Origin of the sequence: Paenibacillus eucommiae (assembly GCF_017874215.1) — a bacterium.
Lineage (GTDB): Bacteria > Bacillota > Bacilli > Paenibacillales > NBRC-103111 > Paenibacillus_AI > Paenibacillus_AI eucommiae.
This window is the reverse complement of the sequence record NZ_JAGGLB010000001.1, coordinates 288,358-346,028: the sequence shown is the minus strand read 5'-3', so window position 1 is coordinate 346,028 and position 57,671 is coordinate 288,358. Positions and strand designations below refer to the sequence as shown.

The following is a 57,671-nucleotide window of genomic DNA, read 5'->3' as shown; positions in this document are numbered from 1 at the left end:
AGCTTGTGGCACTCACAAGCGGGCATTACCGGTCAGACGCATACAGTCAGCGGCTTGATGAACGGGCAAACGTATACGTTTGCGGTCAAAGCCGTGAATACGGCAGGCGCCAGCGCGGCTTCGGCTGCGGTGGAGGCCGCGCCAGCTGCGCCTCCGGGAGGGGGCGGTGAAGAAGGAGGAACAGGAACGCCTCCTCCATCCCCATCTCCTTCATCTGCCCCTAAAGCCAAAGGAGATTCTGAAGGTGGTTTCCAGGATGGAATCAGACTTGCGCTGAATGGGAATGCGCAGGACGGTAAGGCTGGGAAGGTTCATGTAGGGACTGAAAATAACAAGAAAGTGACCACGGTAACCGTAGATGAAGCGAAGCTGAACGGTTTGCTGGCAGGAGCGGCGCAAGGCTATACGGTATCCATTGAGGCGAATAATGGATCGGATATCGTGGCTGGCGAGCTGAATGCGCGCCTGCTACGTACTATGGCAGAAAAAACTGCGGTTTTGGAGCTCAAGACTGAATATGGAGGGTATAAGCTGCCCGCTGAGCGGATAAACCTGGTTGATCTCTTGGCACAGCTTGGAGCAGAATCAGGGGCAGCATTAGAGGATATCCTCATTCGTGTGGAAATTGCCAATCTCGGTAAGGGAGTGAGCAACGCAGCCCCTAAGCTGGCGGAAGGGCTTGAACTGCTCGCTCCACTGGTTGAATTTAAAGTGACAGCCACCTACAAGGGAAAGACAGTTACAATTGGCACATTCAATGATTATGTCGAAAGAATGATCGTCATTCCTGGTGGAGGTGATGGCAGCAAGGCTGGCAAGGTCACAACGGGCGTTGTGATTCTGAATGACGGAACAGCACTTCATGTGCCTACCCGTATAGTTTCACAGGATGGGACAAATCAGGCGTACATCAAAACCATGACCAATAGCATCTACACGGTCATTCAAAACGAAAAAACGTTCGATGACATTAGCAAGCATTGGGGCCGGTCAGCCATCGAGGAATTGGCATCCCGCCTTGTCATTCAGGGAGTAGATGAGAAGCATTTTGTGCCGGATAAAGACATCACTCGCGCTGAGTTCGTCACGATAGCCGTTAGGGCATTGGGCTTGAGGGAAGGTACAGCAGCGGTGAAGTTCAGCGATGTCAAGCCTGCAGACTGGTATCACGATGCGGTTAGCACTGCGGTTTCCTATGGTTTACTTGAAGGGTATGCAGATGGCACCTTTAAGCCGGGTAAACGGATAACCCGGGAGGAAGCAATGGTTATTGTTTCTCGGGCGATGAAGATTGCGCATATGGAAATGCAGCTCGATCCTGGTCGGGAAGAACAACTGCTTTCCCAATTTGCCGATAGCGTCGAGTTCAGCTCATGGGCTCGCGAGTCAGCTGCAATAAACATGAATTACGGTATTATTAATGGGGCTTATGGAACTGTCAGGCCTCAAGACTCCATTACCCGCGCTGAGACTGCATCGGTTATGCAGCTGCTGCTGCAAAAATCAGGACTGATCACATAGCCTTTGACCGGCGAACTTATACGGAAATCCGTCGTTTGAAGAGGGTCCCGGAAATAGGAGAGGAGCGCTTCCTGATATTAGGACGGCTCCTCCCGGGATTCGCTGCGATTCGATGGAGGCAGGGTAAGCGTCGACATTACGTTGACAGGTATGTTGAATAAGCTTATTCTGGGATCAACTCATGTATTATATTGTATGGAGGAGGAGAGTTCTTCTTGAAATTCTGTATGGGCAAAGACAACATTACACCAGCTGAACCCGTCTTTTTGAGCGGATTCGGAGATCGGGATCACAAAAGCGAGGGCGTGCATGATCCGATTTATGTAAAGGCGGCTCTGATGCAATCGAACAAATCCTTGTTGATCGTAACTATTGATGCATTAGGCTCTGATCGGGGTTTTATTCAAGGTGTTAAGGACGAGCTTGAGGCGAAGTTTGGTCTTCATCATGATGAAGTTCTGATCAATTTTTCACATACCCATGCATCCGTCTACCTCACGGGCAGAGATGTTCACTTACGCAACGGCGGGTACAGTATGGGACAGGATCAGTGGACGGATCAGGAAGAAGATCTTGATTATGCCTATGATGAACACTACTTTGATCTCGTGAAGGAAAAGCTGATTCGTCTTGTACAATATTGTTTTGACCATCTTGAGGAAGGAGAACTCCTGATTGGGCGCACCGCTTCCCATTTTGGCGTCAGCCGGCGTTATCTAACAAACCAAGGGATTGAATGGAGACCCAGCTATGATGCGGAAATAGATCAAGATTTATTGGTTCTGAAGGTAGTGGATGCAGAGCGCAAAGTGAAAGGCATTCTGTACGCCTATGGTTGCCATCCGACGTCGCTGGGATCAAGCAATTACCTCATATCCGGTGACTTTCCCGGCGCGACATCCCGTTATTTGGAACAATCCTGTCCGGAAGCCGTCGCCATGTTTCTGCAGGGTTGCGGCGCCGAGATCAAACCGATGAAAAGTGCAGACGGCGACACGTTCAAAGAATGCAGCATCGGGGAAATGGAAGAGGCGGGCGCTGAACTGGCGAATGAAATCATAAACTTTATGGAGAATGGCGCGTTCAAATCGGTAAGCTGCAGTTTTCGCACCGTGCTCCTGGAGCCCAATCTTTATACAGAACGGACTCCTGTGGAACATTATCAGCAAATACTCGATGACCCCGAATCTTCTGAATTCAATAAAGTAAGGGTAAAAAAATTAGTAGGAAAATTTGAAGACGGATCGATTAAAGATCGGGTGCCCTTGTATATCGCAGTCTGGCAATTGGATGAATCGACCCGGATCGTTGCGATAGAAGGGGAAGTATCGACAGGGTATTCGCGAATGATCAAGAAGCTGTCCGGCCCTGACCTCACCATGGTGCTTGGCTATACGAACGGGATTTATTGTTATATTCCTACCCGCCAAATGATTCATGAAGGCGGCTATGAGGTGGATAACTTTTACTATTACGGACATAGAGGGCCTTTTGTTCCGGAAATAGAAGATATCATCATCGGGCAAGTCGCGTCGGCATTTGGAAGCCTGTAACTGAAGCCTGAGAGGGGACAAAAACAACGATGCTAGAACGTAAAAAAGCAATGTCAGGAGCGCCATGGGAAACGATTTTTGGTTATTGCCGGGCGTTGCGGGTCGGAAATGTGGTGGAGGTATCCGGTACAACGGCGATGAAAGATGGGGAAATCGTGGGGGTTGGAGACGCGTACCGGCAAACGAAACGAATTCTGCAAATTATCGAAGAAGCTTTGGAGGAAGTCGGAGCCAGCATGCAGGATGTTACCCGCACGAGAATTTTCGTCACGGATATTAAGTTATGGGAACAAATCGCCAAAGCTCACAGAGAAGCTTTCAGCGATATTATGCCGGCAGCCTCCATGGTGGAAGTCTCAGCGCTTATGGACCCTCGCCTGTTAGTCGAGATCGAGGCGCAAGCTTATTTGGAAAAGTAAGGGTGGGAGAAAATGACAGAACACCATTTGCGGGTCGGAGCAGCCGTTCTGCCGATTACCCCGCCGCTAGGCATCGATATGCTGGGCTTTGTGAATCGGATGAGGGCGGGCACAGGCTACGGTGAACCTATGGAAGTCGGCGCTATCGCCGTAGAAAGCGGCGGACAACGCATCATCATCGTTTCGATCGATATGGCCGTCTGCCCTCTGGACAGAGCCGGTTCGTGCCCGAAGCACGCCGTATTGATAAATTTCAATCACAGTCACGGATTGCCGGGTTTTCCCGCTGCAGTCAAGCTGGGTGGACAATACCCGGAGTACACGCTTAAGGAGCGCTTGTTTGCGGACTATGTAGTGGAGATGGCTGTCTCGGCGGCAGAGCTTGCGATCTCGAGGTTTGAAGATGCCGAAATGGAATTGGGCGTTTCAGCCGTAGAAGGGTTGTCTGTCAACAGACGGGAGCGCACAAAGGATGGAGGAACCATACTTGGCTGGAATCCGGACGGAGCTTGTGATCGCAGTGTACAGACGGTTTGCTTTAAACGGAAAGACCAATCTGTCATTGTGACCGCCGTTAATTTTGCCTGCCACCCTGTCGTATTGGGAAAGGACGTTTCGGAGTATTCCTCGGATTTTGTCGGCCCGCTCAGAAAAACGGTCAAACAAGTATTGGGCGGGGAATGTATATTTCTGCAAGGGGCTGCGGGCAACATTTTGCCTTTGGAAGGTTTCAACCAATCGAAAGGGATGGAAGTGGAATTCGGAACAAAATTGGCTATGAAAGCGATCGAGTCCGTATTAAACCCGGTTGAGCCTGCAACAGTTATGGAGAAATTCGATTTCGCCTCGACAACGCCGATTTCTCTCTATCGCAAGAAAGTGATGAAGCCGGCTTTTTCCGAGGCGCAGCCGGTCATTTCGGCCGCTGAACAATGGATTTGTTTTCCGTATGAAAAGCTGCCGGCCCGACAGGATCTCACAGCCGAAATCGAGCGGCGCGAAGAGCAATTGGCCGAAATGCTGGCAAACCCCGATCCCCTTACTTCTCCCAATACGGTTCGATACCACATCGCATGGGCGAAAGAGATAGTAAGAACCGTAGACGAGGGTTCATTGCAAGCAGATGTGGAAGCACCTTTGCAGGCGATCAGAATCGGGAATCTCGGGATTTGCGCCGCGCCTGGTGAAATTTTCAACGAGATCGGTTTAGCGGTGAAGGAAAAATCGAAAGCGAAGGTGACTTTTTACTGCGGGTATTCGAACGGGGTTCTTGGATATTTTCCCACTGCCGCCGAATATGCTTATGGCGGATACGAGCCGAGCGTTTCCCATCGAGGATACGGCCAGCCGTCAGCCTTTGACCCGCAATGCGAATCGATATTGGTCGAAACGAGCACCCGTTTGTTGAATGGATTATTTAATGAATGAATGCTTATCTTACTGATCATGATGAGGCGGGCCTCGGACGAGCTTTGTTAGAGCTGAGACCACTGGGAGCTTAAGCTATGCCGATTCAAGCCAATTCGAGTCGATTTAACAAAAATAGAATGAAAAGCGGTGGGACAGAGTAAGTTTTGTTCCACCGTTTTTCATTGTGTCTTCTTCTAAACTGCTTCCACTTAAGCCTAAATAAGCTGAAAATTCTTTAAGTTCGATTTATCCAGCATATTTGTGAAAATTTTTTGTTTTATCGTTGAATTTTAATTCATAAATATGTATATTTATACAAAATGATATAACATGACAGGGGAGATTGCTATTTACAAGAAAATTGAAGAGTTTTCACTCAATGCTTGGCCCGCTTTACAGAGCTTTGTTTATGATGGCTGGTTGCTGCGGTTTGCCGACGGGTTCACGAAAAGATCGAATTCAGTGAATCCGATATACAATGGTTATGAGAAGAGTATTCCAAATAAGATCCGGCACTGCGAAGATATATATTCGAGTGTTGGTTTGGATACCATTTTTAAAATCACACCGTATGTGACTTCAAATCATATTGACAACCTGCTAGACGAGCTTGGTTACATCGTTGTTGATCCTTCAAGCGTAAAGATGCTCGATTTAGCCAACACAGAAGAACCCCATAAAACAACTGTTACGGTTTCCACTGATGTGAATATTGAATGGCTGGATCAATTAGCATGCATGAATAACCTCTCGGAGTCCGCTAAGCAGACCACTTGGAGGTTATTATCACCGTCGTATGTTAAGAAAGGTTTTTTTACACTTTTTGAAGGAGAGGTTCCTGTAGCCTGTGGACTAGGTGTTGTGGAACAAAATTATATTGGACTTTATGATATCGTCACAGATAGCAGCTATAGGAGCCAAGGATATGGACGGCAATTAATACTGAATATGCTAAAATGGGGGAAAGCAAACGGAGCAAGTCACAGCTATTTACAGGTAGTAAAGAGTAATAGAGCGGCTGTAAGTCTATATGAAAGCCTGGGATATCAAGAAGTGTACACGTATTGGTACAGGCTTAAGAGCCGAGGAGACTGAATAGTCTCCGACACAGGCATAATGCTTTATGGTGCTGTAGGGTTTTGCTTCCATTGATCTTCCGTTCCTACGAAAAAAGTTACCTTTGTAGGAAAGATTTTGACGGTACCATCTGATCTGTGTTCTTCACCAGATGAGGTTCCGCCGCCATGATTCATACTTTCGTGCAGCCCAATTCTCGTTCTCTGTCCATCTGCTCCAACATAATATAGCAGCATAGTTCCTGATTTCATTGTGGTTGATGTTTGCAGTTTACCGTCAGCAGGAATTTCATATACATATGATTTCCCTTCACGCTCCAAGGGAGGGGAGTCAGGCTGATCGAAAGTAATCTCCACCCATCCTGTATATCCTTGCGGCAGCAAGTATTTATGATCATAATTGTTTGGTGATAGGTAATATAAAGTAAAGGCGATGAGCGCTAAGCAGAATACAATAGACCATCCTTGCCATTTTTTCATTGAGTAACCTCTTTCCACTTTCATAGCAAAAAACTTCCTTTAAGTTCTACTGTACCTTCTAGAGTAACAAAAATCGAGTCTTGTTGCCATTTGTTAATTAATTTACAGATAATTGAAGTTGTGTTTTAATTGTCTAAACTAAATATCAGAAAAGCGAAGATGGATATAGGTTAGGGTTAAAACTTTGTAGGGAAAATGGAAAATACTAGCGGAGAGTCGGTGCCTGGTGCGAACCGATGCATACCTTTTTCTGAATTACAGTCCTGAGCGGGTGAGGGGAAAATGCAGTAAAGCATGCATGAGTAGCTTTGACTCGGCAGGAATTGCCGTTATAACAAATGAGTGAAAGAAGATCAATCTTCTTTAATTAGGGTGGTACCGCGAGACAAACTTCTCGTCCCTTTGTTGGGATGTGAAAGGTTGTCTTTTTTTGTTTTCTAAAAATTGGCTATGTTAATCCTTAATGTTGATATTAGATATTTTGCGAACATTTGTTCCACGATTAGGATAACATTATTGTTTCGGAGATGATTTAACCATGGATTTGATCCATTTCGACGATACCTTGGAAAGATTCGGTTGGAATTTGCTTCAAAGCGGCAAGGATTTTATGTCGCCAGTTTCTAAGTAACGGAACCACGCCAGATAATGATGCAAATACTTGGTAGCAACAACAGCAAGGAATATGAGAATACAACGTCGAATAAGAAAAATATGTTAGTTTTATCTTGTTTATTTGCTGTAAATGAAACAAACACCAAACTTAGACGAACATCTTTCTTGTACTAAGTTAACAGAGCATGTACTATAAATCGTATTTTTAGAAAGCGTCTCAATAGGAGGTATATATTTAATGGAGGTTTCATTATGTAAAGCAGATTTAAAAAATGCAGTGACCATTCATGAAATGAAAGTCAAAGCGTTTATGCCCATGTTGGAAAAATATCAGGATTTTGAAACAAGCCCCGCCAATGAAACCGTAGAAAGAATTATTATTCAAATCAATCAATCTTTTACAGATTATTTCATAATTCATCATCTTGAGGTTGCTGTTGGTGGAATTAGAGTCGTGAAAAAAGATAATCAAATTTATAGTATTAGCCCAATTTTTATACTGCCAGAACATCAAGGAAAAGGAATTGCTCAAAAAGTCTTTAAAATGGTTGAGCAGATATACGATGATGCAAAGTCATGGAAATTGGGTACCATCTTACAAGAGAATGGAAACTGTTATTTGTATGAAAAGATAGGCTATAAAAAAACGGGTGCAACAAAAGTAATTAACGACAAAATGACAATGGTATTTTATGAAAAGCATTTATAGATGAAAATCCATTGGATTATTGGAGATTTTACAGGCAGAATTGGTGACCCGTCGGGAAAGTCGGAAACCCGAAAGCAGCTGACCGAGGAAGATGTTAAGCGGAACGCCGAGACCTATCAGAAGCAATTGTATAAAATACTTAACCCGGAGCAAACCCAATTTCACTATAATTCAACGTGGCTTGGAGAAATGAAGTTTGAAGCGGTTCTGAATTTGGCTGGAAAGCTGACGGTGGCACGTATGTTGGAAAGAGACGCTTTCGCCAAACGATTTGCCAACAACCAGCCTATTCATATTCATGAGTTCTTTTACCCGCTGATGCAGGCCTATGACTCCGTTTCATTAGAAAGTGATATTGAGCTTGGAGGCACCGATCAAACTTTTAACATCTTAATGGGCAGAACGCTGCAAGGTGCGTGGGCTTTACCCGAGCATATGGAGGTCATCCGCATTCTGTCAAATGAGCTCGATGATAGTAGTACTATCCTCCTATACAGCCTCTTAGTCAAAATGAAATTACAAGTGTCTAACGCCGAGGCAAGGCGCAGTATTATACAAGGTGCGGTCCGAATAAATGAACAGAAAATCACAGATCCACAGGCACAAATAAGGCCGCAGCAAGGTGATATTGTGCAGGTAGGCAAACGGAAATTCGCCAGACTTGAGATTGAACTTTAGTGTTTGTAGGCAAGAGGATATGATCGCTGAGAGGTCCCTCTTGCCTATGGTTAAAGGTTATGAGGATGGCCACATTAGGGCTTAATAAGCTTCTTTACGTCGTTCAATGGAAATTCAAGAGTTACAGCCACTTCTTCCGGGGAAAATCCTTTGTCCAGCAGCTTGCGGATAATCGTTTGTCTTTCTTCTTCCTTACCTTCTTCCTTACCTTCTACTTTACCTTCTTCTATGCCTTCCTCATAACCCCATCGTTTCCATGCAGGCATAAGTTCCATAATGATCGATCCCTCCTCAGGGTATTGTTGGCTTAATTCATGTAAAATGGCTTCGTCTTGCTTTATATTAGGTGTGAAATACAAATCAGCGATGGACATAATGAGCATAAATCTCGCAGGATCAAGCTTCTTTTGCAGCCGGAGCATCATCTGCAGGAAGGCAAAGCGAACCTCACGTTTCTCTTTTTTAGTATAACCCATTTTTGCGAGTAATGTCCGCTATTCGTTTGAGCGTTAGTAGCAGCCGTCCTCCTCCGAAATGAGCGTGTACTCCATTTAACGATGTTTTTCATCGTTAAAGTACGATTGTAGCTGAGAAGGGAATGGGTGTGGGAGGAAGAGCGGTAGCGTCCGCCTTTAAAGATTTGTTCCTACCTCCTCATCAATACCATTCAAGGGAACAAATCTTTAACAGCGGCTGGAGCCCACATCCATTCCCTCGGCAACGGACTTTAGTCAACAACACGCACCTCAAAGGACGCCGAAAGGCTTTTTTCCTAATGGAGATAATTCTGTTTGCTAACGGATAGGGATTTGTTAGAATAATGACAGAAGCTTTGCTGCATTGACTGCTGCTGATGGAGTTGCAGGTAGGGCTGCAAGGGCTGCAGGTAGGACAACGCTTATTTTTATCAGGGGGAAGGAATCGATGTGTTGAACCGGTTATCTTTTATAAGAAATCTTACTTTTCAAAAAACGCTGCTTGTTTACTCGATCCTGATCGGTATCATTCCTGTGCTGCTGATTGGGCTGCTTTCATCTTATATTTCGACCAAGGGCATTCAAGAAGAAGTAGATCAAGGGCAGCAGATTATTCTCAAACAAATCGAGTATCAGGTGGATGCTTTTCTTAAGGATTTACAGACGACTTCCTTTCAAATGGCTGATGACCGTACCTTTGAGAAAGCGCTTCGATATGGGATATCGATGAACAATTTGGAGCCAACACTCGACATGGTGAATGCGATCAGTAAGTATCGCAATCATTCCAAGATTAGCTTCAGTGTATCACTTGTGAATCCGAGTTATGAGCAGGTTTATTCCAATTTATATGGATTACAGGAGATTAAAGATTTTATTTATTATGATTTAATCAGAGATAATGATGGGAAGCAGCGGGGAACACAGTTAATCCCTCCGCATACTTATCCCAATCAACCGGAGCTGCTGCTGCTCAGAACGATCTACCTGAATGCACTGCCAAGTGACGGCGTACTGGTCATGCATATAGATGCCAAGCAGCTTAATGAATGGTTCCAATCCGTTAATCAAGGCGGGAACCGCAAAGCGCTGGTTGTGGATGAACAGGGGAGAATTGTATTGAGCGGAGACCAGGCAGAGGTTGGCACCCGTTTGTCGCCGACTTCGGGCTTATACCGCTATTGGCTGGAGGGAGAGGAGGCTGCATCGTCCTTTGTGCTGGAGCGCGTCAGCTATCAGCTTTCTTCCAAGAAGTCGAGCTTTAACGGATGGACTTATATGTCCATGATTCCACTGAAAGAGCTTAGCCGTAAAGCAGACCGTATTCAATACATGACCTGGTGCTTCGTAGCGGGCATTGCGGCCATTTGGATGTTGATTGCTTTTCTGGGCTCCAGAAAATTAACCGTACCGCTTCAACGTATAACCAAAAAAATGACGAAAGAAATGACTGGCAGCGGCACTGAATTTCAGGTGCTGGATCAATATATGGATCAGATTGTGGAAATGAACGCGGATTTGACGAACAGGCTGAATGAACAGCTGCCCCAATTAAAGGATAGTGTGCTTTTGCAACTGCTGCGCGGGGAATTGAAGGAAGAAGAAATCAACGCCAAGCTCACTCAAGCAGGTCTGCAGCTGCAGGGGCAGCGGTTTCATGTATGCATTGTGGAAATTGAGCAGTATGGGGACTTCATCCAAACCTATGGAGAGCGAGACCGGGCTCTGTTCATGTATGCCTTATCCAAAATGATTGCTGAAATAGGCGGGGAGAAGTTTTCCTGCTTGACAGTAGCGGCTCATCCGGGGCAGGTGGCATTGATCGTTGGGATGGAAGGCAGCGACAATAACGAAATGGATAACGAAGACGGTAAAAGTGGCGAGCAGACGCTTCTTGAGGTATGCGAGTCTATTGATGAGAAAGTGAAGCTGTACTTTAAGTTTAGCACGGCAATCGCAATGAGTCAGGCCTGCAGGCGTTACAGCAGCATTTGCGAGGGCTATCAGGAAGCGCTCAGGCTGCTCCATTACAGGCCTATGATCGACAAGCACAAGACCATCACTTACAAAGAGATTACGAACGCTGCGCTTTCCCAGCAGTCCAGCCGGCTTTTTGTCAAATGGCAAAAGTCGATTGTCGTTAACATAGCGGAAGGCAACTTTGATCAGGCTGCGGTTGAGATGAACAAGATGATAGATGTGATTCCTGAGCACGTGCTTAATAACGCATCTGCGCTGGGCATTTTCAATTATTTGCTGGCAGAAATTGAGCATTTGCTGTTGGAGATGGGGTATGAGCTGAGTGATTGTCTGGATGAGCCTATTTATCAGACCTTGTACGCTTGTGAATCGCTGCAGGAGGTTAGAGAATGGCTGATCGGCACGGTGCTGCCGGCCATCCGCAATCACTTGGCAGAGGTGAATAAGTACGACAATAAGAAATTGACGCGGCAGGTCATCCATTATATTCATGAACATATTGAAGATGATTTATCCCTGCAAAAGGTGGCGGATGAATTTGAATTAACGACAGCGAAGGTCAGAGCTTTGTTTAAAGAAGAGCTGAATATGAATTTTATTACGTATTTGATTGAATGCCGGATATCCAAGGCTAAGGAGTGGCTCGTTCATTCCGAAATGCCGGTCAAGGACATATCTGAACGCCTGGGTTATACTTCTCCGCAAAATTTTTCGCGTGTTTTTAAGCAAATGACTGGCGTTTCTCCAGGGACCTACCGGGATCAATTTTTTCAAAAGGAATGAGTACAGCTCTTGGCATTTGGCGGGAGCATGTATAGGAGTATGACGGGAAACACACCTGGAATGGGTTCATTCGGGTGTGTATCTTTTTATTTAAGGACGTATCATTTTGTTGTAGAGAGCCCAAAGGAATGGATACTTTACCTTAACTGAACATTTAGATACATTAACATCAGGTCAGGCAAAGGCAAAATATTAATCAGGAAAGGAGGAGTGATCTATGCAAAACCCGATATCTGCATCGATCTGGAAGCATCGTTATTTATATCTACTTGTTATACCGGGTACGCTTTACTTTATTATTTACCGGTATATCCCTTTGTTCGGATCTATCATCGCATTCCAGGATTACAATCCCTTTAAAGGCTTCATTCATAGTGAATGGGTAGGTCTGAGGCATTTCTACACAATTTTTGAGAATCAGGATGTATTACGTGTTTTGTTTAATACTCTGCAGCTCTCGTTTTTGCAAATTGTATTTGCTTTTCCAGCCCCAATATTACTTGCGCTTATGTTGAATGAAATCCGTAGTCAATTCGTGAAACGATGGATCCAGTCGATCATTTATTTACCTCATTTTCTCTCATGGGTTGTAATCGCAGGAATAGCTACGGTCTTTTTGAGAAGCGAGGGGTTAGTTAATCAGCTGCTTCACGCAGCTTTTAATACGGAACCTATCTACTTTTTGCAATCTCCGGTGTTTTTCAAGCCGCTGCTCATATTAGAGGTTATTTGGAAGGAAGCTGGCTGGGGCACTGTCGTTTTCCTGGCCGCCCTGGCCGGGGTCAATGCTGAATTATATGAAGCGGCAGTTGTAGACGGGGCAGGCCGCATGCGCAGAATATGGCATATCACCTTACCAGCAATCCGAAGCACAATTGTTATTTTGCTGATTCTAAGACTTGGCACTGTGCTGGATAGTGGTTTCGAGCAAGTATTTCTGATGCTGAATCCGTATGTGATGGAAGTGGGGAACGTGCTGGATACTTACGTGTATTACAAAGGTATTGTCCAGGCCGACTTCAGCTTTGGGACAGCGGTTGGATTGTTTAAATCCCTTGTCGGTCTTGTGCTCGTTGTGCTTGCCAATCGTTTGGCCAAACGTTTTAATGAAGAAGGGATTTATTGAGGGGGAAAAATCATGCAGCAGCGGACATGGGGAGAACGGATTGGCGAAAGCATCAATCTCCTCTTACTGATTTTCATTGCGTTCCTTATGTTTTTTCCCTTTTGGCACATTTTAGCGGTATCTTTCTCATCCTATGATCATTATTTGCAAAGTGAATTCATCCTGTGGCCGAAGACGTGGGTGGTTGATGCTTACGACTACATATTCAGCCATAGCCGATTTATTCGTGCGATCTGGGTGACAATAGGCGTTACAGTGCTGGGAACATTCTTGAGCTTGCTGTTTACAACTACGATGGCTTATGCGATGTCACGTACTTTTCCGGGGCAAAAAGCGATCATGATGATGGTTTTGTTTTCATTTCTTTTCAGTGCGGGGATGATTCCGACTTATTTGGTTGTCAGAGAGACGATGTTGATCAATACGATTTGGGCGCTAATCATTCCGGGAGTAATCAGTTCTTGGAATCTGATTGTGATGAGACAGTTTTTCCGGAGTATTCCAGAGGTGCTTCAGGAAGCAGCCCTTATCGATGGAGCCAATGATTTGACCGTGTTTTGGAAAGTGATTTTACCTCTATCCAAACCGGCCATGGCCACCTTCGGCTTGTTTTATGCTGTCGGCTACTGGAATGCGTATTTTAACGGTATTCTTTATTTGAACAAGTCGACTCTTTGGCCGATCCAGGTGCTGCTGCGTCAGATTGTTATTGTGGAGGATAAATCAGCTCTCATTAATGACAATATACTGGCTAGACCGCCCGCTGAGATGATTCAGATGGCTGCCATTTTAGTGGCTACAGTGCCGATTCTAGCTATATATCCGTTTATACAAAAACATTTTGCCAAGGGGGTGATGCTTGGATCTGTTAAGGGGTAGGGCTTGTAGGTTTTCAAACACACATTTTATTAGGGGAGGTTCTACACATGAAATCAAGAAGGATAGCAGTTGTTCTTCTACTGTGCTTGATGATCTTTACTGCAGCTTGCAGTAATAACACAACCAAGGGTACAGACACAGGAACGAACCCAACAGGGACAGCGGGAGGGACAAGTAAACCCGTAGTAAAGGAACCGATTGACATCAGCTTTATGAGCTTTATGGCGCTTGATGTTTTCCCGCCGTCTGAAGGAAGAGCCGTAGATATGATCAAGGAAAAGTTTCAAGCCAATATTAAATCGCAGTTCATCCCTGTAGCTGATTTTGGGGATAAGGTTTCTGTGTTGATCGCTTCAGGCGATGTTCCCGATGTCGTATCCTGGGGCGGGATGGAGTCCACCTTTATCAAATTTGCCAGACAGGGCGCATTCCTGCCCATAGATGATTACATAGACAAATATGAATCGCTGAAAGCAGTGCCAGAGCATGTGTGGGATCAGCTTAGAATTGATGGGAAAATCTACTCTATTCCAAGCTATGGCTCAAGCCATGTATTCACGATGATCATACGCCAGGATTGGCTCGATAATTTGAATTTGAAGATGCCAACCAACTACGAAGAATTGAAGCAAGTAGCCATTGCCTTTACGAAAAATGATCCGGATGGCAACAAGAAGAATGATACGCTTGGTTTCTCGGTATACAGCAACATAGGTCCTGAGGCGCGCGCTGGCGCTTACTGGTCACAGGCTTGGTACCATAAAGATGCGGATGGGCAGTATATTCCAGGCATTATCGGCCCGGGCCGCAAGGAAATCATAGAAATGTACGCGGATGCTTATGCACAGGGCGCAGTAACCAAAGATTTTGCAGTGGTGACGATCGATCAAGCCTACAAAGAATTTTACTCTGGAAAATCGGGCATTTTCCTTGGCACTCCAAGAGGGATGAGCGAACCGGATTACTTGGCACTGCTGAAAGCACAGCCTAAGGCGGTTGTAGCCTCCGTACCTTATTTCGTGGCTCCAGATGGCTCGCAGGGATCTGCATTAGGTCTGGGATACAATGGATTTACGGCCATTTCAGGGAAATTAAAGGATCAGCCCGAAAAAATCGAGAAAATTTTAGAAATTATGGATTTCGGCAGAAAGTGGATTCCAGTTCAGGATAGAACGCCGCAAAATGCTGACTTTGATTGGTTGTATGGTAATGAAGGCACAGGATATACGATGCAGAACGGAAAGGCGGTTTTACAGCCGGCTTATGAGAAAAATGCACCGTTCCATTACATGCTGCAAAGGCATGAGCCTTATACGCCTTGGGCGCCAAATGATGATGCCAACCAGTATTCAACCTCGCAGTATGATTCCAAGGAAATGCAGGAGTTTATCGCCAAAATCGAGGAGATGGAGAGAACGAGCAACAAAACGCCTTACGCCGACCCGTCTCGCGGTATTCTGACTGAAACGCAAGCGAAGAAAGGACTTGAACTTCAGGAGTTTATCATCGGCGAGCAGATTAAGATGATTTCCGGAGCACGGCCTATAACTGAATGGGATAAAATGGTCGATGAGTGGAAGTCACGGGGCGGTGCTGATTGGATTAAAGAGATGAACGCAGAAATTAAGGAACGTGAAGGTAAAAAATAAGCTAGAAAGGAAAATAACGATGATCATTGATTCGCATAATCACCCGTTCTATGGGCATATGAATGTGGAAAAAACATTGCAGAATATGGAGAAATGCCATATCGACCGAACCTGGATGCTTACGCTGGAGACACCTGCGGATGAGACCTGGCCAGGTTATTACAGCAGCTCATCCGGAAATGAATTTGCCGCTATGCCGTTTGCCAATTGCCTGCATTATGTGGAAAAGGCGCCTGAGAAGTTCGTTCTCGGCTACGCGCCTGATCCGCGCAGGCCCTATGCGCTCAGCAGATTGGAAGCAGCCATTGAAATGTACGGAGTGCGGATTTGCGGAGAAATCATGCTTAGGATGACCTATGATAATCCGGATGCGATCAGCATGTTTCGCTTTTGCGGAAAGCGGGGATTGCCGGTTATTGTAGAGGTCAATTACGGCATTGATGCTGTTGGTTCCCATGCACAGCCTGGCTATTGGTATGGCGGTGGGATTGAAGCTTTCGAGCGGATGGTGAGGCAGTGCCCGGATACGATTTTCCTTGGCCATGGGCCGGGCTTCTGGTCGCATATTTCCGGCGATGATCTGTACCAGAAACACAGTTACCCCAGTGGTGATGTCCTGCCCGGAGGCAAGGTAACGGAAATGATGCGCACCTATGACAACCTGTACTGTGATTTATCCGCCCGATCTGGCTATAATGCACTAACCCGGACTCCGGCCTTCGGCAAGGAATTTCTACTGGAGTTCCAGGATCGGGTGCTTTACGGCAGAGACGATTGGGATAACCGGCTTCAGGAATTTCTGAATGGCTCTGGATTATCACAAGAAGTGATTCATAAAATTTATGCAGGCAATTCCCTGAAGCTCGTCCCCCTGTAAGCAGCTTATAAGCTATTGGCAGGAAAAAAGAAAAAAGGAGCTGCTTGCTGCATGTCTTATGTATTTGCAATTATTGGCTGCCAGCATGGGCATATCAGCCGATTCATAACGGAGATGCTTCAAATGGGACATTCCTGCGCTGGTATCCATGATTCCGGAGATACAGCCTTGGCCCGCAGACTGGCGAGTGATTTTAATATTCCTTATGTTGAGGATGTTGAAGCTCTCCTAGTTCCGTCGGTAGATATAATAGGAAGTTCTGCTATTAACAGTGAAAAAATAAATATCATTGAGCTCTGTGAGCAGCACGGGAAACCGGTGATGGTGGATAAGCCTGCTGTCACCAGCAGAGCCGGACTCAGTCGCTTGGAGGCTGTTGTGCAGCGGGGGCGGATTCAGGTAGGCATGATGCTGACGGAACGATACCGCCCATCAGTCAATACATTAAAGCGGCGCCTCGATGAAGGAATGTTCGGGGACATTACGAGCATTGCGATCCGCAGGCCGCTGAAGCTGTTTCCCGGAGCCAGGGCTCCCTGGTTCTTCTCCAAGGAACAGAATGGCGGCATCCTTGTGGATCTGATGATTCATGATTTTGACCTGCTACGCTGGCTGAGTGGTGAAGAGATTTGTGATATGCACAGCTTAGCGGGCAAGCATGTTGTTCCGGAAAGCGTGGATTTCTATGATACTGCTCATGTTCAGTTGGTGCTGGGAGAGGGGATTATTGCCAGTCTGCATGCAGACTGGCTTGCCCCTGAACAGGGTTGGGCGGCAGATGGAAGAATATTCGTTACGGGGACGATGGGCTGCGCCGAAATACGACTGGCCGGTGATCCGGCGATTGCTGAAGAAGAGCTGTTGTTTACTGTAAGTGAAGGACAGCGGTATCAGCAGGAGGAGCTAGTGCCTTCGCAGTCGGGATTAAGCGAGGATTTTATCCGGCGAATTGAAGGAAGGCCCGCATTGCTTACTCAACAGGATATATTGGAAGCCTGCAAGGCCGTTATTGCTGCGGACGAAAATGCACACAGATGGAAGGCTAAATGGAAAGGGTGAAAGGTATGAGTTACACAGAGCAGCTGGCTATTAACGGAGGGCCCAAGGTTAGGAACAGACCGTTTCCTGACCGTGGTCTTCTGGGGGAAGAAGAGAAGGAGGCCGTCATTGCGTTATTCGATGAAGCGATTGCTACTGGAATCGCGATCGGTTATCTCGGTCCGGAGGAGGAAGCGTATTGCAGCGAATTTGCCTCTTTTATGGGAGGTGGTTACGCAGATGCGGTCAATTCAGGCACAACAGCGGTGTATGTGGCGCTGCGGGCGCTTGATCTCGAGCCATTCACGGAGGTCATCGTCAGTCCGATTACAGACCCGGGCGGCATGATGCCGATTGCGCTGCTAAATTGTATTCCGGTTATTGCTGACTCGGCTCCCGGCAAATACAATACGGATGCTGAGCAAATCGAGAAGCTGATTACTCCGTTAACAAGCGCAATATTGGTTGCGCATATTGGGGGAGAACCTCTTAATATCGAGGCTATTGTTGCTCTAGGGAAGAAATATGGGATTCCTGTGGTGGAGGATTGCGCTCAGGCTCATGGCGCTTCTATTAACGGCAAGCTTGTAGGCAGCTTTGGGGATATCGCAGCGTTCTCGACGATGTTCGGCAAGCATCACTGTACTGGCGGGCAGGGGGGCGTTGTGTTCACCCGACAGGAAGCGCTGTACTGGCGCGCCCGGCAGGCGTCTGACCGGGGCAAGCCATTCGGCTTGCCGGAGGGCTCCACGAATGCGATCGCTTCATTGAATTTTAATTTGAATGATTTGGCTGCAGCAATCGGCAGAGAGCAGTTGAAGAAGCTGCCGATTATTGTGCAGAAGCGTCGTGCCCTTGCAGCCAAGCTGTCCGAGCGCCTAAGCGGGCTGCAATCGATCATCATTCCGCCGCAAATAGAAGGCGCCGAGTCCTCTTATTGGTGGTGGCGACTGGAGGTGAATACAGAGCAGATCAGCTGTGACAAGGACACTTATTGCCGTGCATTAAGCGCTGAAGGGCTGCCGATTAATCCCTCGTACAGGGCGATGCCTCACTTGATGGATTGGTTTCAGCAGCAAAATGTGTTTGGCACAAGCGGCTACCCCTGGAAGGCCCCTGCATATAAAGGAAATGCGGACCGGGAATTCCAGTGCCCGAACGCGATGGCAGCAACAAGTGTTCAATTTAATTTGTACATCACGGAAAGCTGGGGAGAGCAGGAGATTGCCGACACCCTGGCAGCATTTGAGAAGGTAGATCTGGCTTATAAGAAGTAAAAGATCTGAAGGCAGGAACTGAAGGTAGTACATTTGAAAATCAGGAGGTAATGTCTTGAACAATCAGAGAATGAGAGTACGATGTACCAAGATCGTTTTATTTTTTCTTATTTTTGGTGTGTTTTTTGGCAATTATTCCGGGGTATCTTATGCGGAGGAAACAGAAGATGCCCCCCTTCTGTTTGATTTCTCGAAGATTGGGGTGGATGGCGCTGCCGGAACGCCCGCCGGCTGGGAGCTGGATGGCTTAACCACGGACTATCCCACGGTGACCGTATATGCAGCAGGCGGGCTCACCATCCATTCGGCTGCAGTGAATCAGGATAGCAGAAGCTTTAAGTTTAACGTTCCGGAAGCGGGCTTGTACCGAGTCAAGTTTCAAGGTCTTTTGTATATTGGAAATGGAATTGGGGAGCTAGCGGTAGATAATACGGTACTAGGTTCCTATGATTTCTATTCCGAGATCACACAGGCTGAACCCGAGCCGGCGGCGATGGGGAATCTTTATTTAGCTGCGGGGACACATACCCTGACAATAAAACTGATAGGCAAGAATGAGGATTCCACCTATTATTATATGATGCCTGTTCAAATGATCCTGGAAAATTTGGCGTCTGAGGTTAATTCCGTATCTTTAACGGCGGATTCCTCGACGCTGAAGGTCGCTGATTCACTTCAATTGCAACTGGCAGGCGTGCTAAGTGATAGCAGTACCGTAAATTTAAATGGTGCTGATATTGCTTATACGAGCTCTGACGACACTGTACTTGAAGTGGATGCAGCAGGCAAGGTGACCGCGCATTCGCGAGGTTCAGCCATCATTACAGCGGCCGTAACCTTAAACGGAGTTCAACACGAAGCGACGATCCCGTTGCGGGTTTTGAGCGGTGTGCCGCTTGTGTTTGATTTTTCAAAGCTTGGACTGGATGGAGCAGAGGGAACGCCCGCAGGCTGGAAGCTGCAAGGCTCGCTTCAGGATTATCCAACGGTCCGAATGTGGGAACAATACGGGATTACAATTCACTCAGCGGCAGTGAACCAGGACAGCAGGCTCTTTTATTTTCAAGTACCAGAAGCAGGCACCTATCAGATTAAGCTGAATGGAGCTTTAAGCAGTGGCAATGGAATCGGGGAAGTGAAAATAGATACCAGTGTGCTGGGGACCTATGATTTTTATTCGGCCGTCAGTCAGCTGGAACCGGAGCCCATAACGATGGGGAAGCTAAATCTAGCCGCCGGTACCCATACTTTGACCTTAACATTGGTAGGGAAAAATGAGGATTCTGGCTGGTACTATATGGCGCCTAATACGATGTTTCTGGAGGAGCTTGAACCCGAATTTACTTCTATATCGGTGTCCGCACCTGCTGCTGAGTTGATGGTTGATGATACGCTCCAACTGCAGCTTGCCGGTCAGCTCAGTGATGGCAGCGCGGCAAATTTGAGCGGGGCTGCGCTGGAATACGAGAGCTCTGACGAAGACGTGCTGACGGTCGATGCATTCGGTGTTGTGAAAGCGCATTCTCCAGGATGGGCGACGATTACGGCAGCAGCTACTTTAGGCGGTGTCCGGAAAGAAGCTTCACTGCGGCTGCTCGCGATGAGCGGGCTGCCTGATAGCGTGCAGCTTTCCCTCACGCAAACGGAACTGTTTCCCGGTCAAAAGTCGTTTGCCAAGCTGATTGGCTACACAGCAGAAGAAGCTCCTCTTGATTTGGCCGGACTGCCTGTTCAATTCAGCTGGTCTATCCCGGACCAGCAGGTAGCTTCAGTCAACAGCAAAGGAGTGATTACAGCAAAGAATGCCGGGACAGCTGTTCTTCGTGCCTGCATCACTTTGCTTGGAGAAACATTCGAGGCTGAAGTGGCCATTACGGTTTCGGATAAGCTAGCCGAACCACAGCCTATACCTGTGTTCACGGATTTATGGGGTGTGGCTGCACCTGCTACAGCTGCAGTTACGCTTGACGGCAGTCTGAATGAGACAGTCTGGCAGGCTGTGTATGGCTGGAGCGGTTTTGTTACAGCATACCGCAAGCAGGCAGCCAATCCGGATACTTCGGTGAAGCTAACTTATGACGAATCCCATCTGTATATCGGCGTTACCAGCCAAACCCTGGAGGACGACAACCTGCTCGCTTCCGACGGCATTGAACTGCTGCTTTCGCCAGGCGCTGATCCATCTGATACTTACAGTTTGTTAGTGATGCTTAAAGAAGATGCACATAAACAATTGGCAACGAATTACGATAGGTACGGTGGACCGCCAAAATCCATTGCAGGTGCGTCCGTCCAGACAGCTCAAGGTGAGAGTGCATGGACTGCCGAGGTGTCCATTCCTTGGCAATCGCTTGGCGTGCCAGGCATGCCGACAGGAAAAGAATGGGGACTGAACGTTATCCGTCATCGGATAGGGAACCCCTTATCCTCCTGGGCGCCAATCCGCCAATCTGAATACACTGACAACGAGAGCCCAAATCAATACGCGTTGTATGCTTCCGTAGCTGAACAGGGACGCATGGGGCGGGTGTACTTTGAGGATATTACAAGCTCTGCAGTCCCGGCTACTATGATGAATCCGTTAGTTCCATGGTACCCTGAGTCACTGTCGCTGACTTATAGCGGCTATACGGAGAAAAGCATTTCATTCTCAGCCTCAAATATCCCTTCAGGCGGCAATGAAATTGCGCTAAGCTTGCGTGCGCCTACCGGGGAGCATTATGCAATTACAGATGCTTCATGGACGGAGGATAATGGCCGCTATACCGGAACTTTTACCCATCCGGTGTTGGATAAGCCGGGCTTGTACCAGCTGGACATATTCGCTGAGGATGCTATGGAAGAGAAAACCCGCATGGCTATCGTCTGGTTCGACAGGGAGGATGTGATTGATGCGGGCGAGCAGAGCTCAGCCTGGCTGCCTGCTGCAGTACCACAGACTGAGGTACAGGCTGCGGAGCCGTCAGCAGAAGTCCAGCGCTTGCTTGCACTTATTCCTGATAAAGCAGGAAACTCGATCCTTGGATTGCCAACTAATCCGGATTTGCATCCTGTAGGACTGTATGATTGGGATCCTGCCCACCCGGACCAAATCGTCAGCAAGCAAGGGGGAATCGTGTTTCCCAATGCTTCGTTCCCTGAGAACAAGGTCTTGCAGGTTAAGAATGCCAAGGGCGAAATTATGGAATATCCGTACTACGAGGACAGTGAGGGAAAAAAATATTTTTTCTCCGCTTTTATCGATTTCAAGAAAAGAGAATATGTTCTGAAGCAGGCTCCGCTAATAGCGGCCCAAGACCCGCTTGGCGCAGCGCGTATATTAAATCAATTTACAGACATGTATGAAAAGTATGTGCCTATTTATGATCTGACGTGGAATTTTTATCCGTCCTCTCCCCAGTCAGGACCTCCGTATCCTCATTATGGTGGTGTGTGGAGCAGTTGGTTTTTCATGGATTTGGATGCGCTGAAAAGCTTGGCTAAAGCCTACGATATCGTGAAAAAGACGGATGCCTTTGATCTTTTGTCCCTCGAGCTCGGGGTAGATGTGCAGGAGAAAATCAAGGAACGGATGTTTAAGCCGTCCGTCGATTATATCCACTCCTTCACTATTTGGAATTCTAATATGGATTACATGATTTGGTCCGGGCTTATAGCTATCGGGAACGCAATCGATTATCCGGATTATGTGCATGAAGCGATCGAAAGAATCGAGGATTATGCTTCCAATCATTTTATGTTCGACGGCTTCTGGAAAGAGGTCACGGTTTCCTACCATATGCAGAGCTATGCAGGTCTGCGGGACAGTCTAAAAGCATTAGCGGGCTGGTCCGATCCTGATGGATATGTTTCGCAAAGAATAGGTGGGCGCTTGGATGCACTGGATTTGGCCACGGATTTCCCTTTTTTGCGCCAATCTGCAGACATCCAGAATCTGCTTGCTTATCCGGATGGGCAGCTGCTGCCAATCAACGACACATGGGCTTATGATATTTCAGATGCGCCGAATACGGCAGCAGGACCCACTTTGTTGTCGGCAGCCGGGGTGGCTCGCACGACGTTAGGAGCAGGAGCCGATCAATCCCAGCTCTATATGATGTTCGCCCCCAAATTCGGGCACAATCATTGGGATCCTCTGAATCTGACGCTTTATGCGCAGGGCCAGGAGCTGCTGCCTGATATCGGCTACACCCACACGAAATATGGGATGTGGACCCGGTCGACGATGGCGCACAACACTGTAGTGGTCGACAGCAAGGACATGCAGGCTGATAACCTCGGATTCCATGGCGCCGGTCAGTTGGAAGCTTTCGCTTCTGTGGATGAGGCTGTTCAAGTCATAAAGGCTAGCCAGGAGAATGGCTATCCGGGACTCAGCGAATATGACCGCGAGCCTTGGCATATCGCATTTCCGGGAAGCACGGAAGGTTATGTGCTCGATCTGTTTCGGGTAGAAGGCGGGAGCCGGCATGAATACACGCTGCATGGCGATGCCAACCACGATGCGGCATTCACGACTGCACTGCCGATGCAGCCCTACGGACCGTATCTCCTGCCAGCAGGCACGAATGTGAACCCGCCAGTGGATCAGAATGATACAGGTAGTGCGGACGGAGAGTATTACGGGTATATCTACGTCAATGATGTTAAGCGGACAGAGGTGCAGAACGGGCAATACCAACTGAACCTCTCGACTAAAGAGGATGGAGTGGAAGGTGCCGCTAAAGCGGGCTTGAACATTATCGGCTTAACGGATGCCGGCAGCAATGAGCTGTTCCTCGGTAAATCACCCTCCTTACGCATGACTAGAACGGACTATATCGATTCTAATGATGTAGCGGATCAGTACAGCATGCCGACAATGGTGCTGCGCCGTGAGGGGGTTGATCTGAAGAGCACCTTTATTACAGCACTGGAGCCTTATGCGGCGGGTGCTTCCTGGCAAATTGAACAGGTAGAAAGGCTGACACCGGACCAGTCTCAGGACGGCGATGTGGCAGTGGCCATTACTTACGGAACAACAACAGACATTATTCTCAGCTCCCCACAGCATGACCAGACGCCATTAATCGTCAATCAGATCAAGCTGGATGGCAAAATGGGTTTTGTCCGGATCGAGGCTGGTGTCGTTACGAAAATGGTTCTCCTGGATGGAACGAGTCTTACTTACGGGGATCAGGAGGTCAGCGGTCCAGGTGCTTCTATAGGCGTGATCGACGATGTGTATCGCAAAGCCGGCGGCAAGGCTTATGACGCTTTTGTCACTTCTGCGACTGTTCCTGTAGGGGCTGCAGGTCAGTATATAATCGTGAAACATCCAGATGGAACAACGGACGGGTACAAAATAAAGGATGTAATCGCCGAAAACGGGAAGTCCATCATTCGCCTTGAAAGTGAGCCGGGGTTTGCGATTTATCCGGACGGTTCCTCGGAGCTAAAGTTTTTCCCGGGTACCCGGTGGAAAGGAGAGCATTCATTCCGTATCGCCAATGTGGAGACCCAAATTCACCCGTATGTTCCTTATGTCAATGCCGTTAACATTCTTACAGGGCTGAGCCAATCAAACCCCTTGATGCTTGTGGAGGGCGAGTCCTTGCAGATTCAAGCAGCCGCGCACTACAGCAATATGACGGTGGCCGATGTGACCTATGAGGAAGCGGTTTGGCACAGCAGTGATACGAATATTGCTATTGTGGAGGATGGCCTTATTACAGCTGTCCAGCCGGGGCAAGCCGATATAACGGCTTCCTTTGGCGGCCAATCTGCCGTCTTAAAACTTATGGTGCTGGAGCAAAGCACTCTGACCTTTGTAGGTATGCAATCTCCAATGGTGGTTGGCGGTCAGCAGCAAGCATCGTTGTATGCGGCAGAAGAGCCCGGCGCAGCCAATGTTGCTGAATGGGCAGTCTACACCAGCAGCGATCCAGGTGTGGCTTCGGTAACGAGCGGCGGGCTTATAGCTGCTGCGAGTGCCGGTCAAACTGTAATTACAGCCACATATGGATCTTATCAGCCTGCTGTGTTTAACTTGACAGTCCGGGAGAAGGGGAGCAACGCGAGATTAAGCGATTTGCTGATCAACGGTGAAACTGTGGCCGGATTCGCTCCTGGGCAGGAGGAGTATACCTTGTATGTGCCAAACGGCACGCCGACAGCGCCTACTGCGACAGTCATAACTGAGGATGCACATGCTCTTTATCATGTCGATCCAGCGCCTTCTCTTCCCGGGACGACGAAAATTACAGTGACGGCAGAGGATGGTGTTACGTCGAAAATCTATAAGGTACATTTCGGTTACGAATCTTCGCAAGGTGGCAATAACGGAAATGGAAATGGAAATGGAAATGGAAATGGAAACGGAAATGGGAACGGTTCGGGGACCGGGGGTGGGTCCGAAGAACAGCAGCAGTCTGCCAAGGATAAGCTGCCAGCCGTCCAGACCATGCAAAGCATGAAGCCAGATATGGAGGGTACGGTCACCTGGTCTATGGAAAAAGCCCAGACGGAGCTGCTTCTTTCACGGAACGATCTTACCGATGCGAAGCGGTTGAAAGTGATTCAGGGAGCGGCTGTATTGCAAATTCCGCAAGCTGTAATCAAGGATATGCTGCGGCAATTGGATGAGTCCACAACTGCGGGAACACATGCAGATGACGCTGCCGGGATAGCCCTTACTTTTGCAGCAAGCTGGAAGGATGCGGATCAAAAGGCTTTCGCAACAGCAAGCGCTAAGGCCAAGGCCCTGTTGACAAGGGCGAGTTCAATTTACGATGTTCAAATAGCAGGCATGCCCGCAGGCAGCAAATTTGCGGCATCGCTTCAAATCCGTATAGAGGCTGATCCGCAGGCCGATCAGCAGTTGCTTGGTGTGTATCTTCTCAATGATGAAGGGGAACTCATATATATTGGCGGTAAGCTGAGCGGGGGGTGGATCGAGGCCTTGCTGCCAAGCCAAGGGAAAGTGGTGGTGCTGTCGTTTGATAGGACATTTACCGATGTTCCTGCAGTCCATTGGGCTTACAGGATGCTTAAGGAAATGGCGGCAAAGCACCTGATTGAAGGAATGAGTGACTCCGGGTACGCTCCTTCCCGTGGTGTTACAAGAACCGAGTTTACGACACTACTTGTGCGAGGGCTTGGTCTTGAGCCACAAGTACTTAAAGGACCCATACTTGAAGCACAAGTACTTGAAGCTCAGCAAGGCAACCGTTTTGCAGATGTTAAGCCTTCCGACTGGCACGCGGGCTATATCAACGCCGCCATAGAAGCCGGACTTGTCAGTGGCTTAGATGAAAACACATTTGGGCCGGATCGCACCCTTACACGTGAGGAAATGGCGGTTATGCTTGTTCGGGCCTACACTTTAAAGCAAGGCGAGCCCTCAACTTCGAATGGATCGGTGAGGTTTAGCGACCAGGACCAGGCAAGTGAATGGGCGCAAGCCTCAATGCAAACAGCTCTTGAACTAGGGTTGATCACAGGCAGAGGCAATCAGCTCTTTATGCCAAAAGGTGCAATGAACCGGGCGGAAAGCGCTCAGGCGATCTATAATTTAACGAAGCTGTTGACAGGTAGGAGTTAGGAGTCACCCTTAATATGCAAAGGATGCCAGCAGATGCTTGGCATCCTTTGTTTAAGGTTTAAGGTTTCATGTACGATAGGACGATACATTGAGTTTTGAAATTTTCTGAGCTATCTGCAAATGAAAGAAATAAAGACATCATCCTGCAACACTATTAATGGACCGGCGGGGACCTATCTTTCTAATATTGTAGATAAATCAGAAAAAATATTTGACGATACAGGGTACCTCCTTAACACTGCTGCTAAGTAACTTTTGCTTCCCTAACTACCCGGCAAACCTAATATACTTCCTTCGTCGCCAATTATTTACATATCGCATGTCTGATTCCAGAAGCCCCGCCTGTGAAAATGCCTGCCTTCTGTGCCTTCATAGCAAACCTCCCCTTCAGATCAGGTTGTATGTCCGTCATCCTTGCTCCCGTAGTGATAATTTAATGAAATCGAAAGAAGGACATCGGCCTTTATCAGAGAATGTTATAGGATATAGAGTTTAAGCTCGACCTGCATACCCAAATGAATGCTATATCGAATATAAGATTGGGTCTGACGAGGTCAGGCATAAATGCTGAAATCATCACATTTCAACACTTTTACATTTACGCACAGGAGGAACAAAATGGGGATTTATACAACTATTCATTTGGAGCCCACCACTTTTGGCAGGGATGAAGCCCTATTTGTGGAGCATGCATCACTTCAGGCATCGATTTTTCGCTATCGGTCGGGCGTTTGTGGAGTTAGACTGAAGAATGCTTCGGGGCAATTGGTCGTTCTGCCCTATCAGGGGCAGCAGATTTGGTCCATGGAATTCGCGGGTCAATCATTGACGATGAAATCTATGTTTGAGGAGCCTGTGCCTACACAGGACTATTTATCCACATATGGGGCATTTTTAATCCATTGTGGCATGCTGGGCATGGGAAATCCTGGACCTGGGGATACGCATCCTTTGCATGGGGAATTGCCAAACGCCCATTATCAGCAGGCATTTATACGGGCTGGCTCTGATGAGAAGGGCGCTTATCTGGAGGTTGGCGGCAGCTACAGACATGCTATGGCCTTCACTTACGATTATAAAGCAGAGCCATGGGTCCGCTTGTACGAGCATGCGACGACTGTTCAGATTAGTTTGCAGATAACCAATCTCAAATCAACTCCAATGGAGTATATGTATTTGGCTCACGTAAATTTCAAACCTGTGGATTACGGAAGGCTCGTGTATAGTGCACCTTGCAGTTCGGAGCAGGTGGAGATTTTCCCCGGGCCGATATCCGATGACAAGAAGCTTGAGTATGCCGCATTTATTGAGAAGATATCACAGAACCCGGCATTGATGGACGTCCTTGACCCTGAACATACACTTGATCCTGAGCTGCTGCTATTTTTCAAATACATTGGTGATCGAGATGGCTGGGCGCACAGCATCCACATACAGCCTGATGGCTATGCTGGTTATGTCAAGCATCGTCCTGAGCAGCTGGATAAAGTAGTGCGCTGGATCGTCAGGACCGAGGAAGAGGATGCGCTGGGAATGGCTTTACCGGCCACGGCAACACCAGGCGGCTATACGAACGAGAAGAAAAAGGGGAATATCCGGCTTCTTCCAGCCAAGAAAAGTGTTAGCTTTGAATTGGAAGCTGGACTTCTGTTGCCTGAACAGGCAGTTGCAATGGAGAAGCATATAACGGAGCTGCTTGCTGAACATTTAGCTAAATAAGCTGGAAGTATTTTGAAAAAATATTGTTTTTCTAGAGGGAGCATCATTACTGTTAGTAGTAGTGGCGCTTCCTTTTTTTGTAATTTATTTCACAAGAGGGAGGCAATGCAATGAAAGATCGATACGATAATATTGAAGATGTTTATGAAGCTCCAAATAGTCCTATAAAACAAGGCAGTCGTATAAGAATAGAAGTAGTTTGCAGTGAACCCATTGATGAAATTAGTGGAGAAATAGTGAGAGATCTACTGCGTCTTTGGACATTTCCCTATAATCGAAAATACATCAAACCTTTTAAACTTGAGAAATACGACCTAAGTGAGTTTTCCTTTGAGGCAATTCTAAAAATCCTAAAGAAAGAAGAAGAAATAGATGAATTAAAGTTATTTTGTGAGGACTTGTTGAAGTTTTTTAATTATGATCACATTTATATAAGCAAATGGACTGTTGATGTTATTTCTTAGATTACCAAATCATCTTGTGATAAACTATTAAAATAAATAATTGTTGGATCGCAGAATCATTAATTCCTGGAGTCATAGGAAGCATTGAGGAGGAGAACCATGTTATTGCCTAATGCCAGCTTTGGAGATTATCTGGCTAATATTCAAACCTCCATATTTACTTTGTCTTTTCAACAGGTTGGTACGAACTGGGCTCATTTTAATCAGAAACACGAGTTTAATCTGCTATACTATATCATCTCCGGTGATTGCCAAATCCAGGCAGATGATGTGCATTTGCAGCCCTCTGCGGGCGATCTTGTGCTTTTGCCTGCCGGTACGACGATTACGACGAGTTCGGATAAACCACATTTTTCCAAATACTACTGTCATTTTGCATCTACGATCGGGGAGACGCCACTGTTTGATTTGCTCAAGCTCTCTACCCTGGTCCACGCGGAGGATCAAGCCGCGACCCATCAGCAATTTGAGCAGCTGATGCATCATTCGCGGAACAGAACCGTCACCTCCATGCTGCACAGTAAGGCGATATTGCACCAGCTTCTTTGCAGCTATATCGATCAGAGTCCCATCTGCCTTCTACAAAACACCGACCAGTTTGAACCGATTCATACGGTCATTCAATATATCGAGCATCATCTTGCCGAAAGGCTGACTGTGGAGAAGCTTGCTGGTCTTATCCATCTGCATCCGAACTATTTCATACAAGTATTCAAGTCCATGATCGGCTGTCCGCCGATGCAATATATTACAAAGCTTAGATATGAGAGCGCATGCCTGCTGCTTTCAACGACTGCCCTGGGCTGCAATGAGATTGCCGGGAAAATCGGAATTGTACCTGAGTATTTCACCAAGTTTTTCAGGCATCATTCCGGCTTATCTCCTACAGCCTATCGTAAAAAGAACTGATTTATTTCCGGGTTTCCCTTACGAAATTCCATTTCATCTTTTACCTGTTTTCATTATGATTATTGATATTAGTATGAATAATTTAAATAGGATGGCGTTACCGCCAATTGGAGGAAATGAAGATGGCTAATTACAATCCGCTGCGTTTAGCGGTAATCGGAGGGAACCGTGGGTTTGCCTATACGGGAACCATGGATTTATTGAAGGAACAGATTGAATTGGTGGCTGTTTGTGATTTGGATGAAAGCGTTTTTGGCAAATGGAAAGAAAGGTATCCTGAAATCCGTACTAGCACCAGTTATGAACAAATACTTGATGATTCGACAATTGATGCCGTATTCATTGCAACACCTATGCTAATTCACGCCAAGCAATCTGTGCAAGCCATGAAAGCAGGCAAGCATGTTCTTTGCGAGGTATCGTCTGCACATACGGTAGAGGACTGCTGGGAGCTGGTCGAAACCGTCGAGCAAACTGGACGCGTCTATATGATGGCGGAAAATTTCTGCTATACCCGGATGAATATGATGATTCGCAATATGTCCGAGAAGGGCATGTTTGGAGAAATCACACATGCAGAATGCGGCTATATTCATGACGTGCGCACAGCAACCAATAAGCCCGATGGGAACTTGCTATGGCGTGGTGAGATGCTGCGGGATTACAACGGCATTAATTACCCTACTCATTCGTTGGGGCCGATTGCCCAGTGGATTGGCATTAATCAGCTAGGAGGAGACTCATTCGATTATATAACTACGGTTGTATCAAAGCCGGCTTCCCAGTGTGATTACTTCGCGGAGTTGTTCGGCAAGGATCATCCGGGAGCTAAACCTGAATTCTGGAAACAGGGCGATTCCGCTTTAGCCTTGATCCGGACGAAGAAGGGGGCCGTTATTTACATGCGTAACGACTTCTCCTCTCCGCGTCCTTTCAACTACAAGCATCACGCACTACAAGGCACCAAAGGCTCACTTATTCCACCAAGACATGAAGGTGAAGAGCCACTGGTCTGGTTCAATAGCCGTTCTTCCGAAAAATCCTATCATGGTACGGTCACTTGGACCCCGGCATGGGACTATGTTGATGAATTCGAGCATCCTTGGTGGCAGCGTTCGCGCCAGCAAGCAGAACAGGCGGCCGCTTTCGGAGATTACTTCATTATGGAAGAGTTCGCTGCTGCGATCCGTGAAGGGCGTTCCCCGGAGATGGATGTGTATGACTCCGTGGCGATCAGCAGTGTATTCCCTCTCTCGGTTGCATCTGCAGCGGCCAATGGCCAGCCGGTCTCTTTCCCCGACTTCGCGCGCAATAAATTCAAAGCTGTAAAAGGCGGTGCAGGGAAATGAAGTGGGGCATAAGCTCGAACAGTCTTGGCCAGGCTCTGGCTGCGGGGCAAATGACACTGCTGGATATGGTGGAATGGACCAAGGAGGCAGGAGGCGAGCATATTGAAATCGTGCCCAGCGGTTATAAGCTGACCGATACACCTGGGCAGGTGCAGGCCTTAAGACGCAAGGCGGAAGAGGTTGGCATCGATATATCCAATTACACAGTAGCCGCCAACTTCGTCCAGCCGGATGAGGCAGCATGGGAACAGGAGATCCTGCGGGTCAAGGGTGAGGTGGACGTCGCAGCCGAGCTTGGTGTGAAGCTGATGCGCCATGATGTGGCATGGAGACCACCTGGTGAATGCTCGATTGTCCAATTTCAGGAAGATCTGCCAAAGCTGGCGGAGGCGTGCCGGCGAATAGCCGATTATGCGGCTCAGTTCGGAATTACAACGAGCGTAGAAAATCACGGCTATTACATGCAAGCGAGCGAGCGCATCGAAAGCCTGATTCACGCCGTTGAACGCTCTAACTTTAGAACTACAATGGATACCGGGAATTTTATTTGTGTGGATGAAAGTCCGGTGAAGGGTGTCCGCAATAATATTCAGCTCGCCTCTATGATCCATCTGAAGGATTTCTACATTCGCTCCCGGCACCGCAATCCGGGAGCGGGTTTCTTCTTCCAAACGTCAGGAGGCAACTATTTGCGCGGAGCGATTGTCGGTCAAGGGGACATCGATATACCGGAAATTCTCGGCATCATCAAAGCCTCAGGCTATGACGGATACATCTCCATCGAATTTGAAGGCATTGAGGACTGCCGCACCGGGGTGAAAGCCAGCCTGGATAACGTGAAGCAGATATGGAACGATTTATGAGGAGCGCAGCATTGGAAGGGAAAATCGCTTTGATTACGGGGGGATCGCTTGGCATAGGCCGGGCGATTGCCCAGCGGTTTGCCTGGGAAGGCGCCAAGGTGGCGATATCCGGACGCGGATCTGCGGCCTTGGAAGAAGCGGCGTCTTTCATCCGGGAGCAGGGCGGTGAGGTGCTGATCTTGGAGTCGGATGTGCAGGATCAGGTGCAGGTACATCGCATGGTTGATGATGTGTTGCATAAATGGGGAAGCATCGATGTACTTGTCCATAATGCTGGTATCAACAATCCAACTCCGTTTCTAGACATTTCAGAAGCAGAATGGGACCGCCATATTAACATCAACCTGAAGGGAGCTTTCCTTGTCTCGCAGCGAGTATGCCGGGAGATGGTCAAGCGAAAGCAGCAAGGCGCTGTCATCCTGATGTCAAGTGTTAACGGGCTGGCTGCGGAGGCGGACCTGGCGCACTATAACACGTCCAAGGGCGGGATGAATCTCTTGGCGATGTCGATGGCGCTTGAGCTGGCCCCGCTTGGCATTCGAGTAAATGCCCTCTGTCCAGGTTTTATCGAGACGAGGCTGACCAAGCCAGTAATCGATAATAAACAAGCGATCAACGATTATTTAAAAAGTATTCCTATGGGCAGGGTCGGACAGCCGGAAGAAATAGCCGATGCCGCCGTATTCCTGGCAAGTGAGCAGTCACGTTACATAACCGGCCATTGTCTGGTCGTCGATGGCGGGCAAATCATTAAGCTGTCGTAGTTGATATTAGTAAATGATTTGTAAATGTGCGGGTTTGCAAATGTAAAAACAGATATAACTCGAATGGGAGGGGTTTACTATGAACATATTGGCCATCGGGGCGCACCCGGATGATATCGAAATTTCCTGCGCCGGTACGCTGGCAAAGCTGGTTCAGGCAGGGCATAATGTGGTCATTTGCCACGTAAGTGACGGAGATAAAGGGCATTATGAGGTACCGGCAGAAGAATTAATCCGCATTCGGAAACAGGAGGCTCAGCAATCCGGGGCGATAATCGGCTGTAAAGTCATCTCGCTTGGGATGAGGGACGGCAAAATTCTCGCTGACAATGAAGAGAACCGGACACGTTTTATCGATTTAATCTGCTTGGTGCAGCCGGATATGGTGATTACGCATGCTCCGAACGATTATATGCCGGACCATGTTGCTGTGAACCGGCTTGTTTTTGACACCACGTTTCTTGCAACTCTGCCTGAAGCCTCCAAGCATCATCCTATTGCCAGCAAGGTGCCATCTTTATTTTATATGGATAACCTTTCGGGTATCGATTTTCAGCCAACCATGTATGTCGATATTACGGATACTTTTCCAACCAAAGCGGAAATGCTGAAGCAGCATGAGAGTCAGCTGGTGTGGCTGAAAGAGCATGATAATGTGGATGTACTGGATTTAATGGAAACGTTAAGCAAATTTCGGGGCGTTCAAGCCGGATGCAAGTATGCCGAAGGATTTATTCAGCATATGGCGTGGACCCGTCCGAATGCGGTGAGGTTTCCTGTATAACCCATTCATGGTATAGAAGGCTTGAATTCAAAAAAATCCGTAGAAGGAGAGATGAGAAATGACAGTAAAATTTGCGATTGTAGGAACAGGCTGGGTAGCGGGAGAGTATTTGAAAGCGATTCATGCACGAGAGGATGCAGAGGTCCATGCTATTGTCTCCAAAGATGCGAATCGTGTGCAGCCCAGGCTGGCTGGCTTAGGTATCGAAGCACGCATATATCCAACCTTTGATGAGATGATTAAAGATCCGCAGGTGGATGCCGTCGTGCTCTGCTCGACCCCGGATATCCGCCCTCAGCAAGCGGCGATTGCTGCCCAGCATGGCAAGCATCTGATTATCGAAAAACCGATGGCCATGGATCGGGAAGGTCTTGAGATCATGGCAAGCGCGATCAGTAAAAATCCGGTCAAAACCGTAGTCAGCTTCGTACTGCGCTGGAATCCGATGTTCGAAACGACCAAAGCGCTTATCAATGATGATGCTCTTGGAAGGGTTTACATGGCTCAGGTCGATTACTGGCATCACATCGGCCCTCATTATGTTCAATATAAATGGAGTAAAACGAAGGCACTCGGCGGCAGCAGCATTCTCTCCGCGGGCTGTCATGCGGTAGATGCGGTGCGCTACTTTGCCGGCGATATCACGGAAGTAACGGCGTACAGCTGCAGAACCTGGGCGGATTCGGATTATGAGTTTGACCCGAATGCAATCGCGATTTTCAAATTGAAAAATGGCGGGTTAGGGAAGGTTTCATCCTCTGTGGAATGTAAAACGCCATATAAATTTAATGTGAACCTGCTTGGTGAAAAAGGCGCGATTATGGACAATAAAGTGTATAGCCATAAGCTTCCGGGACAAACGGATTACACGGCGATCCCGACCATCTTGCCGGACAGCGGAGATGTGTCCCATCATCCCTTTGCCCAGGAGCTGGCCGATTTCATGCAGGCGGTTCAGAACAATTCGACAACCCGCTGTGACTTTTTCGATGCCTACAAATCGATGGAAGTAAGCTTTGCTATTGATGAATCCATTGCTTCAGGACAAAAAGTGAAGATTGGTTCCGAGTAACGATGTGAGCTATTAGAATAGAGAATACAATAATTCAAAGTAATCATACAAGGACAGATACAAGCTTGCACTTTTGCAGGTTTGTATCTGTCCATTTTGCTTTTGCAGCGACCTCAAGTCTATAGGTGTGACTGCAACTTCAGACGTAGGACTGTAAATGTATACTGTACATTTTGCAGCCTCCTGTAATGATTGCACGAAGCGGATGTTTCCTTTACATATTTCCAATTTTCAGAGTATAGTGGATACCATATTTCTCATATTTCTTTATTTATCGAGGTGGCTTATGAAGTTTTTCAAAGAATCTTTCTTTTATCGAAAAAAGTATTATCTTCGTATCGTGCTCTCCATTAGTTTGGTGACAGTTCTTCTAGTAGGCGCTTTAACCTTCGCTTTATATGTATACGGCAAAAAAACCATATCTCGAATAGAATCACAAAGCAATATACAAGTTTTAAATCAAGTGCGGTTTAATTTTGAATTAATGGACTCAACCGTGAAGAATGTTGCTAAATATTTGTTCGTTAACCCTGACACTACCGCATTACTGAATTCTACAGGCAATCTGGACTATGACGATAGTTATAACCGTTTGAATCGGGTGACAAGCTCCGTTATTGCTTCGAATTCGTTTATCCATTCCATTGGGTTTTATAATGAATATCAAAGCCAATATTATTATGCTGGCATACAAATGTATTACGATGATGCGGGATTCAAGCAAATGATTGCCGAATATCCGAAGATCCCGCGCATGAAACCGATTTTCCGCTTAATTGATCATACATTCGGAGATAAAAAGGTGAATGAGACGATCATCACTTACTTGCTCTACCAAGCATCTGGCGATCCTGCGAAGATTGACTCCGCTGTAGCCATTAACGTAAATGCTAATTGGATTAGAGATAACATCAATTTACTCAATATGGTTAATCATAAAATTGGTGAGAGCGTTTATATATATAGCGACACTAGCGGCTTTCTGGATAGCAGTGAGTCTGATGAGAGTTTGCGTAAGTCGTTGCTCGTCGCTTATGGCCGCGAAACTAAAAAGGATCAGGATGATTTAGGGTCCTTTGAGCAAAAGCTGAATAAGCAAGATTATGTTATCACCTACTTACATTTGAAGGATCAAGGGCTGACCATTTTTAAAATACGCCCTAGCGCTGTGGTCTACCAATCTCTTCATACCTTAGGTATCTTCTTATGGATCATTTTTATTATCTTTACTTTAGTGGCGTTATTCTTTTCAATCCTGATATCGGGCATTGTTTACAATCCAATCGAGAAATTGGTTCGGCAAGTAACGGGCATATCCAACAAAAGTCAGGGCAACGATGAAATTTTATTTCTCAGCAGTAACTATGATGAATCCATAAACACTCTGAAGAAATATGATGCTGAAAAACAGAACTATCATTCTGTGATGAAAAAGTATTTTATTAAAAACATGTTATCAGGGGAAGGGTTGTCTTCCAGAGAGCTTTTCGAAAAAACATGCCAAGCATATACAGTGAATTTTCTTTATGATGGAGCCTATTGCCTTTGCCTCGTTCAAATTGACGAATATGATCGCTTCCAGCAGAGCTATAACCAGAATGACCGGAATTTATTTAAATATGCTCTCTTAAATGTTTTTACCGAATCATATGCAGAGGTAGGTCAGGCTGAAGGTGCTGATATGTACGATGACAACATTGTGTTGATTCTTCCGTATGGCAGTCTTGAAACGGGCGGGCCAGGAACGTTGGAGGACGAGGTACACAAGGCACAGTATTTCATGCAGAAATATTACAAGCTATCCGTTACTGTTTCCATTAGTGATATTGTTCACGGTGTCAAGAATATCCCAGGAGCTTACAAGTCGCTGCTTAACGATGCATCCTATCGCTTTTTCTTCGGGCATGGCAGTTTCATTACACCCAAACTTTTGAAAACAAACAAAGAAAGCCGAAAGACTTCTTACTCTCAAAAGCTTGAAACTGCTTTGCTTGATCACATACATACAGGCAATATGTCTGGCATACAGCATTCATTAAGCTTGATCCAAGCCGAACTTAAGGATATAAGCTATGAGAATATGATGTTATCTTTCATGCATGTTCTAAACGCCATAAGGAGTACATTGATTCAAAATGGAAAGATGAACTATCAGGAAGTCGGATATGATATCTTAGAAATGTTACGATCGTTAGGAAGTTATGAAACGCTGGAAGAGTGCTTTGAAAAACTAATTTCCATTTTAAGTCCGATAGAGAATGGCAGTAAAAATGATGAACCTTCCAATCAAAGCATTGTGTTGGAAATCGCATATAACATGATTCAATTGACATATACGGAAAGCACGCTTAGTGCGGATCTTATCGCCACTAAATTAAATCTTCACCCTCGACGGCTTGCAAAAATCTTTAAGGATGGAACGGGGATGTCTATAGCCGATTACATCAATGAAGTCCGGATGAAGGAAGCGGCAGCTTTACTCGAAAATTCCAAAATGAATGTGTACGATATCATTTTCCGGGTGGGCTATGAGAATGAGTCCTATTTTTACAAAATGTTTAAAAGTCGCTATGGAGTAACACCTAAGGAATATGCTAACAAATTTCGAGATGATGGAGTTTGACCTGTAAAAAGTGTATCCTTTAACAGGGCTGGAGTCCACAGGAGTAACAGACGCGGGGAGAAATGGGGGCACGGTGTGACACCGGAGGGGGGCGGTACAGGGCGGTAAAGTGTGACGCAAGATGGGCCAGATTTGGAAGATGAGTCGGGCTTTAGGGAGGTTGAAAGAGCAATCCCGTAGCAGATGTAGCAAATGTAGCAGCCCGTCTCCCCCGAATGGAGCGTGTGCTTGACTTAACGATGTTTTTCATCGTTAAAGTAAGGATGTGGAAGGGAACTGATGTTTTAACGATGAAAAACATCGTTAAAGTAGCAGATTCTGCTCAGTTGCTCACATTGGCGCGGGGTGGCGGGCACTCTTCATCCCTAGAGCCTGCAACTGCCAGGAAATCCCCTCTAACCTATTGTCCGTTTGAGCTTGGTGTTCGTGCGATTCGTACGATTGTAGCTAAAGAGAGGGAAAGGCTGTGGGCGGAAGAGCGGTAGCGTCCGCCTTTAAAGATTTGTTCCTACCTCCTCATCTCTACCATTCAAGGGAACAAATCTTTAACAGCGGCTGGAGCCCACAGCCATTCCCTCCGTCATGCACCAACGCCATGAACACACACATCAAAGGACGCCACGAGGTGTCTTTCATAACTAAAATGCAGTTATTACAGGGAAATGCAAAAGTTGCAGTATAAATGTACAGTTCCGATTCTGAAGTTGCAGTTCCATCTTTTCGATATAACCAGCATAATAAAAATATCACTAGAAGGACAGCAGTGGCAAAGCTAAGCATGAGAAAAAAAGAAATCGGTTACTTAGTAAAAATTTTGCACAGCTATGAAATTGAGATGACGACGATTGACAATCTGGAGGAAGATAAAATGTGATGATTCACCAGGTTGCGGCGTTGGAGTACATGACGATGACTAGTGTTTATTTCTGTCATTGTATGATTATAGAAAACGTGGATGGAGTGGTCATTTATGATAGAACTGCTTCTGATTGTTGACGACAAAAATGACGTAAAAGCAAGCTCGGCTGATTTAGTAGACTGGGACTGGTCCGCGCATTCTTTGATAGCTAAACAGCAAAACCGTTTTGCCGTTTATGCAAACGCCGGAAACTTCGAATACTTAAGTCGCTTATTCTCGGAAATCATGGACATGATCGCGCGTTCGCGGATGAGCTTGAAATCCGTTCATAATATCACGATCGATTTATTTTCAGTCATTAGTCACTTGTTAAAAGAAATGGATACCGGTATATATACGGTTACCAACGGTCATTTTTCTTATGACACTATTCTGAATATGAAATCATTACAGGAAATTCATACTTGGGGACAAACGATAATTAGCGATCTAGTGAGTTTTTTTGAAAGCTACAGGCTGAATTCAGCTTCAATCGTTATCAAAAAAGCAAAAGAATATATTCTGGAGCAATATAGCGATGATATTTCGCTTGAACAAGTCGCGGAGCATATCTTTTTGAACCCGGTTTATTTCGGTCGGCTCTTCAAGAAACAAACAGGATGCACATTCACTGATTATTTAATACAAGTGCGCATGAAAAAAGCGATGGAACTTCTTCAAAAACCACAATACAAAGTTTACGAGATTGCTCCGCTCATCGGATACAAGAATACCAAGTATTTTATAAAAATATTTAAGCTGTTTGTTGGCTGCACGCCTACCCAATACAGAGAAAAATTGAGATGAGTGTGGTCATGTATTTGCTCTTGGAATTGACCGCGCTTACAAGTGAATGCCCATATAGATTTGGTATTGATAAGTAAGGAAGATGCAGGTACTGCTTCAGTGTAAAGGTACTGCTTCATTGTAAGGTACTGCTCCATAGTAAAGGTGGTGATACAAAGTATTTGGAGCTATGGCAGGTTGCAAGCAGTTCAGTTGGTTTTGGCTTTGAGCAAGGGGTTAGGCAGTAACTAATTTTAAAAGGAGGAGATTTTTGTGAAGAGGAATACATATTTTTTGGGGATAAAGAAAATGGTTATGCTTAGTACATTGTTAATAATGGCATTAGTGACGGCAGCTTGTGGGGGAGATACGGCAAGTCCAAGCCCATCAGCGTCTAGTGGGTCTACTCCAGCAGCAGAAGTAAAGAATGATACTACTCCTGCACCAGATGACAGCAAACATGAGCCGGTAAAATTAAGATTCTTGTGGGCGATTCCGCCAGATAACGAGAATTTCACCAAAATATTGAATGCTTTCACTGCGAAATATCCTTGGATCACTGTTGAGACTATTTATGGACAAGGACCAAAAACGCTCCAAGAATATATTGCCGCTGGTGAGCCCATTGATATATTCTGGAACCCTACAATGTGGGAGGTTTTATCGCAGAACTATGTGGAAGACTTGACTCCATTTATAGAAAAGGATGCTGATTTCAAAGCGTATCCATTCAAACCAGGCATTCTTGAAACGTTCCAAAGCCATGGCAAACAATATGGTTTATCACGAGGGAATGACCTGCATATGATCTTTTATAATAAAGATTTATTGAAGCAATACGGTATGGAAGCTCCGAAGAATGATTGGACTTATGAGGATATGAAAGCTATGGCTAAAAAGGCGACTAGTGTAGCTGACAGGCATTATGGTTTTTCAAACTTTAGCTGGTGGTTCAGCTTCGTTCCGATGACTATGGCGGTTGCCAATGGCCACGCTCCGAATTTGTTCGGATTAACGGAAGACTTAAGCAAATCAACATTGGATGGAACTAACCCGGATCTGCTGAATGATTTCCAGTGGTATCAAGACCTGATGACAAAAGACGGTTCGTTGTTAAATGACAAAGGCCTTAAGGATGCTGGACTTTCAGGTGATTTATGGTCTTCAGGGCAAGCTTTATTTCAATCTATTGTAACTCCAGTCATTCCAGGCTACAATGCCAGCTTGAAATTTGATTGGGATGTTGCGCCTGCACCTAAAGGTACTGCCAAGCAAGTAAGCTTTGCCTGGAATAGCGGAATGTTCATGGGAAAAGCCAGCAAGCATAAAGAAGAAGCTTGGAAATTAATGAGCTTCTGGGCAGCTTCAAAGGAAGGCCAAAAGATTTTGTATGATATTGGAGGGTCCTTCCCTAACACGGACGATGCAGAGCTGGTAGCTTATTTCAACAATGTTGAAGCTTATTCCAAATTAAATAAAGAGGCTATGAACTACGCGCAGAAGAATGTCCTCTATGATCCAACTTACGGTATGGTCGGTGGAAATTTCATTGATCGTGCTGTGCAAGACTTTGGAAATAAAGGCTATCAGGACGAAATAAGTGCATTCGATTACTTCCCGGCTGCTATTCAACAAGCAAATGCCAGCATTGCAGAAGCGCAAATTCTAGATGAGAAAATTTCCAAAGCTGCAGACAAGTAAATAAATAACGAATCAAGCTTTATGGTGTTCATCCGAAGTTCCAGGGCTCCTGGGGGGTTCCTGGGACTTTGGTTTTTCGTATGGCAAGGGAAATAATATCATTTACTAGTGGATAGGGGCACTGAAAATGGGGAATGTAACATTTCAGCACGTTTCGAAACGGTATGCGGGTGAAAAGCGAAAGTCGGTTAATGACTTTAGTCTGAAGGTAGAGGAAGGCGAATTTCTAGTGCTTGTAGGGCCTTCTGGCTGTGGGAAATCTACATTATTACGCATGCTGGCGGGGCTAGAGGATATAACAGAAGGAGAAATTTACATCGGGGATAAGCTGGTTAATTATGTCTCATCCAAAGATCGCAACATCTCGATGGTTTTCCAGAATTATGCCCTCTATCCTCATATGAGTGTGTACGAAAACATTGCTTTCGGATTGCGTTTACGCAAAATGGCAAAAGCAGACATACATGAACGTGTGACACGTGCCGCGAAAATTCTTGAAATTGAATCACATTTGTCGAAGCAGCCGAAGCAAATGTCTGGCGGTCAACGCCAGCGGGTAGCGCTAGGCCGAGCGATTGTGCGTGAGCCTGCTGTATTCCTGTTCGACGAGCCGCTATCCAACCTGGATGCCAAGCTGCGCGTACAGATGCGTGAAGAGATCGGTAAGCTATATCGCCGATTGAAGACAACTATGATTTATGTTACACATGATCAAATCGAAGCCATGACGATGGGGACACGGATCGTTGTAATGAAAGAAGGTTTGGTGCAGCAGGTGGCTACACCTGAAATGATCTATACAAGACCAGCGAATATGTTCGTTGCTGGATTTATCGGATCGCCTCCCATGAATTTTATGCACGGCAAGTTTGTATCGATGGACGGAGCCAGTTTTTTTGAAACGAAAAGATATTCGCTGCTTATACCGGAAGAAAGAGCAAAGCCGCTGATTAAGGCCGGTTACGAAGGCAAAGTGATTGTGATGGGTGTGCGTGCCGAGGATGCGATATACAAAAAGGAAGAACTGTCACTCGAAGCTTTCATTTCAACGCAATTTGAAGCAGTAATTGAAATGAGAGAGTTATTAGGTTCCGACGTGTACTTATATCTATACAACAAAGAGCAAAGACTCGTTATTCGTGTGGATCCGCGTGCCCGATTTGAGGAAGGGAAAACGATTCAAGTTGGATTGGATATGAATCGGGCTCATTTCTTTGATAAAGCAACGGAGGAGCTAATATGTTGAAAGCGATTAAGAGGCTGGCACTCCTGCTGATCTTATGTATGTTGTTTACCTTATCCTTCTCTTCTCTGCCTAGACTCTATATGGAAAAGGAAAATACACCTACAGTACAAACAACTGTACCTGTAAACGGTGAAGTTACCTATTCGGTGTGGAGAGCAACGATTGGGGCGGAAATGGCTGATGCAAGCGCACTTTCCAAGCCTCTTGTCATCCCTTCTTCAGACTATAGCGCTTTATCTGACACAGCCGGGTTTGAGGATAAGGGAACTGAGGGCTTGCTGTGGAAAGATGGAGAAAGCTGGATTGAATATCAGGTAGATGTGCCAGAAGACGGTTTATATCATTTAGGTCTCGTCTATGATTCGGTTCATTCAAATGGAATGGATATATCGCGCGGCGTACAAATCGATGGAGTGCTGCCCTATAAAGAAGCCCGGCATGTACAGCTTAAACGTGTATACAAGCATGCTAATTTTCCACCTGAGCGTGATGATTTTAATAATGATATAAGACCTGCGTCTGTCGAAGTGCCTGGCTGGAAAAGCGAGCTGCTAAGTGATTTTACAGCAGATGCTAGACCACTGAAGTGGCTTTTAACCAAAGGAGTGCACACGATTCGTTTGTTAGGGGATCGAGAGTCGATCATGCTTAAAGAGCTTTTTGTTCAAGCTCCAATCGAGCTGCCCAGCTATGCTGAGGCTTCGGCAGGGTACTCGCAAGCGGATGCTAATGGGGATTGGATTCAAATTTATGAAGCAGAAAAGGTCGATACGAAATCCAATACCTCCTTACAGCTGCAATCCAATAATGACGCACTGATTTCACCTTCAACGGATGGGTTAGTCCGCTATAACGCCATAGGTGGGGATGGATTTCGATTCGGGGGTCAGTGGTTAGAATGGGAGTTTGAGGTGCCCAAAGATGGGCGCTATCAAATAGGATTCAAATTTTTGCAGAAATTTTTGAACAACTCTTATGCATTTCGGACGATGACAATTGATGGGGATCCCTTATTTCAAGAAATGCAAACGGTTCGCTTTCCTTACGATCCTTCATGGAAATGGCAGGGATTAACCTTATCAGACCAGACTAATCAGCCACTGTTGTTTCAATTAAAAGCAGGCAAGCATCATCTTCGTATGACTGTTAATTCAGCTCCTATCAAGCCTGTATATGAAGGGCTGCTGCGAAATTTAAGTCAAATTTCGCAATTGAATCAGGAAATCCGCCGTATTACGGGTAATTATGATAAATCATCCGGATCGGGAGGCAATGTTGATTTAAACCGCGATTGGGATCTGGAAACGTATATTCCGGATCTGGGGCAGCGGCTTCAGATGATGATAGATGATATGAATCAATTGGCGGATGAGCTTTCCGGCATTACAACCGGACGAAGCGATACAGAGAATGCCTTCCGTTCAGGAGCAGAAGATTTGGAATATCTTAAAAAGCATATCAAGCAAATTCCGAATAGGTTGAATACGTTTGAAGCGATGCAGAATAACCTGGCCGTATGGGCGAATGTGCTGCTGGAACAGCCGCTTATGCTTGACTATTTCTGGGTTGCAGAGCCGGGAGCGGATTCTCCGAAGATAAGGGCGAATCTTTGGGACAGTATCAGCAAATTTACAACCGATTTCTCTCATTCATTTACGATCGATTATGAGTTTCGTCGGAAGAATCCTGAAGCGATTGATATTTGGGTAAACCGCGGGCGGGACTACGCCAACCTGATTCAGCAATTGGCTGATGAAACCTTCACGCCGAAAACAGGTATTCCGGTAAACGTCAATATTGTCCCGGATGCGCAGATGTTCATTCTTGGCAATATCTCAGGCTTGCAGCCAGATGTCGCGCTTGGGGTAGATGGGGCTATGCCTATCGATTTCGCTACAAGGGGAGCCTTGGTTGATCTATCCCAATTTCCTGATTATAAGGAAGTGGCCCGGCAGTTTCATCCTGGGGCGCTCCGTACCTTCCACTATGACAGTAAGGATTATGCGCTGCCAGAAACGCAAGGCTTTAACGTGATGATGTATAGAAGCGACATTCTAGGCAGCTTGGGGGTAGAGCCACCTGAAACCTGGGCTGACTTAGTGAAAATATTGCCCTCGTTACAGCAAAATGGGTACAATTTCTTCATTCAGCCTGGCGATTATCAAACGTTTATTTATCAAAACGGCGGCGAGCTTTATGCTGGCAATGGCTTGAAATCCGGACTTGACAGCGAAGCAGCCTATAAAGGCTTCCAGCAGTGGACCGATATGTTTTCGTTATATCAATTGCCTAAAGAAGTGCCAAGCTTTTACAGCCACTTTCGTCTGGGAGATATTCCAATAGGGATTATTGATTTCAATACGTATTTACAAATATCTTTTGCGGCACCAGAGCTTGTGGATCGGTGGAAAATTGTTCCCATACCGGGTAATAAACAGGAAGATGGGACGATTGTCCGTTGGTCGGGTGGTCCCTTGCAGGCTGGTGTGATATTCAATAAATCAGACAAGCAGGATGAAAGCTGGACATTCTTGAAATGGTGGACTTCAGCTGAAACCCAGTCGCAATTCGGTAATGATATAGAAGCGCTCAACGGTCCTGAATTCCGTTGGAATACAGCGAACTTACATGCTTTTACACAGCTGCCATGGCCACGGGAAGACTTGAAGACGATTATGGAGCAATGGAAATGGTATAAAGAAGCGCCGCAGGTGCCAGGTGGATATTTCACGCCACGAATGATGAGCTTTGCATGGGTAAATGTAACAGGTGGAAAATTAAATCCACGTGAAGAAATTGAATCAGCTGTTAATGATATAAACCGCGAAATGGCTCGCAAGCAGCTGGAATTTGGCATCATCGATAATCAGGGCGATGTACAGCATGAGTTGGATGTGCCACTTGTTCAGCAGCCATGGGAAGGGGGGAAACCATGAAGCATAAAGCTATAGCTCTGCGGGAGCCACTCTGGCAGCGCATCTGGGGAAGTCGAATGTCCTATCTGTTTATCGCGCCTTTTATGATTTGCTTTCTGTTGTTTATCGCGATCCCGATCCTGATTGCGATCGGACTGTCCTTTTACAAATTCAATGGTATTTCTCCGCCAGTCTTTATTGGCTGGCATAATTTCCTGGCCATTCTTACGCAGGATCGTATTTTTCTGCAATATGCGATTCCGAATACATTTAAGTTTGCCATTATTGTCGGCCCCTTAGGTTATATATTGTCATTCTACTTGGCATGGCTGATCCATCAATTGCCCAAATCGATTCGTGATTACTTTACACTATCCATATACCTGCCTTCACTTGCAGGCGGAGTGGCGATGACGGTCGTGTGGGTTGTCGTTTTCAGCGGGGATCGCATCGGATATTTGAACAGTCTGCTCTTAAATCTGGGCTGGGTAGATGCCCCAGTGCTATGGCTGCAAAGTCCGGAATATTTCATGAAGATTATGATCGCTATTTCACTTTGGGGGAGTATGGGCGTCGGTTTTCTGGCCATGCTTGCAGGGCTGCAAACCGTTAATCAGGAACTGTACGAAGCGGGACAAATTGATGGGATTTCCAATCGGCTGCAAGAGATTTTCTATATTACAATCCCGGCGATTAAGCCGCAAATGCTATTCGGAGCTGTAATGGCAGTTGTGGGGACACTGAAAGCGGGACAGATTAGTGCGGTACTTGCCATGACGCATGGGCTTACGGTTTCCCCAAGTTATTCAGGCCATTTGATCATCAATCAAATCGATGATTTCGCGTTCGTTCGTTATGAGCTGGGATATGCATCAGCGCTTTCCGTGATTCTTTTATTGATTGTTTATGGTGCGACGAAGTTTTCATTTCATCTGTTCAGCAGCCAGGAGGGAGAGTAACCAATGGGACAATCCGATTTAATGACAACAACTAGACAACAAAGTTCCATTAGGAGAATACTTCATAGATTAGGATACCGCAAAAAGCTGAAGCGGATCGATGCCTTTCAGGTCATCACGATACTTGGACTCATTGTGTTCTCTTTGTTTATGATTCTTCCTGTGCTATTTATTATTAATCATGCTTTCAAGCCGATTAATGAGCTGTTTTTATACCCGCCAACCTTTTTTGCCAAGAAACCTACTTTATTTAATATCAAGGAACTTTTGTTAAGACCGCAAGTGATTCCTTTTTCCAGATATTTATTCAATAGCCTAATCACCACAGTGCTGACCGTATCAGGAGTTATTATGATTAGTGCAATGGCTGCCTATGCGTTTTCCAAGCATCATTTTCCAGGGAAGAATGTTCTCTTTTCAATTATTATCCTCGCGTTGATGTTTGCGCCTGAGGCCGTTGGCATTCCCCGATATTTGGTGATGGCTAATTTGAATATGTTGAACACGTATTTCGTGCATATTGTGCCTTTTTTCGCGGCACCGATGGCCGTATTCCTAATGAAGCAGTTTATTGATCAAATCCCCGGCGCGTTGATGGAAGCAGCTAAGATTGACGGTGCCAAGGAATGGACGATATTATTCCGGATCGTTATACCGGTATGCATGCCTGCGGTGGCTACTGTTGGCATATTGGCCTTTCAGGGGGCGTGGACCAATGTAGAATCCTCCAACCTGTTCACGCAGGTCGAATCCATGAAGACCTTGCCTTATTATATAGCTTCATTGTTAAGCGGAGCTTCGAACAACGTGGTTGGCCAAGGCGCTGCAGCTGCGGGAGGTCTCCTTATCTTCCTGCCGACTCTCGTTGTATTCCTGTTTTTCCAACGTAAGATATTGATGACAATGGCCCACTCGGGCATTAAGTAGGGGAGGGGGGGACGAAGGTGGGAAGAGAGAAAGAAACCAGAGATGTATCTTCGTTGCAGAGCAACTCGTTATGGAAGAAGAAAAGCACCTTCCAACGTATGATAGCGCTTGTGCTGGCTTCGCATATTCTGCTGTTTTTTGTGCCAGGCCAACCAGCTGAGGCTGTAGTTCCGTATGGGACTACTTCCATGAATGCCAAGGGCGAATGGATTGAAACCCCGCATGCCTATATCCCTGATCAGATTTGGCGGGGATTTAAAGGGGCGGAGGATTTATTTCTTACCAATAATGATGATGTGTATGTAGCGGACTCAGGCAACAACCGTATTGTGCAGCTGGATGAAAACGGGAAAATCATGCGAGCCATACCTCATGCCTACAAGGATGAGGCAGACGAAAAGTCGCGTAATCCGAAAGAAAGACTGAATAGTCCCGGAGGCGTCTTTGTGGCAGATGACGGAACGATCTATGTTGCGGATACTAACAACCGCCGGATTGCCGTGTACGATAAGGACGGACAATTCATCAAGGAATATGGGGAGCCCAAATCAACGCTCATCCCAAGCACATTTATTTATATGCCATCGAAGATTGTGCTCGATAAACGCGGTTATCTGTATATTTCGACTAAAGGCGGTTATCAAGGGCTGCTGCAGCTAACGTCGGAAGGTGACTTTGCTGGATTTTTTGGTGCGAATAAAGTGACAACGGATTGGCTTACAGCTTTTAAGCGTAAATATTATACGGAAGAACAGCTGAAGCAAGAGCAGCCCAAGCTACCCGGTGCTGTTACCAACGTTACGGTCGATTCACGGGGATTTCTATATTCGGTGAACAAAGACCTTCCATCTGGACAGCTGAAACGACTTAGCTTTGGTGGTGTCGATTTGTTGAATAATCAGAATTTCGCACCATGGAATCCACCTCGTAATTATTTTTCGTTCAGAGATGTCTTCGTTGATGAAAATGAGATCATGACCGTACTTGAGGAAGGCAAGGGCCGCATCTACCAATATGATAAATATGGAAAAATGATCTTTAGATTCGGCAATAAATCAAACAGCTCTCAGCGGATGGGTTTGTTTAAGCGGGCTACAAGCATCGTTGTCAAGCAGGATGGTAAGATTCTTGTGTCGGATGGCGAACTAGGCGTCATTCAAACCTTCAAACGTACGCAATTCGGGGAACTGGTGCTGCTGGCTGTTTCAGAGTACACGAAGGGGAAATATGCGGAAAGCCGTGAGCATTGGGAGCGTATCTTGGAGCTGGATGGTTTGTATGATCGAGCTTACCAAGGTATTGCAAAGGCGGATTTCAAAGCGGGGGATTATGCAGCTTCCATCACTAATTTCGAGAAGGCCCAAGATAAAAAAGGGTATTCAAATTCTTTCTGGGAGCTTCGGATGAACTGGCTGCTTACTTATTTTGGCATAGGTGTGACGACTCTACTAGCTCTGCTGGTTGCATGGATCCTTTATCGGCTATCAGCGGCTCGGTTACAACGACGTCGATCTGCGGCAAACGCAAAGCTGCAAGGGAATCCGGATGAAGACTTCCAAGGTTTGCACTTGGGTAATCCCATTGACAATATCGTGCATGCACCTGCCGTTGCAACAGCCAGAATAGATCCTTTTACTGGGCTCATTCATACGCGGACGACAAATCGCTGGTTGATTTCACTGCAGCGTGTGATTTCCATTGTCCGGTATCCAGTTAATACCTTTACGGATATTGTTGAACGTGCTCAGGTGCGCTTCTGGTTTGCAGTCCTACTTGTGATGGTTGCATTTATGATTAGTATAACGGGCAAAGCGGCCGTGAGCTATCTGTTCACGGATGTGGTTTTCGTCCGCGTAGATCTGATGAACGAGATGCTTTACTTCTTTCTTCCTTTTCTAACCTGGGTGCTGGCCAGTTATCTGATCGGTTCGATTATGAAGGGGGAAGGCACGCTGACCAAGGTATTTATTGTGAATGCCTACGCGCTGGTTCCGTTTATTTTATTCAATCTTCCACTCAAGCTTTTTTCCAACTTGCTGACGCTGCAAGAGGGTGTGATATTTACTTTCTTGACGACGGTCATTACCGTTTGGGTATTGATCTTGATGTTCTTGGGAACGCAAGCTGTGCAAAATTATAATTTGAAGGAAGCACTTGGAATGGTCAGCGTATCGCTAATTACACTTGGCTGCATTTGGTTGTTTGGATTTGTGCTTATTGGACTTATCTACCAGGCGGTTGATTTCTTCATTCAGTGGGGGCAGGAGTTGGTGGGGCGTGTTTAAGCATATAAGAGTAGCAATAGGTGCATGGTTCAGAAGCAAGCTGACAACAATTATTATAGTAGGACTTATAGTGGCGATCCTTGGATATATATTCCTTTCAGCCGAACAACAGAAAGGGGATCTGGGTACTTACAGTCCGCAAAAGGCAGCCGCATTTATCCAGGGATTGAAGCTTACAACCGGCGATCCCGCTGGTGAGAAGATGAATTTTGCAGGAACGGACTGGATTCAGGTAGCAGAATCAGCTGATGCCTCCTTATGGCTGGACCCCGTTATTGGGAAAATTGCCTTGAAACGCGGTGGAGATGCATGGCTGAGCAACCCTGGTGCAGAGCAATTAGCCAAGGATCAGACCAAAGGCCTGGGGCAAACCAATTTACAATCTCCCTTTATTTTTCGGTTTTTGGAGAAGGACAAGCAGAATGAAACGGCAGGCAATACGATAGAGCATAAGGCTCAAATCAGCTGGAAAACACTAGAGTTTGGTATAGGCGTTACGTATCACATGGCTGATTTAGGTATTACTGTCTATACCGAATATACGTTGGATGACGGGCAGCTGGTTGTAAATATTCCAGAGCTGGGCATCTATGAAGATAAAGAAAATCGGCTAGTTAGCTTAGACGTGCTCCCATTTTTTGGTGCTGCAATGAATGGCCCAGACGGTTATATGCTCGTCCCTGATGGTCCGGGTGGCATTATCCGGTTTAATAAAGAACATTTGGATCAAATTGTTCCCTACCGTTTCCCGATATATGGAGATGACCCAGCGGCTATATTGGCGAATGCGAAGTGGGAACGTACGGACATCGCCTATCCTGTCTTCGGCATGAATCGTGAAGAAAATGGATTTATCACGATAGTTGAGCAGGGCGCTACAAAAACAAGTGTTGTTGCAACACCAGCTGGACTCTCAACCGGATTCAATCAGGTGAACCCGCGGATTACTTTAAGACGTTATTATGAGCAGCCTGTAGGTTTATCGCAATCCAGAAATGTATACGAATCCCGGCTTAACATAGAACCGTTTACGGCCCGATACATCCCGCTCATGCAGGGGCAAGCGGATTATGTGGGGATGGCGAAGGCTTACCGGAGTTATTTAACCGATAAAGCGGGCGTGAAACCTTTGGGCACATCTGCAGGCGCTCCTCCAATATTCTTAAATGTGCTGCTTTCTACGAGCGAGCAAACACCAAGTGGCGAAAAAGTCGTAAAGGTTTCCTCGCTTTCTCAAGTAGGGGATATGGTGCAAGCCTTGAAAAAGGATGGGGTTACTCAGATGCAGGTTGGTCTGGAAGGCTGGCAGCATGGCGGGGTTCCCGGAGCGCTTCCAAGCCGGTTTCCAGTTGAATCCGCTATTGGCGGCAAGAAGGACATGATCAAGCTATCGGCAGCTCTTAAAGCGGAGCATATTCCGCTGAGACTGGATGACAAGTTATATTATGCAGGAGACCAATTAAATTCGAGCTTCTCATCACGTCAGGATGCCATTCGCAATATAAGCGGATCAACGGTAAAATCTGAATTTCATACAGGCGATAATGATAACAAAGCTCACTTCTTTTATTTTATTTCACCGCAGATTATGCTGAATAAGATCCTTTCCAAGGCTCTGAAAGGCTGGGAAGAGCTAGATGTTAGCGGCATTGGACTGCAGGAGATGGGAGGCTTGCTTTATAGTGACTTTAAGCCGGATCATTATACGACTCGTGAGACGAGCATTAAGGTTTATCAGCAGATCATGGATTCGATCAAAAAGGACATAGGATCGGTCACTTCCTCAGGTTTTGAAGATTGGCAAGGCGGCAGTGGCGGCGGATTTGCGTATGCGCTTGGCTATGTGGATCACATGTTCCATTTCCCGCTGGAATATAATTACGATTTAATCATTGATGAGCAAGTGCCGTTTTATCCGATTGCCGTTCACGGTCTGGTGACCTATTCCGGTCAAGCCGGCAATTTGCGCCGCAATCCAGAGGTGGATAGGCTTCGTGAAATTGAATATGGCGCCATACCAGCATATTTGGTCACGAATGAAGACCCGGGACAATTAGGACGCACCAACTTCCCTTGGCTTTATAGCTCTAAATTCTCGCAATTGAAGCCGCAAATCGTCCAAGAGTACAAGCAGCAAATGGAGGTTGCCTCTGATGTCTGGGGGAGCTTTATTGAAAATCATCGCAAGCTGGCAGAGGGGGTGTACGAAACTACTTATTCCGGCGGGCGCCGCATCTGGGTCAACTATAAGGATCAACCGTTTAAGCAAGACGGGTTTGTAGTTAAGGAATTATCATATGCCGTAATAGATAAGGGGGGAGCACAGTGAGCGCCGAAACAAACAACACGAATCAAGCAGCTTCGGAGTCTACGGTTATGGCGGATTCTTTACCGGCCATGACGTTAAGAGAGCATAACAGCAGACGCAAGTCTATGTTAAGATCAGAGTCGTTCAGAGGGCTATTGTTCATTACCCCCTGGCTGTTCGGTGTATTGGCATTTGTCGCCTATCCCTTTTTCTTCTCGCTTTACATTAGCTTTCATAAGCTTTCTGCGGCTGCGGATGGCTCAGGTTTAAGCTTTGAATTTGTCGGTTGGCTCAATTTCAAATATGCTTTTATTATCGACAACGAATTTCCTGTGCAAATGCTTCAATTTATTCAGCAGACGATTCTGACGGTTCCGATAACGGTCATTTTCGCCTTGTTGGTCTCTGTGCTGCTTAACCAGAAGTTTCCTGGAAGAATGCTGTTTCGTGCCATTTTCTTTTTGCCCGTAATCTTTGCAACTGGACAAGTATTGTCGGAGCTGTTCAGAGAAGGGCAGGGCTCGATCCCTTTTATCGATCAATATAATTTGGAAGATACGATTTACGCCATGTTTCCGAGAAGCCTGGCCGATTCGCTTATGGGTGTTTTGAAGCAATTTGTAATTGTTTTATGGTACTCCGGCATACAGGTGTTAATCTTCCTGGCAGCATTCCAGACGATATCCCCTTCAACCTATGAAGCAGCACGGATTGATGGTGTAACGCCTTGGGAGTCCTTCTGGAAAATCACTTTCCCGGCTATCATTCCATTTATAGTCTTGAATTTGATTTATACCATCGTGGATTTGGCTACGTTTCCCTTCAACCCGATCCTGACTCACATATCCAATGCCATGGGGGATGCAAAAACAGGTTATGGATATGCAAGCGCGCTTGGTTGGATATATTTTCTAATTATTTTCATTCCGATTGGACTGCTCGTCCTGTTGGCAAGAAGACAGAATAACGGGAAGAGGTGAAAGGGTTGATTCATAACTATGGAAACAAGATCGCGCGATTGAAAAGATTCGTGCTGGGACAGAATGTCAATGACGGTGCGTTGTTCAAATTATTTATTTATATTATCTTGATTTCGATTTCTGTTCTTTACCTTCAACCCGTCCTGTACATGATTTCAACATCGTTCAAAACGGTTAGCGATCTTATGGACCCTACTGTGAAATGGATCCCGCGACAATTTAATTTTGCCAGTTATTTTGATGCATTCAGGGGATTACATTATTGGAAAGCATTATGGCAAACGACGTATATGTCACTTTCGGCATCCCTGCTGCAGGTAATTTCCTGTGGCATTACAGGTTATGCGTTTGCACGGCTGCGCATACCGTTTAAGAACATATTATTCGTGGTCGTTCTCATAACGTTTTTAATTCCGCCGCAGTCGCTAGTTATTCCACTTTATGTAACCTATGCCAAATTGCATTGGCTGAACACCTCGCTGCCATTTATCATCCCGGCGATTTTTGCCCAGGGGTTAAAGGGCTCGTTGTTCATCATTATTTTTCGCCAATTTTTCAGTACCTTGCCAAAGGAGCTGGAGGAGTCAGCCAAAATGGACGGAGCAGGGGCGGTACGTACATTTTGGAAGATTATGCTGCCCTTATCTCGCCCAGCGCTGCTTATCGTATTTTTGTTCGCTTTTGTATGGCATTGGAATGATTTTTTTGAACCCATGCTGTATTTGCGGTCCGCAAGGGCAGAGGATTTCATCCCCTTATCATTGCGGCTGAATTACATGCAAGGCGTCCTGGACTATTCTGCTGGCAAAATCGGTGGAATTGGTGGAGGCGGAGCGAGTCTCGGGGGTGGAGCGTATGATGTGAATGAAGCGATCAAAATGGCTGCTGCATTTATCATCATCTTACCGCCGCTACTGCTATATATGTTTGCACAGAAATATTTTGTGGAAGGTATTGAAAGAACGGGAATTGTCGAATAGCTTATAATAGTGGGAGACACAAAAATTGGACACGCTAAAAGATCCTTAACCAAGCAGTTCTGCTGGGAAAGGATCTTTTAGTTATTGTATAAATTTCCTAAACTTGATAACTTATGGATGCTCTCAAATAATTTCCATTTGCCCAAGTGAATGGGATTGTTGGACCAACATTCGTGGAACCCCCAGAAACCGCAATAGTCAAGTAGCTTAATTCAGGATTGGAAACTACTGTGGCCGTTTGAAATCCGGTTGGGCCAGAAAGCAAGGCATGACCTACCTTAGTGAACCCATATTGGTAAGGTGCTTGAGGAAGCGAAAAACGCCAGTCGCCACTTCCAAGCGTAGTCGTGCTGCCTATAATCAGTTCGATGTTGAGTGTGATCGTGTTGCCTGTACGAGACCAATTAGCTGCAAGCTTACCGTTTCCAAGAGAGGGGTTGGTAGAGGATCCTGTCCATGCCGGCGTGTAGTTCCGCTCTTTAATGTCAATGTAATTCCCAATGCCATTATCGGTAATATCGTAGCCGGGAGCGATGTTGCTTGTAAACATACAATTGGCCGAGGTTGTGTCAAATGTTACAGGAGTGGAAAACACACAGCCGGAAATATTGTGTTCGCCGCCCTTGATAATCGTAGGAAGGATAGCACCAATACGAACATTGGAAATAAACGCTTTTGTTGAATTCGGACCAAAAATCATGCCATTGGTATATCCACCATAATACCATGCATCATTGCAGCCGCCAAAATCCACCAGTATGCATCCGCCGCTTTCACATGAAATGATCTTTCGCGGACATGCACCCAATCCTGCCCCTACATCGTCAGGCATCCGGACACCGACCGCATTTATAGAATAAAGTTCAGAGAATGCAATCACTGCTCCGCTGCCTGCGCCAGGGTTCGTAAAGTCCACACACTGCTGATCTATAGTGAAAGCACAATTGAAGATAAACTGGCAGAATGCGGATGTGATAAGTACACCCCGGCCTGTTCTACTTCCGGTATCATCTTTAATACCCAGATTCATTAGTGCTCCATAAGCCTGAAGATCGATTACGTCTCCGTTGAACGCTTTAATAAGAAAGGAGGATTTCCTGCCGTCACCCGTCAGAGTCACAAATGGGGGAATAGTAAGCTTTGAAGTGATTTTCGCCTGTCCGGAAAACTTAACGCTAAGACCTGATGCAGCCGAGGAGGCTGCATTCAAAGCTGCTTGAAAGGCTGCAGTATCATCTGTCCCAGTCGTTCCATTCCAATCGCATTTTGCCCCGAAATCCTTGACATGAATAACGTCACTGTTCTTACTGTGCTGAGTACGTGCAACAGCCCCGGTAAGGGGTTGCAAAACCGCAATAAGGGCATCACCATTGGCCACATTAGTGGGATCGGCCAGATCGCTGCGCAAGCTTACCCCACCCGCTTCCACGGTAGACGCCCCCAAGCTGCCGCTGTTCAAAAAAGCACCTGCGGCTGTCACTACACCTGCAGCTGCAAGTGAAGTTAGCATTTTCCTCCTGCTTAGTACACTTGCGCTTTCGTTATCACTTGGTTTAGACATTTTTATTTTCCTCCTGCTCGGTTTGGGTTTCAAATTACAAACGCTTTCAATAAAAGTATATCAATGAGCAGGATTTGGTGAAATGGTACAAATGTGATATTTGGGGATACTTAGACAACTTTCGCTTGTTCTTGTCCATTTAAGCTGACGAAACCTGAGCCTTAGACGGACTAACCGAAAGCGGTGACGGAAGTTGGGAAACAACAATTGCCCCCTTGAGAAAGATAAATGGGGGGCAATTATAGGTCTGTCGAGCGAGCTCAACGATCTCTCTTTGCCCGCGCACTGATCGAGCAGGTATACTCCGTTAGTGTCATGTGGGTAACTTTTTTGAAATTTCTTGAAAAGTAGTGCACACTGCTGTAGCCTAGCTCTGCAGCGACTTCCGTGAAGTTATGCTTGCCCTCCCGGATAAGCAGCTTTGCCTTTTCAATTTTTAGCATGTTGAAATACTCCATAACGCCCAGCCCCGTCTTAGCTTTAAAGGCTGTTTTAAGCCTTGTCCGGCCAATAACGAACTCACTGCACAGAAGCTCAAGAGACAATACTTGCGATAGATTATTGTTCATATAGGCGATAATTTGTGTGGTAAGCTCCTGATCTTTCGTTTCTTCGACAAAAGATACGGGCCTAGCGTTGCTCGGCCGGGAATCTCCTCTTCGAATCAGTTGAATTAATAAAATTTCCAAATAATTTTTAATTAACTGTTCACTGCCAAATGGGGCTTCCTCGCATCTGCTGGGCTGGCTAATAAAGGGGGAGTCGATCGGCGGATCGAAGGCTTGCATGCCTTCTTTGACCAGATTGGACAATAGCCCCCGCTCGATCTCATTCAGAACAAACACCTTATCCGCAAAGAAATTGATGGAGGGGGATTGGCATTCGAAGGTGATGACGACCAAATTAGGCGCTGTTTCATTGCTTGAATTCGCAATATGAAACTCGTTTGGTTTATAAAATATCATATCTCCCTGGCGCAATTTTTTTCCATTATAAATAATAACCTCGCCTTTATCTACATATACCAATTCCCAGAAGTTGTGTTCCTCTCCATTGACTATAAAATGCTTGGGAAGCTCCATGTAATAAAGAGTAAATATCCCTTGAATCTGCAGATCTTCTTTCAGACGGTATATTTCTAACTCCATACAACCATCGCCCTCCGACCAAAAGTGTAAAATGTACGCCCTAGGGGGTAAAGCCAGCCGTTTCATTAAACCCTATAATATCCATTATACATTCATTTATATAGGATATCGAGAGGGAGCTGGGGTTGGATATGGAGAAAATCCGCATGGGCATCATAGGATGTGGGGGTATGGCGGGTACACATGCTCATGGCTTGCATGATTTAAGTCAACTGTTGCAAATAACAGCTGATTGTGACATCGTGCTTGAGCGGGCACAAGCTGCAGCAAATTCGGCAGGAGCCGGGCTTGCCGTGACTGATTACCGTGATTTGCTGGAAAGTGTGGATGCGGTGCTGATCGCGCTGCCTCATGATCTGCACTTCGAAGTGGGCATGGCTTGTCTGGAAGCTGGCAAGCATGTCTTGATGGAGAAACCGCTTTGCAATACAGAAGAGGAATGCATCCGGATTATTGAAAAGGCAGAGCAGGAAAAGCTGGTATTGATGACAGCCTACCCGGTTCGTTTCTGGCCGATAGTTAAGAAGATGAAGGAGTTAGTGGATACTAAAGCTTATGGCGATGTATTCCAAATGTCCATTTGGACTGAACAGTTCACCTATGCGGCTCCCGATAGCTGGTTGGCATCTGCTGAGCAGTTGGGTGGTGGCCAGTTCTTCAGTCATGGGTGCCATTATGTCGATTTGCTGCTCTGGTTCCTTGGTCAACCTGTCAAAGGCATGCATATGGGGAATCGAATTGGCACACCTTGGTTGGAGAAGGAAGGCACAAGCAATGTTGTGATGGAATTCGAAAGTGGTGTGCTCGGCTATCATTTTGGGACATGGGGGGCACGAGGCTCTCGTTTAGGCTACAGCATCCATATTCATTGCACAGAAGGAATGCTTGAATACGATATCGGAAAAAGAACCTTGTATCTTCATTCTCAGATTAAAGAAGAGAACGCGGATATGAATACAACCTCTCAAATTCAAGTGCTGATGGAAGAACCTGAAGCAGGAAAGATGACGCAATTTGAAATAAAGCATTTTCTGGAATGCATCTTAAATGGCGAGACCCCGTTAACTGACGGGCCTGGCAGCTTGCAGGGGCTCCGTGTCATTTGGCGTATGTATGAGGCAGAACAGACCAGCAGTTTTGCGGATCTCCGTGGACTTGGGTTAGAAGATGATTGGAAGTCTCCTTTGGCAAGTTCTTAAATACACATTCAATATGGGGGTATAACTGTGAAAAAGATGAGTTTTGTACTACTAGTTTTAATGTTTGCGATGAGTACTATTTTGGCTGCGTGCAGCAGCAAGTCACCAGCGGTCTCTGAACCGCCATCTGAAACGGCAAAACAAGGAGAGACTGCGAAGCCGGATGCCACTCCCGGTGCGGAGACAGAGAAAAAGCAGTACAGTGGTGAAATCGTGATCTCACTGGATAACACAAGTGCAGAGGGCTTTGCCTCCCTACAGGAAGCCTATAAGAAGGTTCAGCCAGATGTGAAGCTGGTGTGGGAACCCAAAGGGGGACCAGGTACTGATTATCCCAGCGTATTAGGAACGATGCTGGCAGCGGGCACGCCCCGGCCGGATATTGTCGCTGGAGCCTACATGCCAACGTATGATAAATTTCTGAATTTTGATAAATACCGCTACCAAACCAATCCATATACCGGTAACAAATGGGATGAAGATCTGGACTTTAATTTCTGGGTCGGTAAAAATGCAAAAGGCGAACGCAGCGTGCTCACTACGCAATCCGTCCATATTATGTGGTTCTATAACAAGGATATTTTCAACAAATTAAATCTGGTCCCTCCAACCAATTGGGATGAGATGGTAGAGGTGTCCAAGAAGATTAGCGATGCAGGCATTATCCCCATTGCTTCCAGCTACGGCTACAAAGTACCACTGTGGATGAACGAAATTTATATGGATCAATTTACGCGCGATTGGCATGATCTGGTCAGAGCGCAGCCGGGCGATTACAACTACGACGATGATGTAGACGGTACTTTTGTAGCTGATCCGAATGATCCGTTCATTAATTTGAAGTATAACTTTAATCAGGCACGTTTCTATAAAGGAATCAAAGATGGAACGATTCGTTTTGATACGCCGGAAGTAGCAGAGCTGGTCACGAATATGGCCAAACTCTTTCCTAAATATGCCCAGAAGGATTTTTTCGTCAGCAACGACGACTACCCTTTATTTTTGCAGCAGAAGGCGGCCATGATTATTGATGGTACCTGGAGCCTGCCGACAGTGAAAAAGGATATGGAAAATTTAAACGATCCGAAACGTCTTGAGGAACT

At 46.2% G+C, this 57,671-nt stretch carries 41 protein-coding genes and 1 other annotated feature (2 of these 42 only partly in view); of the genes, 37 read left to right on the top strand and 4 right to left on the bottom strand.

Annotated features, from left to right (window positions below; translation table 11 throughout):
* The 5 genes from J2Z66_RS01135 to J2Z66_RS01115 form a co-directional block, all read left to right on the top strand.
* Window positions 1-1,521 carry the 3' portion of an S-layer homology domain-containing protein gene (locus tag J2Z66_RS01135; RefSeq protein ID WP_209968818.1) on the top strand. It extends 5,934 nt beyond the left edge of the window, so the window shows 1,521 of its 7,455 coding nt (coding positions 5,935-7,455); the start codon falls outside the window, past its left edge; it ends in the stop codon at window positions 1,519-1,521.
* Between the two features lie 215 nt (window positions 1,522-1,736).
* A complete protein-coding gene (locus tag J2Z66_RS01130) occupies window positions 1,737-3,074 on the top strand; it encodes a neutral/alkaline non-lysosomal ceramidase N-terminal domain-containing protein (protein ID WP_209968815.1) in 1,338 nt (445 codons plus the stop codon).
* A 29-nt stretch (window positions 3,075-3,103) separates the two neighbouring features.
* Window positions 3,104-3,493, top strand: a complete 390-nt coding sequence (locus J2Z66_RS01125; protein ID WP_209968812.1) for a RidA family protein — start codon at window positions 3,104-3,106, stop codon at window positions 3,491-3,493.
* A 12-nt stretch (window positions 3,494-3,505) separates the two neighbouring features.
* On the top strand, window positions 3,506-4,921 hold the full coding sequence (locus J2Z66_RS01120) for a hypothetical protein (protein ID WP_209968808.1): 1,416 nt from the start codon (window positions 3,506-3,508) through the stop codon (window positions 4,919-4,921).
* A 312-nt stretch (window positions 4,922-5,233) separates the two neighbouring features.
* Window positions 5,234-5,998: a GNAT family N-acetyltransferase gene (locus J2Z66_RS01115; RefSeq protein ID WP_245375186.1), complete on the top strand. Its 765-nt coding sequence runs from the start codon at window positions 5,234-5,236 to the stop codon at window positions 5,996-5,998.
* 26 nt (window positions 5,999-6,024) lie between these two features.
* Here J2Z66_RS01115 and J2Z66_RS01110 read toward each other — a convergent pair whose 3' ends face one another.
* The gene (locus J2Z66_RS01110) at window positions 6,025-6,459 is read right to left on the bottom strand and encodes a DUF6843 domain-containing protein (protein WP_209968804.1); all 435 of its coding nucleotides are present in this window, start codon (window positions 6,457-6,459) and stop codon (window positions 6,025-6,027) included.
* 147 nt (window positions 6,460-6,606) lie between these two features.
* Window positions 6,607-6,864, top strand: a binding site (T-box leader).
* Between the two features lie 448 nt (window positions 6,865-7,312).
* On the opposite strand from J2Z66_RS01110, the gene J2Z66_RS01105 reads away from it, so the two are divergent.
* Both J2Z66_RS01105 and tyrS read left to right on the top strand, forming a co-directional pair.
* On the top strand, window positions 7,313-7,783 hold the full coding sequence (locus J2Z66_RS01105) for a GNAT family N-acetyltransferase (RefSeq protein WP_209968802.1): 471 nt from the start codon (window positions 7,313-7,315) through the stop codon (window positions 7,781-7,783).
* Window positions 7,784-8,461, top strand: coding sequence for a tyrosine--tRNA ligase (tyrS, locus tag J2Z66_RS01100; RefSeq protein ID WP_209968798.1), 678 nt, complete (start codon window positions 7,784-7,786; stop codon window positions 8,459-8,461).
* Window positions 8,462-8,535: 74 nt separating this feature from the next.
* Here the strand turns inward: tyrS and J2Z66_RS01095 are convergent, their stop codons facing one another.
* The gene (locus J2Z66_RS01095) at window positions 8,536-8,937 is read right to left on the bottom strand and encodes a hypothetical protein (RefSeq protein WP_209968796.1); all 402 of its coding nucleotides are present in this window, start codon (window positions 8,935-8,937) and stop codon (window positions 8,536-8,538) included.
* A gap of 450 nt (window positions 8,938-9,387) precedes the next feature.
* Here J2Z66_RS01095 and J2Z66_RS01090 point away from each other — a divergent pair, with 450 nt between their 5' ends.
* From J2Z66_RS01090 to J2Z66_RS00955, 28 genes are all read left to right on the top strand, one after another.
* The gene (locus J2Z66_RS01090) at window positions 9,388-11,700 is read left to right on the top strand and encodes an AraC family transcriptional regulator (RefSeq protein WP_209968793.1); all 2,313 of its coding nucleotides are present in this window, start codon (window positions 9,388-9,390) and stop codon (window positions 11,698-11,700) included.
* A gap of 217 nt (window positions 11,701-11,917) precedes the next feature.
* Window positions 11,918-12,826, top strand: coding sequence for an ABC transporter permease (locus J2Z66_RS01085; RefSeq protein WP_209968790.1), 909 nt, complete (start codon window positions 11,918-11,920; stop codon window positions 12,824-12,826).
* Between the two features lie 12 nt (window positions 12,827-12,838).
* On the top strand, window positions 12,839-13,705 hold the full coding sequence (locus tag J2Z66_RS01080) for a carbohydrate ABC transporter permease (RefSeq protein WP_209968787.1): 867 nt from the start codon (window positions 12,839-12,841) through the stop codon (window positions 13,703-13,705).
* 47 nt (window positions 13,706-13,752) lie between these two features.
* Window positions 13,753-15,354 (top strand): extracellular solute-binding protein, encoded by a 1,602-nt coding sequence (locus J2Z66_RS01075; RefSeq protein ID WP_209968784.1) that lies wholly within the window; start codon window positions 13,753-13,755, stop codon window positions 15,352-15,354.
* Window positions 15,355-15,373: 19 nt separating this feature from the next.
* A complete protein-coding gene (locus J2Z66_RS01070; protein ID WP_209968781.1) occupies window positions 15,374-16,231 on the top strand; it encodes an amidohydrolase family protein in 858 nt (285 codons plus the stop codon).
* A gap of 51 nt (window positions 16,232-16,282) precedes the next feature.
* On the top strand, window positions 16,283-17,290 hold the full coding sequence (locus J2Z66_RS01065) for a Gfo/Idh/MocA family protein (RefSeq protein WP_209968778.1): 1,008 nt from the start codon (window positions 16,283-16,285) through the stop codon (window positions 17,288-17,290).
* Between the two features lie 5 nt (window positions 17,291-17,295).
* Window positions 17,296-18,546: a DegT/DnrJ/EryC1/StrS family aminotransferase gene (locus J2Z66_RS01060; protein WP_209968776.1), complete on the top strand. Its 1,251-nt coding sequence runs from the start codon at window positions 17,296-17,298 to the stop codon at window positions 18,544-18,546.
* 55 nt (window positions 18,547-18,601) lie between these two features.
* Window positions 18,602-26,128 carry an S-layer homology domain-containing protein gene (locus tag J2Z66_RS01055; RefSeq protein ID WP_209968773.1) on the top strand — a complete coding sequence of 2,509 codons (7,527 nt, stop codon included), beginning with the start codon at window positions 18,602-18,604 and terminating at the stop codon, window positions 26,126-26,128.
* A gap of 618 nt (window positions 26,129-26,746) precedes the next feature.
* Window positions 26,747-27,847 carry a DUF4432 family protein gene (locus J2Z66_RS01050; RefSeq protein ID WP_209968770.1) on the top strand — a complete coding sequence of 367 codons (1,101 nt, stop codon included), beginning with the start codon at window positions 26,747-26,749 and terminating at the stop codon, window positions 27,845-27,847.
* A 110-nt stretch (window positions 27,848-27,957) separates the two neighbouring features.
* The gene (locus tag J2Z66_RS01045) at window positions 27,958-28,311 is read left to right on the top strand and encodes a hypothetical protein (RefSeq protein WP_209968767.1); all 354 of its coding nucleotides are present in this window, start codon (window positions 27,958-27,960) and stop codon (window positions 28,309-28,311) included.
* Window positions 28,312-28,410: 99 nt separating this feature from the next.
* Window positions 28,411-29,220, top strand: a complete 810-nt coding sequence (locus J2Z66_RS01040) for an AraC family transcriptional regulator (protein WP_209968764.1) — start codon at window positions 28,411-28,413, stop codon at window positions 29,218-29,220.
* Window positions 29,221-29,342: 122 nt separating this feature from the next.
* The gene (locus J2Z66_RS01035) at window positions 29,343-30,569 is read left to right on the top strand and encodes a Gfo/Idh/MocA family protein (RefSeq protein WP_209968759.1); all 1,227 of its coding nucleotides are present in this window, start codon (window positions 29,343-29,345) and stop codon (window positions 30,567-30,569) included.
* Window positions 30,566-31,432, top strand: a complete 867-nt coding sequence (locus J2Z66_RS01030) for a sugar phosphate isomerase/epimerase family protein (protein WP_209968756.1) — start codon at window positions 30,566-30,568, stop codon at window positions 31,430-31,432. Before J2Z66_RS01035 ends, J2Z66_RS01030 begins: the two co-directional genes overlap by 4 nt.
* An 11-nt stretch (window positions 31,433-31,443) precedes the next feature.
* On the top strand, window positions 31,444-32,196 hold the full coding sequence (locus J2Z66_RS01025) for an SDR family NAD(P)-dependent oxidoreductase (protein WP_209968753.1): 753 nt from the start codon (window positions 31,444-31,446) through the stop codon (window positions 32,194-32,196).
* 79 nt (window positions 32,197-32,275) lie between these two features.
* Complete coding sequence (locus J2Z66_RS01020; protein WP_209968751.1) at window positions 32,276-32,980, top strand: PIG-L deacetylase family protein; 705 nt, start codon at window positions 32,276-32,278, stop codon at window positions 32,978-32,980.
* Window positions 32,981-33,038: 58 nt separating this feature from the next.
* Complete coding sequence (locus tag J2Z66_RS01015) at window positions 33,039-34,052, top strand: Gfo/Idh/MocA family protein (protein ID WP_209968748.1); 1,014 nt, start codon at window positions 33,039-33,041, stop codon at window positions 34,050-34,052.
* A gap of 286 nt (window positions 34,053-34,338) precedes the next feature.
* Entirely contained in the window at window positions 34,339-36,675 is a 2,337-nt protein-coding gene (locus J2Z66_RS01010) for a helix-turn-helix domain-containing protein (RefSeq protein WP_209968745.1), read from the top strand.
* Window positions 36,676-36,890: 215 nt separating this feature from the next.
* Window positions 36,891-37,160, top strand: a complete 270-nt coding sequence (locus J2Z66_RS01005) for a hypothetical protein (protein ID WP_209968742.1) — start codon at window positions 36,891-36,893, stop codon at window positions 37,158-37,160.
* A 485-nt stretch (window positions 37,161-37,645) separates the two neighbouring features.
* Window positions 37,646-38,380, top strand: coding sequence for a helix-turn-helix transcriptional regulator (locus J2Z66_RS01000; protein WP_209968738.1), 735 nt, complete (start codon window positions 37,646-37,648; stop codon window positions 38,378-38,380).
* Window positions 38,381-38,632: 252 nt separating this feature from the next.
* A complete protein-coding gene (locus tag J2Z66_RS00995) occupies window positions 38,633-40,060 on the top strand; it encodes an ABC transporter substrate-binding protein (protein WP_209968735.1) in 1,428 nt (475 codons plus the stop codon).
* Window positions 40,061-40,187: 127 nt separating this feature from the next.
* On the top strand, window positions 40,188-41,306 hold the full coding sequence (locus tag J2Z66_RS00990) for an ABC transporter ATP-binding protein (RefSeq protein WP_209968732.1): 1,119 nt from the start codon (window positions 40,188-40,190) through the stop codon (window positions 41,304-41,306).
* On the top strand, window positions 41,300-44,242 hold the full coding sequence (locus J2Z66_RS00985; RefSeq protein ID WP_209968730.1) for an extracellular solute-binding protein: 2,943 nt from the start codon (window positions 41,300-41,302) through the stop codon (window positions 44,240-44,242). The genes J2Z66_RS00990 and J2Z66_RS00985 overlap by 7 nt, the downstream gene beginning before the upstream one ends.
* Entirely contained in the window at window positions 44,239-45,180 is a 942-nt protein-coding gene (locus tag J2Z66_RS00980; protein WP_245375185.1) for a carbohydrate ABC transporter permease, read from the top strand. The genes J2Z66_RS00985 and J2Z66_RS00980 overlap by 4 nt, the downstream gene beginning before the upstream one ends.
* Before the next feature lie 3 nt (window positions 45,181-45,183).
* On the top strand, window positions 45,184-46,107 hold the full coding sequence (locus tag J2Z66_RS00975; RefSeq protein WP_245375184.1) for a carbohydrate ABC transporter permease: 924 nt from the start codon (window positions 45,184-45,186) through the stop codon (window positions 46,105-46,107).
* A 17-nt stretch (window positions 46,108-46,124) separates the two neighbouring features.
* The gene (locus tag J2Z66_RS00970; RefSeq protein WP_209968727.1) at window positions 46,125-48,392 is read left to right on the top strand and encodes a YIP1 family protein; all 2,268 of its coding nucleotides are present in this window, start codon (window positions 46,125-46,127) and stop codon (window positions 48,390-48,392) included.
* Window positions 48,385-50,721, top strand: a complete 2,337-nt coding sequence (locus tag J2Z66_RS00965; RefSeq protein ID WP_209968724.1) for a DUF5696 domain-containing protein — start codon at window positions 48,385-48,387, stop codon at window positions 50,719-50,721. The genes J2Z66_RS00970 and J2Z66_RS00965 overlap by 8 nt, the downstream gene beginning before the upstream one ends.
* Window positions 50,718-51,680 (top strand): carbohydrate ABC transporter permease, encoded by a 963-nt coding sequence (locus J2Z66_RS00960; RefSeq protein WP_312894323.1) that lies wholly within the window; start codon window positions 50,718-50,720, stop codon window positions 51,678-51,680. The genes J2Z66_RS00965 and J2Z66_RS00960 overlap by 4 nt, the downstream gene beginning before the upstream one ends.
* 5 nt (window positions 51,681-51,685) lie before the next feature.
* Window positions 51,686-52,660 carry a carbohydrate ABC transporter permease gene (locus J2Z66_RS00955; RefSeq protein ID WP_209968723.1) on the top strand — a complete coding sequence of 325 codons (975 nt, stop codon included), beginning with the start codon at window positions 51,686-51,688 and terminating at the stop codon, window positions 52,658-52,660.
* Window positions 52,661-52,757: 97 nt separating this feature from the next.
* Here the strand turns inward: J2Z66_RS00955 and J2Z66_RS00950 are convergent, their stop codons facing one another.
* Together J2Z66_RS00950 and J2Z66_RS00945 are read right to left on the bottom strand one after the other, a co-directional pair.
* Window positions 52,758-54,221, bottom strand: a complete 1,464-nt coding sequence (locus J2Z66_RS00950; RefSeq protein WP_209968720.1) for a glycosyl hydrolase family 28-related protein — start codon at window positions 54,219-54,221, stop codon at window positions 52,758-52,760.
* A gap of 260 nt (window positions 54,222-54,481) precedes the next feature.
* Window positions 54,482-55,369: an AraC family transcriptional regulator gene (locus J2Z66_RS00945; RefSeq protein WP_209968716.1), complete on the bottom strand. Its 888-nt coding sequence runs from the start codon at window positions 55,367-55,369 to the stop codon at window positions 54,482-54,484.
* 131 nt (window positions 55,370-55,500) lie between these two features.
* Between J2Z66_RS00945 and J2Z66_RS00940 the strand changes: the two genes are divergently transcribed.
* Window positions 55,501-56,568 (top strand): Gfo/Idh/MocA family protein, encoded by a 1,068-nt coding sequence (locus tag J2Z66_RS00940; RefSeq protein ID WP_209968713.1) that lies wholly within the window; start codon window positions 55,501-55,503, stop codon window positions 56,566-56,568.
* Window positions 56,569-56,604: 36 nt separating this feature from the next.
* Window positions 56,605-57,671, top strand: the 5' portion of a protein-coding gene (locus tag J2Z66_RS00935; RefSeq protein ID WP_245375210.1) for an ABC transporter substrate-binding protein. It continues 547 nt past the right edge of the window; only the first 1,067 of its 1,614 coding nucleotides appear in the window; it begins with the start codon at window positions 56,605-56,607; the stop codon falls past the right edge of the window.

Excerpts from the sequence above, each read along its gene's own strand:
- J2Z66_RS01070 (WP_209968781.1), top strand. The coding sequence starts at position 15,374 with ATGATCATTGATTCGCATAATCACCCGTTCTATGGGCATATGAATGTG.
- J2Z66_RS01120 (WP_209968808.1), top strand. The coding sequence starts at position 3,506 with ATGACAGAACACCATTTGCGGGTCGGAGCAGCCGTTCTGCCGATTACC.
- J2Z66_RS01110 (WP_209968804.1), bottom strand. The coding sequence starts at position 6,459 with ATGAAAAAATGGCAAGGATGGTCTATTGTATTCTGCTTAGCGCTCATC.
- J2Z66_RS01125 (WP_209968812.1), top strand. The coding sequence starts at position 3,104 with ATGCTAGAACGTAAAAAAGCAATGTCAGGAGCGCCATGGGAAACGATT.
- J2Z66_RS01050 (WP_209968770.1), top strand. The coding sequence starts at position 26,747 with ATGGGGATTTATACAACTATTCATTTGGAGCCCACCACTTTTGGCAGG.
- J2Z66_RS01085 (WP_209968790.1), top strand. The coding sequence starts at position 11,918 with ATGCAAAACCCGATATCTGCATCGATCTGGAAGCATCGTTATTTATAT.
- J2Z66_RS01075 (WP_209968784.1), top strand. The coding sequence starts at position 13,753 with ATGAAATCAAGAAGGATAGCAGTTGTTCTTCTACTGTGCTTGATGATC.
- J2Z66_RS01040 (WP_209968764.1), top strand. The coding sequence starts at position 28,411 with ATGTTATTGCCTAATGCCAGCTTTGGAGATTATCTGGCTAATATTCAA.
- J2Z66_RS01105 (WP_209968802.1), top strand. The coding sequence starts at position 7,313 with ATGGAGGTTTCATTATGTAAAGCAGATTTAAAAAATGCAGTGACCATT.
- tyrS (WP_209968798.1), top strand. The coding sequence starts at position 7,784 with ATGAAAATCCATTGGATTATTGGAGATTTTACAGGCAGAATTGGTGAC.
- J2Z66_RS01030 (WP_209968756.1), top strand. The coding sequence starts at position 30,566 with ATGAAGTGGGGCATAAGCTCGAACAGTCTTGGCCAGGCTCTGGCTGCG.
- J2Z66_RS00985 (WP_209968730.1), top strand. The coding sequence starts at position 41,300 with ATGTTGAAAGCGATTAAGAGGCTGGCACTCCTGCTGATCTTATGTATG.
- J2Z66_RS00975 (WP_245375184.1), top strand. The coding sequence starts at position 45,184 with ATGGGACAATCCGATTTAATGACAACAACTAGACAACAAAGTTCCATT.
- J2Z66_RS01020 (WP_209968751.1), top strand. The coding sequence starts at position 32,276 with ATGAACATATTGGCCATCGGGGCGCACCCGGATGATATCGAAATTTCC.
- J2Z66_RS00980 (WP_245375185.1), top strand. The coding sequence starts at position 44,239 with ATGAAGCATAAAGCTATAGCTCTGCGGGAGCCACTCTGGCAGCGCATC.
- J2Z66_RS01015 (WP_209968748.1), top strand. The coding sequence starts at position 33,039 with ATGACAGTAAAATTTGCGATTGTAGGAACAGGCTGGGTAGCGGGAGAG.
- J2Z66_RS01065 (WP_209968778.1), top strand. The coding sequence starts at position 16,283 with ATGTCTTATGTATTTGCAATTATTGGCTGCCAGCATGGGCATATCAGC.
- J2Z66_RS01095 (WP_209968796.1), bottom strand. The coding sequence starts at position 8,937 with ATGGGTTATACTAAAAAAGAGAAACGTGAGGTTCGCTTTGCCTTCCTG.
- J2Z66_RS00950 (WP_209968720.1), bottom strand. The coding sequence starts at position 54,221 with ATGTCTAAACCAAGTGATAACGAAAGCGCAAGTGTACTAAGCAGGAGG.
- J2Z66_RS00940 (WP_209968713.1), top strand. The coding sequence starts at position 55,501 with ATGGAGAAAATCCGCATGGGCATCATAGGATGTGGGGGTATGGCGGGT.
- J2Z66_RS00945 (WP_209968716.1), bottom strand. The coding sequence starts at position 55,369 with ATGGAGTTAGAAATATACCGTCTGAAAGAAGATCTGCAGATTCAAGGG.
- J2Z66_RS01035 (WP_209968759.1), top strand. The coding sequence starts at position 29,343 with ATGGCTAATTACAATCCGCTGCGTTTAGCGGTAATCGGAGGGAACCGT.
- J2Z66_RS01045 (WP_209968767.1), top strand. The coding sequence starts at position 27,958 with ATGAAAGATCGATACGATAATATTGAAGATGTTTATGAAGCTCCAAAT.
- J2Z66_RS01060 (WP_209968776.1), top strand. The coding sequence starts at position 17,296 with ATGAGTTACACAGAGCAGCTGGCTATTAACGGAGGGCCCAAGGTTAGG.
- J2Z66_RS01000 (WP_209968738.1), top strand. The coding sequence starts at position 37,646 with ATGATAGAACTGCTTCTGATTGTTGACGACAAAAATGACGTAAAAGCA.
- J2Z66_RS01005 (WP_209968742.1), top strand. The coding sequence starts at position 36,891 with ATGGAGCGTGTGCTTGACTTAACGATGTTTTTCATCGTTAAAGTAAGG.
- J2Z66_RS01115 (WP_245375186.1), top strand. The coding sequence starts at position 5,234 with ATGACAGGGGAGATTGCTATTTACAAGAAAATTGAAGAGTTTTCACTC.
- J2Z66_RS01080 (WP_209968787.1), top strand. The coding sequence starts at position 12,839 with ATGCAGCAGCGGACATGGGGAGAACGGATTGGCGAAAGCATCAATCTC.
- J2Z66_RS01010 (WP_209968745.1), top strand. The coding sequence starts at position 34,339 with ATGAAGTTTTTCAAAGAATCTTTCTTTTATCGAAAAAAGTATTATCTT.
- J2Z66_RS00990 (WP_209968732.1), top strand. The coding sequence starts at position 40,188 with ATGGGGAATGTAACATTTCAGCACGTTTCGAAACGGTATGCGGGTGAA.